The organism is Hafnia alvei (assembly GCF_900095695.1).
Lineage (GTDB): Bacteria > Pseudomonadota > Gammaproteobacteria > Enterobacterales > Enterobacteriaceae > Hafnia > Hafnia alvei_B.
Genome location: NZ_FMIQ01000006.1, coordinates 115,344 through 172,552, shown reverse-complemented (window position 1 = coordinate 172,552; position 57,209 = coordinate 115,344). Strand labels below are relative to the sequence as shown.

59 protein-coding genes, 1 tRNA gene and 5 pseudogenes (1 of these 65 only partly in view) are annotated in these 57,209 nt (G+C 46.8%); 39 read left to right on the top strand and 26 right to left on the bottom strand.

The genetic code is table 11. The annotated features are described in order from the left end of the window. The 5 genes and pseudogenes from BN1044_RS02295 to BN1044_RS02275 all read left to right on the top strand — a co-directional run. Positions 1-1,427, top strand: the 3' portion of a protein-coding gene (locus BN1044_RS02295; protein ID WP_302622576.1) for an acyltransferase family protein. The gene continues 394 nt to the left of window position 1, outside the view; 1,427 of the gene's 1,821 nt are visible here — the last part of the coding sequence; its start codon lies off the left edge, out of view; it ends in the stop codon at positions 1,425-1,427. A 796-nt stretch (positions 1,428-2,223) separates the two neighbouring features. Next, positions 2,224-3,306: an acyltransferase family protein gene (locus BN1044_RS02290; protein WP_072307387.1), complete on the top strand. Its 1,083-nt coding sequence runs from the start codon at positions 2,224-2,226 to the stop codon at positions 3,304-3,306. Positions 3,307-3,450: 144 nt separating this feature from the next. Further along, a pseudogene (locus BN1044_RS02285) lies at positions 3,451-3,847 on the top strand (tyrosine-type recombinase/integrase); the annotation flags it as partial. 460 nt (positions 3,848-4,307) lie between these two features. Beyond that, positions 4,308-4,745 carry a CidA/LrgA family protein gene (locus BN1044_RS02280; protein WP_072307386.1) on the top strand — a complete coding sequence of 146 codons (438 nt, stop codon included), beginning with the start codon at positions 4,308-4,310 and terminating at the stop codon, positions 4,743-4,745. Continuing rightward, complete coding sequence (locus BN1044_RS02275) at positions 4,745-5,434, top strand: LrgB family protein (protein WP_072307385.1); 690 nt, start codon at positions 4,745-4,747, stop codon at positions 5,432-5,434. The genes BN1044_RS02280 and BN1044_RS02275 overlap by 1 nt, the downstream gene beginning before the upstream one ends. A gap of 843 nt (positions 5,435-6,277) precedes the next feature. Here BN1044_RS02275 and BN1044_RS02270 read toward each other — a convergent pair. After that, a pseudogene (locus BN1044_RS02270) lies at positions 6,278-6,466 on the bottom strand (hypothetical protein); the annotation flags it as partial. A gap of 200 nt (positions 6,467-6,666) precedes the next feature. On the opposite strand from BN1044_RS02270, the gene BN1044_RS02265 reads away from it, so the two are divergent. Both BN1044_RS02265 and BN1044_RS02260 read left to right on the top strand, forming a co-directional pair. Beyond that, positions 6,667-6,945, top strand: a complete 279-nt coding sequence (locus tag BN1044_RS02265; protein WP_072307384.1) for a YdgH/BhsA/McbA family protein — start codon at positions 6,667-6,669, stop codon at positions 6,943-6,945. 235 nt (positions 6,946-7,180) lie between these two features. Further along, entirely contained in the window at positions 7,181-7,738 is a 558-nt protein-coding gene (locus BN1044_RS02260; RefSeq protein ID WP_072307383.1) for a fasciclin domain-containing protein, read from the top strand. 105 nt (positions 7,739-7,843) lie between these two features. Here BN1044_RS02260 and BN1044_RS02255 read toward each other — a convergent pair whose 3' ends face one another. From BN1044_RS02255 to BN1044_RS02225, 8 genes and pseudogenes are all read right to left on the bottom strand, one after another. Continuing rightward, complete coding sequence (locus BN1044_RS02255; RefSeq protein WP_072307382.1) at positions 7,844-9,043, bottom strand: phage tail fiber protein; 1,200 nt, start codon at positions 9,041-9,043, stop codon at positions 7,844-7,846. A 15-nt stretch (positions 9,044-9,058) separates the two neighbouring features. Continuing rightward, the gene (locus BN1044_RS02250) at positions 9,059-10,057 is read right to left on the bottom strand and encodes a DUF6453 family protein (RefSeq protein WP_072307381.1); all 999 of its coding nucleotides are present in this window, start codon (positions 10,055-10,057) and stop codon (positions 9,059-9,061) included. Then, a pseudogene (locus BN1044_RS02245) lies at positions 10,057-10,548 on the bottom strand (phage tail tip fiber protein); the annotation flags it as partial. The pseudogene BN1044_RS02245 and the gene BN1044_RS02250, both read right to left, overlap by 1 nt. Continuing rightward, positions 10,509-10,967, bottom strand: a complete 459-nt coding sequence (locus BN1044_RS02240; RefSeq protein ID WP_247650397.1) for a phage tail length tape measure family protein — start codon at positions 10,965-10,967, stop codon at positions 10,509-10,511. The gene BN1044_RS02240 and the pseudogene BN1044_RS02245, both read right to left, overlap by 40 nt. 116 nt (positions 10,968-11,083) lie before the next feature. Continuing rightward, positions 11,084-11,437, bottom strand: a complete 354-nt coding sequence (locus tag BN1044_RS02235; RefSeq protein WP_072307378.1) for a phage tail assembly chaperone — start codon at positions 11,435-11,437, stop codon at positions 11,084-11,086. 86 nt (positions 11,438-11,523) lie between these two features. Beyond that, positions 11,524-12,219, bottom strand: a complete 696-nt coding sequence (locus tag BN1044_RS02230) for a phage tail protein (RefSeq protein ID WP_061554340.1) — start codon at positions 12,217-12,219, stop codon at positions 11,524-11,526. A gap of 74 nt (positions 12,220-12,293) precedes the next feature. Continuing rightward, positions 12,294-12,500, bottom strand: a complete 207-nt coding sequence (locus tag BN1044_RS23525; RefSeq protein WP_168780329.1) for a hypothetical protein — start codon at positions 12,498-12,500, stop codon at positions 12,294-12,296. Next, positions 12,466-12,960, bottom strand: a pseudogene (locus BN1044_RS02225) (recombination protein NinG); the annotation flags it as partial. The pseudogene BN1044_RS02225 and the gene BN1044_RS23525, both read right to left, overlap by 35 nt. Before the next feature lie 74 nt (positions 12,961-13,034). On the opposite strand from BN1044_RS02225, the gene BN1044_RS02220 reads away from it, so the two are divergent. Beyond that, positions 13,035-13,472 (top strand): universal stress protein, encoded by a 438-nt coding sequence (locus tag BN1044_RS02220; RefSeq protein ID WP_072307376.1) that lies wholly within the window; start codon positions 13,035-13,037, stop codon positions 13,470-13,472. A 97-nt stretch (positions 13,473-13,569) separates the two neighbouring features. Here the strand turns inward: BN1044_RS02220 and BN1044_RS02215 are convergent, their stop codons facing one another. The 3 genes from BN1044_RS02215 to BN1044_RS02205 all read right to left on the bottom strand — a co-directional run bounded on the left by BN1044_RS02215 (position 13,570) and on the right by BN1044_RS02205 (position 15,570). Beyond that, complete coding sequence (locus BN1044_RS02215; protein ID WP_072307375.1) at positions 13,570-14,019, bottom strand: DUF1367 family protein; 450 nt, start codon at positions 14,017-14,019, stop codon at positions 13,570-13,572. A 189-nt stretch (positions 14,020-14,208) separates the two neighbouring features. Next, positions 14,209-14,916, bottom strand: a complete 708-nt coding sequence (locus BN1044_RS02210) for a replication protein P (protein ID WP_072307374.1) — start codon at positions 14,914-14,916, stop codon at positions 14,209-14,211. 129 nt (positions 14,917-15,045) lie between these two features. Then, a complete protein-coding gene (locus BN1044_RS02205; RefSeq protein WP_072307373.1) occupies positions 15,046-15,570 on the bottom strand; it encodes a hypothetical protein in 525 nt (174 codons plus the stop codon). Between the two features lie 389 nt (positions 15,571-15,959). On the opposite strand from BN1044_RS02205, the gene BN1044_RS02200 reads away from it, so the two are divergent. The 9 genes and pseudogenes from BN1044_RS02200 to BN1044_RS02160 all read left to right on the top strand — a co-directional run bounded on the left by BN1044_RS02200 (position 15,960) and on the right by BN1044_RS02160 (position 22,153). Next, positions 15,960-16,436 (top strand): pentapeptide repeat-containing protein, encoded by a 477-nt coding sequence (locus tag BN1044_RS02200; RefSeq protein WP_072307372.1) that lies wholly within the window; start codon positions 15,960-15,962, stop codon positions 16,434-16,436. Positions 16,437-16,468: 32 nt separating this feature from the next. Then, on the top strand, positions 16,469-16,699 hold the full coding sequence (locus tag BN1044_RS02195; protein WP_072307371.1) for a hypothetical protein: 231 nt from the start codon (positions 16,469-16,471) through the stop codon (positions 16,697-16,699). Between the two features lie 128 nt (positions 16,700-16,827). Next, positions 16,828-17,133, top strand: a complete 306-nt coding sequence (locus tag BN1044_RS02190) for a hypothetical protein (RefSeq protein ID WP_072307370.1) — start codon at positions 16,828-16,830, stop codon at positions 17,131-17,133. 219 nt (positions 17,134-17,352) lie between these two features. Beyond that, positions 17,353-17,901, top strand: a complete 549-nt coding sequence (locus BN1044_RS02185) for a hypothetical protein (protein ID WP_072307369.1) — start codon at positions 17,353-17,355, stop codon at positions 17,899-17,901. After that, a pseudogene (locus tag BN1044_RS02180) lies at positions 17,864-18,532 on the top strand (site-specific integrase); the annotation flags it as partial. The gene BN1044_RS02185 and the pseudogene BN1044_RS02180, both read left to right, overlap by 38 nt. Positions 18,533-18,751: 219 nt before the next feature. Then, positions 18,752-20,158, top strand: coding sequence for an integrase family protein (locus BN1044_RS02175; protein ID WP_072307611.1), 1,407 nt, complete (start codon positions 18,752-18,754; stop codon positions 20,156-20,158). Then, positions 20,158-20,853 carry a hypothetical protein gene (locus tag BN1044_RS02170; protein ID WP_072307367.1) on the top strand — a complete coding sequence of 232 codons (696 nt, stop codon included), beginning with the start codon at positions 20,158-20,160 and terminating at the stop codon, positions 20,851-20,853. Before BN1044_RS02175 ends, BN1044_RS02170 begins: the two co-directional genes overlap by 1 nt. Positions 20,854-21,006: 153 nt before the next feature. Continuing rightward, complete coding sequence (locus BN1044_RS02165) at positions 21,007-21,204, top strand: helix-turn-helix domain-containing protein (RefSeq protein WP_072307366.1); 198 nt, start codon at positions 21,007-21,009, stop codon at positions 21,202-21,204. 46 nt (positions 21,205-21,250) lie between these two features. Continuing rightward, complete coding sequence (locus BN1044_RS02160) at positions 21,251-22,153, top strand: ORF6N domain-containing protein (RefSeq protein ID WP_072307365.1); 903 nt, start codon at positions 21,251-21,253, stop codon at positions 22,151-22,153. Positions 22,154-22,360: 207 nt separating this feature from the next. Here BN1044_RS02160 and BN1044_RS02155 read toward each other — a convergent pair whose 3' ends face one another. Further along, entirely contained in the window at positions 22,361-22,552 is a 192-nt protein-coding gene (locus BN1044_RS02155) for a toxin-antitoxin system HicB family antitoxin (RefSeq protein ID WP_071778727.1), read from the bottom strand. On the opposite strand from BN1044_RS02155, the gene BN1044_RS24155 reads away from it, so the two are divergent. The 15 genes from BN1044_RS24155 to BN1044_RS23270 all read left to right on the top strand — a co-directional run bounded on the left by BN1044_RS24155 (position 22,551) and on the right by BN1044_RS23270 (position 32,921). After that, positions 22,551-22,910 carry a host cell division inhibitor Icd-like protein gene (locus BN1044_RS24155; RefSeq protein ID WP_368072894.1) on the top strand — a complete coding sequence of 120 codons (360 nt, stop codon included), beginning with the start codon at positions 22,551-22,553 and terminating at the stop codon, positions 22,908-22,910. The two genes, BN1044_RS02155 and BN1044_RS24155, sit on opposite strands and share 2 nt — an antisense overlap. Continuing rightward, the gene (locus BN1044_RS02145) at positions 22,903-23,256 is read left to right on the top strand and encodes a hypothetical protein (RefSeq protein ID WP_072307363.1); all 354 of its coding nucleotides are present in this window, start codon (positions 22,903-22,905) and stop codon (positions 23,254-23,256) included. The genes BN1044_RS24155 and BN1044_RS02145 overlap by 8 nt, the downstream gene beginning before the upstream one ends. Positions 23,257-23,269: 13 nt before the next feature. Next, complete coding sequence (locus BN1044_RS02140) at positions 23,270-23,569, top strand: DUF4222 domain-containing protein (RefSeq protein ID WP_043488950.1); 300 nt, start codon at positions 23,270-23,272, stop codon at positions 23,567-23,569. Further along, entirely contained in the window at positions 23,566-24,930 is a 1,365-nt protein-coding gene (locus BN1044_RS02135) for a helicase RepA family protein (RefSeq protein ID WP_072307362.1), read from the top strand. Before BN1044_RS02140 ends, BN1044_RS02135 begins: the two co-directional genes overlap by 4 nt. Positions 24,931-25,190: 260 nt before the next feature. Further along, positions 25,191-25,490, top strand: a complete 300-nt coding sequence (locus BN1044_RS02130; RefSeq protein WP_081329517.1) for a hypothetical protein — start codon at positions 25,191-25,193, stop codon at positions 25,488-25,490. 239 nt (positions 25,491-25,729) lie between these two features. Further along, the gene (locus BN1044_RS02125) at positions 25,730-26,914 is read left to right on the top strand and encodes a phage major capsid protein (RefSeq protein ID WP_072307361.1); all 1,185 of its coding nucleotides are present in this window, start codon (positions 25,730-25,732) and stop codon (positions 26,912-26,914) included. 52 nt (positions 26,915-26,966) lie between these two features. After that, entirely contained in the window at positions 26,967-27,530 is a 564-nt protein-coding gene (locus BN1044_RS02120; protein WP_072307360.1) for an HK97 family phage prohead protease, read from the top strand. Between the two features lie 2 nt (positions 27,531-27,532). Beyond that, the gene (locus BN1044_RS02115) at positions 27,533-28,750 is read left to right on the top strand and encodes a phage portal protein (protein WP_072307359.1); all 1,218 of its coding nucleotides are present in this window, start codon (positions 27,533-27,535) and stop codon (positions 28,748-28,750) included. Continuing rightward, the gene (locus BN1044_RS02110) at positions 28,747-29,085 is read left to right on the top strand and encodes a phage head closure protein (protein WP_072307358.1); all 339 of its coding nucleotides are present in this window, start codon (positions 28,747-28,749) and stop codon (positions 29,083-29,085) included. Before BN1044_RS02115 ends, BN1044_RS02110 begins: the two co-directional genes overlap by 4 nt. Then, on the top strand, positions 29,078-29,371 hold the full coding sequence (locus tag BN1044_RS02105) for a head-tail connector protein (RefSeq protein ID WP_072307357.1): 294 nt from the start codon (positions 29,078-29,080) through the stop codon (positions 29,369-29,371). Before BN1044_RS02110 ends, BN1044_RS02105 begins: the two co-directional genes overlap by 8 nt. Next, positions 29,371-29,817, top strand: coding sequence for an HNH endonuclease signature motif containing protein (locus tag BN1044_RS02100; protein ID WP_072307356.1), 447 nt, complete (start codon positions 29,371-29,373; stop codon positions 29,815-29,817). The genes BN1044_RS02105 and BN1044_RS02100 overlap by 1 nt, the downstream gene beginning before the upstream one ends. A 274-nt stretch (positions 29,818-30,091) precedes the next feature. Then, the gene (locus tag BN1044_RS02095; RefSeq protein WP_004097125.1) at positions 30,092-30,445 is read left to right on the top strand and encodes a phage terminase small subunit P27 family; all 354 of its coding nucleotides are present in this window, start codon (positions 30,092-30,094) and stop codon (positions 30,443-30,445) included. Further along, positions 30,432-32,093, top strand: a complete 1,662-nt coding sequence (locus BN1044_RS02090; protein WP_072307609.1) for a terminase large subunit — start codon at positions 30,432-30,434, stop codon at positions 32,091-32,093. Before BN1044_RS02095 ends, BN1044_RS02090 begins: the two co-directional genes overlap by 14 nt. A 13-nt stretch (positions 32,094-32,106) precedes the next feature. After that, a complete protein-coding gene (locus tag BN1044_RS02085; protein WP_039184631.1) occupies positions 32,107-32,715 on the top strand; it encodes a tail assembly protein in 609 nt (202 codons plus the stop codon). A gap of 2 nt (positions 32,716-32,717) precedes the next feature. Beyond that, entirely contained in the window at positions 32,718-32,921 is a 204-nt protein-coding gene (locus tag BN1044_RS23270) for a hypothetical protein (RefSeq protein WP_130973948.1), read from the top strand. A gap of 92 nt (positions 32,922-33,013) precedes the next feature. On the opposite strand, the gene BN1044_RS02080 is transcribed toward BN1044_RS23270, so the two are convergent. Together BN1044_RS02080 and BN1044_RS02075 are read right to left on the bottom strand one after the other, a co-directional pair. After that, positions 33,014-33,089 (bottom strand) — tRNA-Lys (locus BN1044_RS02080). Between the two features lie 111 nt (positions 33,090-33,200). After that, complete coding sequence (locus tag BN1044_RS02075) at positions 33,201-33,869, bottom strand: gamma-glutamylcyclotransferase (RefSeq protein ID WP_072307355.1); 669 nt, start codon at positions 33,867-33,869, stop codon at positions 33,201-33,203. A 611-nt stretch (positions 33,870-34,480) separates the two neighbouring features. On the opposite strand from BN1044_RS02075, the gene BN1044_RS02065 reads away from it, so the two are divergent. The 5 genes from BN1044_RS02065 (at position 34,481) to BN1044_RS02045 (ending at position 39,769) form a co-directional block, all read left to right on the top strand. Next, positions 34,481-35,050: a spore coat protein U domain-containing protein gene (locus tag BN1044_RS02065; RefSeq protein WP_072307353.1), complete on the top strand. Its 570-nt coding sequence runs from the start codon at positions 34,481-34,483 to the stop codon at positions 35,048-35,050. Positions 35,051-35,086: 36 nt separating this feature from the next. After that, positions 35,087-35,593: a Csu type fimbrial protein gene (locus BN1044_RS02060; RefSeq protein WP_072307352.1), complete on the top strand. Its 507-nt coding sequence runs from the start codon at positions 35,087-35,089 to the stop codon at positions 35,591-35,593. 15 nt (positions 35,594-35,608) lie between these two features. Further along, positions 35,609-36,370: a fimbrial biogenesis chaperone gene (locus BN1044_RS02055; RefSeq protein ID WP_072307351.1), complete on the top strand. Its 762-nt coding sequence runs from the start codon at positions 35,609-35,611 to the stop codon at positions 36,368-36,370. A 62-nt stretch (positions 36,371-36,432) separates the two neighbouring features. Beyond that, the gene (locus BN1044_RS02050) at positions 36,433-38,793 is read left to right on the top strand and encodes a fimbria/pilus outer membrane usher protein (RefSeq protein ID WP_072307350.1); all 2,361 of its coding nucleotides are present in this window, start codon (positions 36,433-36,435) and stop codon (positions 38,791-38,793) included. A 1-nt stretch (position 38,794) separates the two neighbouring features. Next, the gene (locus BN1044_RS02045; RefSeq protein WP_072307349.1) at positions 38,795-39,769 is read left to right on the top strand and encodes a Csu type fimbrial protein; all 975 of its coding nucleotides are present in this window, start codon (positions 38,795-38,797) and stop codon (positions 39,767-39,769) included. Positions 39,770-39,780: 11 nt separating this feature from the next. On the opposite strand, the gene amyA is transcribed toward BN1044_RS02045, so the two are convergent. Next, positions 39,781-41,262 carry an alpha-amylase gene (amyA, locus tag BN1044_RS02040; protein ID WP_072307348.1) on the bottom strand — a complete coding sequence of 494 codons (1,482 nt, stop codon included), beginning with the start codon at positions 41,260-41,262 and terminating at the stop codon, positions 39,781-39,783. Between the two features lie 370 nt (positions 41,263-41,632). Here amyA and BN1044_RS02035 point away from each other — a divergent pair, with 370 nt between their 5' ends. After that, entirely contained in the window at positions 41,633-43,123 is a 1,491-nt protein-coding gene (locus BN1044_RS02035; protein WP_072307347.1) for an efflux transporter outer membrane subunit, read from the top strand. Positions 43,124-43,297: 174 nt separating this feature from the next. After that, the gene (locus BN1044_RS02030) at positions 43,298-45,682 is read left to right on the top strand and encodes a DUF3772 domain-containing protein (RefSeq protein WP_072307346.1); all 2,385 of its coding nucleotides are present in this window, start codon (positions 43,298-43,300) and stop codon (positions 45,680-45,682) included. A 43-nt stretch (positions 45,683-45,725) separates the two neighbouring features. On the opposite strand, the gene BN1044_RS02025 is transcribed toward BN1044_RS02030, so the two are convergent. The 10 genes from BN1044_RS02025 to BN1044_RS01980 all read right to left on the bottom strand — a co-directional run bounded on the left by BN1044_RS02025 (position 45,726) and on the right by BN1044_RS01980 (position 57,194). Beyond that, positions 45,726-47,093, bottom strand: coding sequence for a VasL domain-containing protein (locus tag BN1044_RS02025; protein WP_072307345.1), 1,368 nt, complete (start codon positions 47,091-47,093; stop codon positions 45,726-45,728). A gap of 33 nt (positions 47,094-47,126) precedes the next feature. Continuing rightward, positions 47,127-47,564 (bottom strand): type VI secretion system baseplate subunit TssE, encoded by a 438-nt coding sequence (tssE, locus tag BN1044_RS02020; protein ID WP_040045974.1) that lies wholly within the window; start codon positions 47,562-47,564, stop codon positions 47,127-47,129. A 3-nt stretch (positions 47,565-47,567) separates the two neighbouring features. Next, positions 47,568-48,116, bottom strand: a complete 549-nt coding sequence (gene tssJ / locus BN1044_RS02015) for a type VI secretion system lipoprotein TssJ (protein ID WP_072307344.1) — start codon at positions 48,114-48,116, stop codon at positions 47,568-47,570. After that, a complete protein-coding gene (tssG, locus tag BN1044_RS02010) occupies positions 48,097-49,182 on the bottom strand; it encodes a type VI secretion system baseplate subunit TssG (RefSeq protein WP_072307343.1) in 1,086 nt (361 codons plus the stop codon). Before tssG ends, tssJ begins: the two co-directional genes overlap by 20 nt. Further along, positions 49,146-50,909 (bottom strand): type VI secretion system baseplate subunit TssF, encoded by a 1,764-nt coding sequence (gene tssF / locus BN1044_RS02005; RefSeq protein WP_072307342.1) that lies wholly within the window; start codon positions 50,907-50,909, stop codon positions 49,146-49,148. Before tssF ends, tssG begins: the two co-directional genes overlap by 37 nt. A 77-nt stretch (positions 50,910-50,986) precedes the next feature. Continuing rightward, complete coding sequence (gene tssA, locus BN1044_RS02000) at positions 50,987-52,579, bottom strand: type VI secretion system protein TssA (protein WP_072307341.1); 1,593 nt, start codon at positions 52,577-52,579, stop codon at positions 50,987-50,989. Positions 52,580-52,741: 162 nt separating this feature from the next. Continuing rightward, positions 52,742-53,788, bottom strand: a complete 1,047-nt coding sequence (locus BN1044_RS01995; protein ID WP_072307340.1) for a DUF6708 domain-containing protein — start codon at positions 53,786-53,788, stop codon at positions 52,742-52,744. A 270-nt stretch (positions 53,789-54,058) separates the two neighbouring features. Continuing rightward, on the bottom strand, positions 54,059-54,790 hold the full coding sequence (locus tag BN1044_RS01990; protein ID WP_139130872.1) for a putative type VI secretion system effector: 732 nt from the start codon (positions 54,788-54,790) through the stop codon (positions 54,059-54,061). A 440-nt stretch (positions 54,791-55,230) separates the two neighbouring features. Continuing rightward, positions 55,231-56,046 (bottom strand): putative type VI secretion system effector, encoded by an 816-nt coding sequence (locus BN1044_RS01985; protein ID WP_254663910.1) that lies wholly within the window; start codon positions 56,044-56,046, stop codon positions 55,231-55,233. A 152-nt stretch (positions 56,047-56,198) separates the two neighbouring features. Further along, entirely contained in the window at positions 56,199-57,194 is a 996-nt protein-coding gene (locus tag BN1044_RS01980) for a putative type VI secretion system effector (protein WP_072307339.1), read from the bottom strand. Between the last annotated feature and the right edge of the window lie 15 nt (positions 57,195-57,209).

The following is a 57,209-nucleotide window of genomic DNA, read 5'->3' as shown; positions in this document are numbered from 1 at the left end:
CTGTTGAGTGGCAGTTCTACATTATCTATCCTGTAATAGTTTTGCTGGCCTCTATTTTCATTGGAAAAACCCATTTAAAACATTTTATACTTTCATTGCTTTTGGTATCTCTTATTCTTTCATGTTACATAACAAAAACTAACGCAAGTGAATCTTATTTTATGATTCACACAAGAGGCTGGGAAATGATGGCCGGGGGTCTAGCTTATCTATTCCCATTGAAAGCCTCAGTAAAAATAAAACGGATTGTTTTTTATTCGTCTATTTTTATAGTGTTATCTTCAATTTGGATTTTCAGCAGTAAAACGCCATGTCCTAGCTTTTACGCCGCATTACCAGTGATATTTACAGCATTAGTTCTCTCTATAAGAAACGATAAAGAATGGCTTCTAGGTAATTATTTTTCACAGAAAGTTGGAAGCTTGTCTTACTCGTTATATCTTTTCCATTGGCCAGTATTAGTTTTCGCTAGAAAACTAAATGAAGTATTATCATTCCCATCATTTATTATTATCACATTCATACTATCATTTATATCTTACCATCTTATTGAAAAAAGAAGAGCTAAGATTATACATATACTCCCTTTCTATATTATAGCAATTGCTGCTTGTCAGGTTGTATCAATAGATGGAATAGGATCTAGGGTTGATAAAAAAGCGCAGGAGAGAGCGAGTGATTATAACTTATATTATAATCCTTGGATGCAATACAGGAATATCCAAAACAATCCAATTGAGATAAATCATGCAAATGGTTCTCCACAGTATATATTAACCGGAGATAGCTACGCGCTGATGTATGTCAAAGCCATGGAACAACGTGGGATTAGCTTTGATGTATATGCAAACGAATCTTGCAATGTATCGATGCTATCATCAAAATATGTTGGCAGTCCTAGCTGCCAACGAATGAAATTTTTACTAAAGAAAAAACTAACGAGCGATACAAATACGCCATTATTAATATCACAGTCATGGGATATTTATTTAGGTGAACTTGGATATGATGATGCAAAAAAAGAAGTAGAGACTTTTATATCAGAGCTCGCATCAATAAACAAGAATAGAAGAATTTACATTATCGGAACATATCACCAGCCTAGTTACAACCCTTATACATGCATCTTAAATAATATTGGATTAAAATCAAATTTTATATCCAACATGCTAAGTTCAGGAAAATGCCCAGTATCAGAGAGTAGTTCGAGGGATCTGACGAAGTCAAAAGTAAATTTAGATGCTCTTTTATCAAGAGTTGCAGAAAAATATCACAACGTTAAGTTTATATCTATCAAAGATGAACAGTGCAAAAACGATAGTTGCACAATTATTGAAAATGGCGAGCCAGTGATTATCAGACCGCATTTAACTAAATATGGTGCCAATAAGTACACTCAATATATAATAAATGCAATGAAAAATTAATAATACTAGATAGGCATGGATTCATAACCATGTCTATCTAGCCAAAAAAGTTACGTCATTGCTAAATTTTTTGAGTAAACTCTTACCTGAAGACCCTTTTGTGCTTTCTTATAATACCTTTGCAAAAAATGCCACGACTTTCGGCTAGCACATACCACCAGCCCCGCCTAATAACACAAAAATGGAAATTAACCTTAAATTTACGACTATCTTGATCACCCCACAAACCCGTCTGTCACTAAAGGCAGAACGCTTGCTTTCTTGACTAAGACTTAATAGAACAGAGCGTAGGTCGCAATACAAAAATCGTAGGAAAGGATAAGTACACAAAAAATTGAGAATTACTGCTTCAACCAAAAAGAAAACCCATCGACTAAAAATAATTTTTCCTATCCTCTACCACACTTGTAGATGCCAGCTACAAAGTTAAGGTAATCATCTACAACAACTGGATAGCTACAACTATTGAGTTGCTAGCCACGAAAAGTAAATTTAGAACGATAGAAAATGGTGACTCATGGTATACGCCTTTAATAACGTAGCTGCTAGTTTAAGCTAATTCATTTATCGCACAATAGTACTCTCACTAACAAAGAAAGCATGCGTTCAATAGCTGATCACATGCCTCTCAAGTGCTACACTAGCATAGTATGTTTTCCTCAGGGCTAACAGACTACTATCTATTACAGAGATCATTTGTATTTGCATAGTAATTTCACTAGCAGACTAGCCTTATAGTTTGCTTCTTGGCAAGTCATGTGCATCACCATTAATTAAAATAGACTGGCATTTTAAAATGAAAAGAATTGAATCCTTAGACATTTTTAGAGGTATTTGCGCAATCTTAGTAATGTTTTTTCATATAAGAGTATCAGGCACGATTACTGAGTTATCAATTTCAAGAAATGCATTTATATTTGTAGATTTCTTTTTTATCCTAAGTGGTTTTGTTATAGCAATGAAATACACAAATAGCTCTAACACATTCAAGGAATACATAACAAGTCGTTTCTTTAGAATATACCCTCTTTTTTTCATATTAATGACAATATCAATTTTAACTGAAATTTTAAAATACATAGCCCATAAGAAACTAGGCATCGAATTTGGGGCTACTCCATTCACCGGAGGTTCGTCCCCTGAGTTTATACCTTATTATTACACTTTAACTCAGGCGTGGTTTTCGTGGGTAAAAAGTGATGGATTCCTTTATCCATCATGGAGTATAAGCATTGAATTTTATATGTACATTATTTTGTGGATCCTGATTTCAGGGAAATTTTATAAGTCATCATCGTTTGCCTTTTTATTATTTTCAATTTCCATATCGCTTTATCAACACGGAGCATCATATCCAAATGACATAATTAGAGGCATGACTGGTATCCCTTTGGGTGCATTAGCATTTTATTTCAGAGATAAGATTAAAGCGTTGCCATATATGGAACTGCCTATGATAATAATTTGTTATTTTGCTGTTAGTCAGGATTATAGTTACAAATACTTTTGTGTAGCCGCTAGTTTCCTCATTACAATAGTAGTATTTAGTCATGATGCTGGGGTTATTTCAAAGATAATAATAAACAGGCTTTTAAAATACATAGGAAAACTTTCTTATTCTATCTATTTAACTCATGCACTTGTATTATATGCATTTGTCTTATTATCAATATTAATCGGTAAAGCTCTTGGTGTGAATTTCAGCCATTATGAAGGGAGCTCCAGAGTAATTGACTTTGGAAATATATTTATTAATAATACATTTATTATAAGCGCGATTATCGTTACTATTATTACATCGCATATTACAAATAAATATATAGAGGTACCGTTTATGAAGATAGCAAAAAGAAACAGTTTAAATATATTAACAAAGTAGTTTTTATCCAAATTTAATTTAATGGTTGTCACATGGCAACCATCAAATAAATTTGGATTATTGCTGTTATTGAGTTTATTTATGAACACTGCCCCCATAAAAGATACCCTGTTGTAATAACTAGCACTACAGCACTCAACACCAGCCCTAGCTGATACTGATTGTCAGATTGGTAAATATCACAGGTGGGTATTCGTACATGAGGATTCCCGCATTCGAACTAGCGGTGAAGTTGCTCCGAAGTTACGCAAAATGCGAGTCGATAGCAATAAAGCATGGCGATCGGCACTCAAGAGGGCTGGTATAGAAGACTTACGTTTTCATGATCTCCGTATGGGCAAGTTGGTTAGTTCAGTCTGGCGTTCCTATCTCCGCACTACAAGAAATGGGTGGATGGGAGTCTGTAGAAATGGTTCTCAGATATGCACATCTGTCACCTAATCATCTAACGGAGCACGCTAACCAAATCGCCGTTGTTTTTGGAGTTTACAGCACAAATACGACACAAGGGGAGATGGTGGAACTGAAAGAAGTGATGTAACTAATTGAATTTGTTGGTGGGTCGTGGCGGGTTCGCCCCTCCCTGCCAATTGATTAAGAGTGAGTAAAACTACCTTTAAACCAGTGACTTACCGCATCTTCCGCCGCTCACACGCCCCAAGACGGAAAAGTTGTAAAGCCATTGAAGATGCATGAAAACACAGTGAGTCCCATATCTGCCCCAGAGAATTACCGCCGGCCACTCATCTGATGATCTACGAAAATGCTCTCTCCCCTCACATGACACTAATATGCAACGCCCGTGCGGTATCGCGGAAACCAGAGTTGTTCATAGCAAGGTCAACACAAAATGGATACTTCACGTCAATTTTAACCATTTCATCCACTCGATTAAAAAGGTGATCTTACAACCTAGCCAATTCTTTGAATACTTGACCAGAAAACTTATAAGCACATTTTATAATAACTTATAATCGCACTTTATAATTTCCTCTGGAATCATGAACATGGCGTTCAGCCGTTTTACACCTGCTGTTGTCAGCAGTATTCAGGTACCAATTCAGATTATGGTGTATGCAGGACTGTTTGTTTTTTCCGAATGGTTGGTGGTTGTGTGGCATTTGCCACTGCCTGCCAATCTGGTCGGTATGTTGCTGCTGCTATTATTATTGGCCTGCCATATAGTGCCGCTGAAATGGGTGCGAGTAGGTTCTCGCTGGCTACTGGCAGAAATGCTGCTATTTTTTGTGCCTGCAGTGGTCGCCGTGGTGAATTACACTCAGTTATTGATGGTGGATGGATGGCGTATTTTTCTGGTGATTGCAATCAGCAGCCTGCTGGTTCTGGGAACGACTGCGCTGGTTGTAGATAGAGTTTGTCGTTTTGAACGAGCTCGTGAAGCGCGCAAACAGGCAAGCATTGAGCGGGCAGGTGCGTGATGACTAATTTTCATACCAGCATAGCGTGCTTGATTCTCACGCTGGCTCTCTACTTTGCCAACAAAAAACTTTATCGTCGCGTTCACAAAATGCCGCTGATGCCACTAGTGCTTACGCCGATTCTACTCGTTGCGACGCTTGTTTTCGGCCATATCTCTTATCACAACTATATTGGTGAGACGCACTGGTTACTATGGCTTCTTGGCCCAACGACTATCGCTTTCGCAGTGCCAGTGTATGAAAATCTGGGAGTGATTAAGCGCCACTGGATGTCGCTCTCTGCAGGCGTGCTTACGGCAACCACGGTGGCTGTGACTAGCTCAGTTTGGCTGGCACGTCTATTTATGCTGCCGGATGAAATTCAGCGCAGCCTCGCAGTGCGCTCCATTACCACCCCCTTTGCATTAGCCGCTGCGAAATCGCTGGGCGGACAGCCACAGCTCGTCGCCTTGTTTGTTGTGGTGACGGGTGTATTCGGCATGGCAGTTGGCGACGTACTTTTTCTGCGCCTCTCCATTCGTGAAGGTATAGCGAAGGGCGCCGGATTTGGCGGAGGCTCACATGGGGGAGGTACGGCACGATCCTACGAAATAGGTCTACAGGAAGGTGTGGTTGCAAGTCTTGTAATGATGCTTTCCGGCGTGGTGATGGTGCTGGCTGCACCACTGATTGCATTGTTTATGTTCTGAATTGACATTACAGGGTAGTTACGCAAGCTACCCTGTAGTCGCTTAGATTGATTCTCGTTGCTATCTTAGATTTACCCCGCGCAATCCGCGCCTGGCAATAACCATTTGAATCACTTAAACGCATTAGCGATCCACTGGTATTGTCAATGCGCCGGTCTCTTGCATACGAACCGGCGCAAACTAAACGACTCTTCTGCGATTTACTCTTGTTCCATTTCTACTTGTATTGTTTTATGAAAGCCCAAGTGTGTCTGCAGGTGTATCAATAAATGAAGCCACTAATAATGTTACAGGGGTTATAAGCTGGAACAATGACCACACACTGGCGTTATCGAGAGTGCCGGCACTGGTGGAGTGATTACGGCCAAAGTGACGATGAATGGGATAAACAATGAGTTATGGGCGCATACAGGCACACAGGGTGTAGCGTTATCCGGCATAAGGGGGTGCTAATCGCTGAGGTGTTGAGGTAACAGAACGGCCTACCACGTCAAAATTTTATACCCACGAAATTCAAAATCCATTAGAGAGATTTTAGGTCGGAATTTTAAATCTGATTTTTTCTCAGGTATCCCCGAAAAAACAAAAGGCTCGCAATTTTCATGCAAGCCTTTGAATTTGTTGGTGGGTCGTGGCGGGTTCGAACCGCCGACCAATTGATTAAGAGTGCGTAGAACTACCTTTTAAACCAGTAACTTACCGCATCTTCCGCCGCTCACACGTCCCAAGATGGAAAAGTTTGTAAAACTATTGAAGATGCATGAAAACACTGTGAGTCCCAAATCTGTCCCAGAGTATTACCGCAGGCCACTCATGGGTGATCTGCGATAGTGCTCTCTCCCATCAAATACACGGGTTGTCATCGAACTCGCTCATCGTCATATCGTTGACTACATGCGTCACAACACCGAATATCTCAAATCCCGTCTCTTCATCTGCAAACGTCACATCATCATAATTTTCCAGCTTCGCTAAACACGGCACTGGCATAGTCAGTAATCGGCGCAAGACGAACTCACCGCATAGTCCTGCCTATATGTTAAGTAACGTCACTTGATGCATCATTAGTGTACATTTCCTTTAGTATCTAAACCCTAGCAAAACAAATCAGAAACATATTATAACGATGCGTTTACTACAAGCCTGCATTTAGCTACCCTCACATAACCCACAGGACTAGTGGGTGTTTTGTTGCTAAGCAAATAATTGTAAGCAAATCCGAGGATGAAAAAATGAATAAATACCTTTTGGTTGCAGTAAGTTCCACACTCCTTTCTTTCTCAGCTTTATCTCATGCGGCGACTGAAATTACTCGCTCAGATGCTGATAACTACACAAAAATCGGTGTGGTCAGTGTTGATGTGCATGATGGTACCCTAGATGCTGTTGTCAAAATGATTAATAAAGAAGCTGATGAGAAGAATGCGGATGCATATCGAATTTCTTCTCTTGGTGATGCAGGCATGGGTGATACCATGCGTGGAACTGCTGAAATATATAAGAAAAAATAAACATTAGTTAGTTATGCTGGTCACAACCGTGATCAGCATACTTGTGACCACATTCTTTCCTATCTGCATGAATATCAATTAAATAATTAAATCATTCTGGCTATATTCGATTTCCACACTTCGTGACAAATATCACACTCCAACATTAAAAAAACTTATAACTACTATTCTAAACTAAAGTTCTTATGTAATACCCATAATCAACGTTTAACTTAAAAGACATAAGGATTTGAAAATGAGAAAATTAGCGTTAAGTGCAATTGTTTTAACATTAATCTTCAGCGGTACTGCAGTTGCGGAAATGTCGCAGCATTCTGTTATGGTTGGCGGCTCTGCAATGATGCCAAATAAAAATATTGTACAAAATGCCCTCAACTCTAAAGATCACACAACGCTTGTTGCTGCCTTAAAAGAAGCAGGATTAGTTGACACCCTAGAGGGTGAAGGACCATTTACAGTTTTTGCTCCAACTAATGAGGCTTTTTCTAAATTGCCGTCCGGCACGGTTGAAAATCTTCTTAAGCCAGAAAACAAAAAACAATTAACTGATGTGCTAACTTACCATGTTGTCCCTGGCAAATATGATATGAAAAAAATGGCGAAAATGCTTAAAGATGGTGACGGCAAAGCAGAGCTAAAAACCGCTAACGGTGAGGCACTATGGATAATGTCTAACGGGCCTCATAATATTCAAATCAAAGATGCAAAAGGTAATATTGCTAACATTTCCACCTACGATGTTATGCAAAAAAATGGCGTCATTGATGTAATTGATACCGTACTAATGCCATAGTCGGATACTCTGTCCTGTGATTTATTTTAATCACTTAAACGCATTAGCGATCCACGGGTATTGTCACTGCGCCGGAGTCTTGCATACGCTCCGGCGCAAACCTAATTACTCTTCAGTTGTTTTCTCTTGTTCCATTTCTTCCTGTGCTGCCTTTTGTGCCAGATTCCAGATCGAATCCTGTGGCATTTCTACACGAATCGAAATGAATTGGTCAGACGGTATATCAATGGGAGCACCTTCCTCATATCCGTCTTTGATATTTCTGGCGAATTCTGGAGCATCCGGATAGGTACGGTGATAGGTTTTTACCAAAATAGAACCATCTGCATCAACTTCATAATCAAGCCAAAGCAAACGCTGACCATTGCGATCGGCTGGGACTTCAAAGCCACCATCTATGCCGCCCCACGCTCCATCTGAATTCATACCAAGAACATTACTAATCCGATAAACGCCGACGCTTTCACGCGATACCAGTGCACCTTCTGACTCATCATTGGTGTCGAATGTGCCATCGTGGAAAATATTAACGATTGGCGATGCCGTTTTTAACGTTCCATCAGAGGCTACCGTGGTATTACCAGTGTGATAAATCTTTCTCCACGCTTCAAAAACAGACGATTCGCTCCCCCTAAAATAGAGTCGACTCCCCCTGCCGGCAATCTGTAGCTTAAATTCTGCTGGGTTGACGGCATGGGCAATTTGTATCCCCATGGTTCCAGATGACTCAGCTCCATCTATTGCACTTGTCATAATAGTGCTTCGCTGATTAGAGTTAGACCATGCATCATTCAGCGATGGGCCACCTAAGCCATGAGCACCATTAATCATCACCCTGCCTTTAGCGGCATCTCCAACACTTTGCTGAATATTAGCCGTAGATGCCGAGCCTAAATTAGATAACTGATTTGATAAACTATTCCATGATGGGCCTGAGAAGGTACTCCCATCGGGTAATCGAATCGTAATGTTACCATTACTGCTGAATACTAACTGCCAGTTCTGTTTATCGTAATTCAGTCCACGCAACGCCTGTGCTGTTTCTGCTGCCAGTTGTGCAGTTATAGCGTTCATTGCATCGCGCGGTACCGATGACCATGCCGCACCAGCTTGAGTCGGACCGTCATAATTTTTGAGCAGCGTAACGCTAGTGGCACTATTTACAGTTTTAACCGGCAGCGTATAGGTAACACCACCAACAACGGAGACGATAAAGTCCCCTGCCTTTAAATCTGTGGTGAATACCGTTCCTGTACCAGATACCGCCGCTGAGTTATTTGTTAGCGTTATTGTTCCGGCTGACATATTTATTATTCCTCACTAAAACTTAAAATAGTCACTTGCATCAAGCACGATTGATGGCGTAGATATATTTGGAAACTGCAATGTTACGCCGCCTGTATTTATCGTCCCTTCGACAGTTCCCCGTCCTCGTCTAATTTGACGTCCAGATATTTGCAGGCCCATATTATAAACAGTCCAGACAGTTCCGCTTCGCGTTCCCGTTTTCGCTGAGCGTTCAAGAGGAACCATCGGGCGAAGAACACCACTATCCTTGTAGTCATTCGATATAGATACGGATGCACCTAAATTAAATGGGGCGTATTTGCTAGAAAACACAAGACGACCGCTATCATTCCATATGGCAAGCCCCCATGTATCTAACTGCAATGTAAAATCAGAGGCGAATACGCAGATATATATTTCTAAGGTAGTGACACCCGATAATCTAATTACATTATCCAATCCCATTTCAACAACGGCAGAAGCATTGTTCCAATAACAAAACACACGCTTGTTCGAGCCGAGTATATTGCTAGGCGGCGTCCATCCATTGGAAATGTTTAGCTTTTGGGCGTAAACACAATAACCTAACTTCATTGTGTCATTTATCTCGGTATATCCTCTCATTCCTTGTACTGCTAGCCCCCAATGTCCTGATGGTGCCTCAGGAACTTGGTTGTACTCATATACATCAACGGTAAATCCATTAGGAAGGCCGCCCTGTATGCCTGGTACCGCGGGGCTAACGTTAAAAGTGATAGTATTACCAGACCTTGACCATCCTGTAATGGCATAAACCTGATCGTTATAAGGTGATGAGCTTGAAGATGTTCCAATCTGAATCCCGTCACGTGGAACACATAAGGCCGTTGACCCTGCGGTAAACCCAAGATTGAAACTATAGGACGTGCCTGTCCCTGAGTTATGTTTTATTTTTACTGTACCGATATAACTAAGAAGTCCTGCTGTATTTTTATCTATCCTAAGTCGTGTATTTCCATCATCGCCGTAAATAGCCAACCCGAAATCTGACATTAGAACACCCCCGTCAAATAGCCTAGTTGAACTTTTAATTGTCGTGATGCATTAGCAATACTGATTGTTACATTGTCTTGTTTCATCATACCCAACGAATTAGAACCATTGATTTCTATTGACCCAGTTCTAAACCCAATTCTCATACCCGAGCGACCAACAACATAATCATCCGATTGGAGATAGTCGGATATTTTTCCCGAATCAATAGAGGCTTTTTGAATAAACGCATCATTCATAAATACCTGTCCATTGATAACAGCAAACGGAGAATATTGAGTGTCACCGCTGCCACTCATTAATACAAACTGGTTAGCATTAAAACCAATGCGCGTAATGACTGGCTTTCCCTGCTGAGCTAACACAGCAATAGACATACCCGCACTATAAAATACATTATTGATGCGAACGCCTGCTTTAAGTGTATGAATTGCTGTAGCGCCGTCTGCATCTACAGTCGCCGTAAGCTTATCCTCAAGAACAGAGGTGACAACCGCTTGAAGTTCTCGATCGTGGCGTCTACTGATTGGCCGGTGGCCTTCTCCATAGCCAGCGCCGAGCGTGTAACGCTTTCCAACTGGTTAGCGCCAAAAGCGCCAGTGCCTACAACCTTTGCCAACGCCGCGGCCGCCGCGCCCTGCGTTCCACCTGATTTGGCTATGGTTTTAGCCATTTCATTAAGGCGGTCAGTAGTTACGCCAGCGTAATTGCCAGTTAGGATCAGCTGTTTGTTAAACTCTGTGCTTTCTTGGGCTCCTTGATAGTAAGCAACACTAAGCGCTATGGCTGCTGTAGTGATCCCTCCGACTAATAACCGCATTGGGGTTAGTTGAGAAGCTAAAGCCTTTGCTGCGTTACCGATCCCGCCGAAAGAGTCTTTAATCTGGCCGCCCTGTTGAATGGCGACCATATAAACCGGCATATCCGGCCAGATTTCCACGATCACATCGTCGTAATCATCGGGGCTAAAGCCAAAGGCGTTATTTATTGGGATTTCAGGCGTATAGAATGCCTCGGCAAGCGCTATTAGTTTTTTTCGCGGATCGCCATCATTTCGCGGGTATATTCCTGCGCGATAGCATCAAATGCGCGCGGGTAATTTTCCAAAAGCGTGATCAGATTATCGCGGTTGAATTCTTCCGGCAGTTCCCAGCCTTGGCAAATTTCCATTAAATAATCTGCGGTTGGTTCATTGGTGAATTTTTTATCTTCACGCATTGCGACCAATTTTTCGTTTAGCTCTTTTTCTAATGATTCCAAATCTGAGCGGCGTTTATTCTTAAATGTAATGATTAACTCGCCGTCATCAGCGCCAGCGCGGGGAATGGTTACCGGCTTAGAAAAGGTAGGGTTTGGAATTAAAGTAAATTTGGTAGCCATAAAACTATTTCCTATTGAATTAATTCATTTCTAATGATGGGAGTAATAGCCCGTCATTACGGGCTATTAGCGCTAAGGTAACGGTGTTATTTTTTTGGTGCGGCGGCGCTCGCTGGCGCAGTAGCGCTAGCCTGTTTATAGGCAGTCAAACCAGATTGAAGGTTTAGCGTTGCCGTGACCGTTTCAACCGTGTTCACCGCAGTGTTAGGAATATCGTTAAAGGATGCCTTAGCAGACCAGTAGCGATTCTCTTTTGCCTTCGGCACAAACATGTAAGCGGCTAAGGTGTCTTGCGAGCTATCCGCTTGTCGCAATAGGTCATAAAACGGAAGGCTTGAATCATGGGCAATTGTGTATGTTTGGACGCGGGCAGTTTTGAACGTGTTTACGTTGCGCTGCGTTGTATCGGATAAGAACTGAAGCTGTATGCTCTGCTGTTCACCACCTGAGCTAGCCACTTCAGTAATTTGAGACATTTCCTCCCATGACTTAATGACTCGGAAGCTACCTGCGCCGCCACCAGCGGCAAAATCGCCGGTGTTCAACGTATTAATGTCTTCGAGCGTTACAGAGGATTCAGAGGCTTCTTTAACTCGCGCGATAACCTCATCAAGACCAGGCCACGCCGAGCGGATGTGAATAATATCGCCGGCTTTTGCCTTGGTTGCTTCGGCAGTAGTGAAAACAGTTTCGGCCGCGTTAGTTGCTGCGGTTACGGTTTCGGCTTCCGCATATGTTTTAGCAAGATAAACATGCGAGCCGTTAGGCAATGCAAAGCCCATAGGGAATACTCCAATTTTAGGTATAAAAAAACCGCCCTAAAGGCGGTGTGTTTGGTTTGCTTGCTGGGGAATATTTAGCGGCGGATCGCTTGGTAAATACTTCCACCAGGGCGCAGTGCTTTTGAGATACTTTCTTGCATTAATTGCTCTGTATCTTTGTAAGCGGGTTGCTTAGGAGCCGTTTCGGTACCCAGCATGCCAGCTGGCAGGCGTTCAACCAATTCCAGAAGATGGGAAACCTTAGCTAAGCCTGTTGAACCGCTCAGTGCCAATTTTCGCAATTAGATTAGGCTGGTATCCAGCGATGTTTCCCGAGAGGTGGTTATTACAGGGGGCACACTGTTTGTGGCAATTGTCCTCATCGAACCTCAACTCTGGATTAGCGCCAACGGTACGAAAGTGTCCGGCGTGGTATTGCCCATTATGAAGACGCCCACAACTGATACATGGCTCTGCTGAATCACGCTCTCGTATGTAGGCGTTGAATTCGGTTTGGGCTTGTTTTGCGAAGTAACTGAGGGGTTTGACTGATAACTTTCGGATTTTAAGTTTGTCTTTCTTTTTCTTCTGCTCTTGTCGTCGCTTGGTTTCTAATGCCTTTATCGCCTTTTCTCTATTCTTTAGGTTAAGTCTGACGCCTAACTCTTCCCCATGTTCAGGACAGCACCATCGTTCATTTTGGAAGCGTGGGATGAACCACTCTCTACAAATTGCACACTTACGTCGGTGACTTTTTATCATTGATTACCCTTCGATTATTTGATGCTATATTGGGAATAAATCCCAAATAGTTATTAATTGATAAGGAATAATTGATGTACAAAACAATCCTCGTTCCAATTGATCTTGATGAAGATACATTGATCTCTCTGGCTGCGAAGCATGTTGAGGATTTAGCAGAACAGAATGATGCTCGTATCCATTTTGTTTCAGTAATTCCGTCCTATCAGTACGCTGCAACGTTGAGTTTTGCATTTACAATGGATGCTCTTAATGAGAGCAAAGTGAAAGATATCGCTTTAACGACACTCAAAGGAATTGTTAGCAAATTCAATATTTCTGATGACAGAATTGAACACCATATTATTTCTGGCGGAACTCCAAAAGATCAGATTCTTAAGCTTGCAGAGAACCTAAATGCAGATTTGATTGTCATTGGATCCAATCGCCCGAGTATTGCCACATACCTCATAGGGTCTAATGCTGCTGCCATAGTGCGGCATGCAAAGTGTTCAGTGCTCGTAGCTCGCTAGTTAATGGCCCGCTTTATTCAGCGGGCATTTCATATTTGCATATATAACTCCTATACCCGACTAACAGTGCTATCAATTTAGTAAAATTGCCCCTTATCTAGAAGAAGCTCTGTAGCTGATTGAGGATATTTCCGTCTCTCGTTCCGGCGAAAATATGCTTGATGGCTGCGTTAATCATTGCGTTATAGCAACGTTCGAACTCATCCGTTTCCATGTTCGCGTATGACAAGCTCTTGGCCTCAGTTCGTATCTCACCATTTAGCCTTACTGTCTGCTCGTAAAAACCAGCGAGTATCGTTAGGTCTTTTCGAAACCGATCAAACTGGCTGTGCTCATCCATATGCTCAAGACCTGCATTGTTTGCACTCCAGTGCTGAAAGCAGAATTTGAAGAAGACGAAAATCTTTTTGTGAAATGTCGGATTGCGAGTTAGCTTGAAATCAGCGGTGTAGACTTCACCGTTTTTGAACTTGGTTAGGCGGGGTAAATCGTGTTCGAACATTGGTACAAAAACGCCACCGGCATTTTTAACCATGTCAATTTGCAAATCTCACTCCTAAGGTGCCGTTCTAATTTTTGACATCACGCAGCTCCTGAGCTTCGGTTTCAAAGGCATCTGCTCACCAAGAATCAACGCGATCAACCATTCCATCGTAGTGCGTCTCACATGATGTGAATCCGTGATACGTGAGGCCGTCGCCGTATTCGAGATACTGGTGACACATGCAACACTTGCTCATTGCTGACCTCTGCGCGGTAGGTTTAGCTTTTTGCGAATATCTGCAATTTTCTGTAGTCCAGCTTCATTGCTGATCGGAATGTGTAGCTTTTCCAACTGAACAACTGGCTTTGGTATTTCTTCACCAGATTCAATGCGCCGGCCCATAATCACCAACTCCTCAGTGCAACTCTTGCGGAGCTCTGATTCCGACTGGTTCTTACCGCGCATCTGCGAATATAGTTTTGTCACCATCCAGTACGCCGCGTTGCTAGGCCACGGATACGACTCTGGTGACGAGTACAATCCACGGTTAGCGCAGTACTCCATCACTAGGCCATACAGCTCTTCGCTGCTTGGCAAGCCATTAGCTTTCAGAACCCCCTGTTTGCACCATGCGATAAATTGACCGGGTGAAGGCCAGAACGGCGACTCACTGGATCGGGCGTGTTGCATCCCTGCCGATAGCTGCTCTCTGGTTCGGATTCCATTCTCAGCGAATGCAGCAATCCACTGTTTTTTTGCCGCGTTCTCGTCTTCAGGTCTACGCAGGTTGGTTTGGCTTGCTGCAGGGAACACCTGCTTTAGCTGGCGAAACAGAACATCAACCAAGTTTTCAGCATCTGGATTGACAATGCCCTTCATTGCCTGTGTAGCTGGGTTGGACATTCTGGCCAGCGCCGAACCATCTCGGTTTGCGATAGCGCTCATCAGTCGATGTGTCATATGAAATCTGAAGTGGTTACGATCACTAGCATGGTGAGTAAGTACGAAGGTTCATGTTGCCTGCCAGAAGTCGCGTTATACGCCGCGGGGCACCGTGGCAAAACCAAGAGCATTTATCAGGCTAGGTAGTTACCTAGCTGGCTTCAATGGGGATGGTTTTTTTCTATCTACCTCGACTTCTTTAGGAAACTTATACTCGGCACCACACTTATGACATCGCATATATTTATAGGCAAAACTTGCCGATTTATATTGAAGCGTAGACTTCATTCCAGATTCATAGCATGTAGTACAAAGGTAATGCGGTTGATACTCAGAATTGTCAGTAGGCTTCAATATATAGACCACTGTATTGGTAATGGGGTGGTAAAGTTCATAATTAAGCTTCTCATCATCCCACTCATGTTTTTGTTTCAAAAGCTTTTCGAGATCAACGATGTGGTCTTTAGCTTCACCCAGCAATTCCGTTAATGCGTACTGCCCGGTTCTAGCGTCAATTATCTTGTCAAGCAGTTCGATAGTTTTGCTTTTTACGTTGTAATCCACTTGAAGGGCGTTAACTTCTTTTGCTAAATCAACGACACCTTTCAGGGCTCCGGTAGCTCCAGAAGCAGCATCAGTAATTCTTCGAATAAGTCCTTTCTCTTCTGACATGATGAAAATCTCATTACTGTAGGGGGGATTTGATTTTATACGACTTTTCGCGGTAGGGGTACAACGAGAACCACTGCCGCCTGAGGTGGTTAAGACAGTACAGGCACTCATTATTGGCGCAGATAAACAGGCGCCAGAAGATTCGCGGGAAGATCATTCTCTTAATTTAGAGAGGTAGGTATGGCATTTGAAAAGTGCTGGATGGAAATCTTTCGCGAGGCTAAAAACGAATATCGCGAGAAGGCAATTCGCTTCAGAGAATGCGACACCATGCGTCGATGCTACGTCGAGCTGGCTTGGAGAAATAGAGCTAGTCAGCGTGAGTGCAAAATAAAAATACTACAGGTCGCTTAGGCGGCCTTTTTTATTGGGTGAATAAGGGGTGTGAGATGAATACCGCAGATTTACGCAAGATTCTTGATGAACACAAAATTTGGATTGAGTCGTTTAGAGAAAACGGATCACGTGCCAACCTGCGCGATGCCAACCTGCGCGATGCCAACCTGCGCGATGCCAACCTGCGCGGTGCCGACCTGTGCGGTGCCGACCTGTGCGGTGCCGACCTGTGCGATGCCGACCTGTGCGGTGCCAACCTGTGCGATGCCGACCTGCCAGATCACACGTTCGTAATCATGGGGCATAAATATCCAATCACTATAACCAACGGTGAATATGTCAGAGCAGGATGCCAGAACCATACAGTTGAAGAGTGGCGCAAGTACAGCAAGCAGGAAATTGCTGATATGGATGGACGTTCAGCACTGCGCTTCTACCCTCAGCTATTAGACATCATTGATTTTTATCTTGGTAAGGGTGAGCGTCCAGATTGGCTTAAAGAGCCAAGTGAAGAATCTGAGGCCGCCTAGCGGTCTTTTTTATACCCAGAATGGAGATAGATATGAAAGGTGATAACGGGGGACCGGCATTTCCAGTTGCAGGAAGCGAACACAATTACCCGATTGAAGGCATGACAATGCGTGATTACTTCGCTGCTAAAGCAATGGCATCCATTGTGCGCAGATGGGACGGTCATTCATTTGGTGGTGGCCCAGAATCACCACAGTACAAAGAGTTAGCAGAAGCTGCCTATTTCATTGCAGACGCAATGTTAAAAGCCCGTGGCGAGTAATGCACCTAGCAGGTATTCACTGAGTATCTGCTGTGAGCAATCCCGCTCATAACTGGAGAATGACTGCTCTGGTTAGCTGACACGTTTTGCCCCTCTCGTTAGGGGCTTTTTTATGGCTGGAGGAAAGTATGGCTCGTTTCTTACAAATTGAGATGCCCGACGCAAGCAAGTGGGCTGTTCCGGTGCAGAAGATTGCAGAACATCGCGCCACTCACTATGCGCATGAGTTTGATGGGGATTTACAGCGCAGCTTGGATGAAGACACGCTGCCGCTTTTTGCTGGGTCTGAATATGACATTGAAGACTGGGCAATTAACAACATGAACTTTAGCGATTTTGCTGGAATCGCCGTATGCACACAGCTTCCTAATGTTGATTACGAAGAAGGTTGGTGCAACGGAGAAAAGGAAGTAATCGAAGTTACAGCCGCTTGAATGCGGTTTTTTTATACCAAATTTCAGGCAAAAAAAAGACCTGATACGGACGCAGGGTATCAGGTCTAACAAAGCCATATAGCGATATATGACAAGTCAAAGTTCACTTCTTGGGTGAGCGGCAATCATACCAACTAATCTCCCCACAGATTTTGTGCTTATAGCGACCGTTCAGAAAGCGTTGATATACCCCATCTAAACAAACAAAGGAGATCGCCAGTGAGTGAGGAAAAGAACGAAATTGCATTAGTCACTCTGCCGAGCGTACCGGCTGAACTAGAAGCTGCTTTTATCAATGACGAATTCATTGAAGGGTTAATTAAAGACATCCGTGAAAAAGCATCGTCTGTAGTTGGTGACCTGAATACAGTCAAGGGACGCCGTTCATACATCAGCATGGCGGCGAATGTCCGTAGCACTAAGACAGCTATTGACGAGGCTGGTAAGAAGTTAGTTGCAGAGATGAAGAAACGCCCTGCTCTTGTCGATGCCAGCCGTAAAAAAGTTAGGGATTCACTGGACGAACTGGCGGTTGAAATTCGCAAGCCAGTGACTGATTGGGAGGCTGAGCAGAAAGAAAAAGAGTTCAACGCTATGTGGGATGAGGCGTTAGAGCTGGACGCCAAAATTACAGCAGAACGAGCTGCGGCTTTGGCGGCTAAGATTGAAGCCGATCATGAAATGGCTTTACTCATGAACGAGAAGATTGACAGAGAACGCGAAGAAGCACGACAGAAAGGCACCACTGATAAAGGTTCCACAGCCTAAGAATAAGCGCATACGGTGGCTTGAGCCACATGAGGCTGTTAGGTTAATTGATGAGTGTCCAGAACCACTAAAGTCTGTTGTCCGCTTTGCTTTAGCAACCGGCCTGCGCCGATCAAATGTACTTGATCTCGAGTGGCAGCAGATAGACATGCAAAGGAAGGTAGCTTGGATTAATCCAGAGGAAAGCAAATCAGGGAGAGCGATTGACGTAGCCTTAAATGATACCGCGGCCAAAGTCTTGCGGGAGCAGATTGGAAAGCACCAAAAATTCGTGTTTGTTCACACGCATGCTGCAAACCGCTCCGATGGTTCTATTACACCGGAGATTAGGAAAATGCGTGTAGATAGCAACAAGGCTTGGAAGTCTGCATTAGTTAGAGCTGGAATTGAAAACTTCCGCTTTCACGACTTAAGGCATACATGGGCGAGCTGGTTAGTTCAAGCTGGAGTGCCGCTTTCAATTTTGCAAGAAATGGGAGGCTGGGAATCTATCGAGATGGTTCGGCGGTATGCACACCTAGCGCCTAATCATTTAACTGAGCACGCCAAGCAAATTGATGTGATATTTGGCGATTGTGTCCCAAATATGTCCCACATTGGAAATATACAGATGGGAGTTAATTCTAAGTAATTGAATTTGTTGGTGGGTCGTGGCGGGTTCGAACCGCCGACCAATTGATTAAGAGTTTTGATTACTATTATTACCTATCATTACTTTTCCAGTAAAATCAAGAAATTACAAGTTTGCTACCTTCCCCATAATGACCTAAAATACCCTATAATTACCTATCTGAGGTATCCCCGAGGTATCCCCAGATTTTTTGGGATACTTTTTGGAGGTCATGATTTTTTGCAAACTTTCAAATTCACCAAAGCCGCAATAAACGATCTTCCCCCCGCCCCTGCTGGGAAAAGAACCGAATACGCTGATTCAGTCATAAATGGTCTGAGGCTACGTGTAACACACGGCGGAGTGAAAAGCTTTTGCGCTATTCGTAAGCGTGACGGTAAGTTTATCCGTGTAACCCTTGGACGTTTTCCAGACCTCCCCATAGAGCAAGCGCGTGCGCTCGCTTCACAGGCGATTGGCAACGTAGCCACCACTCGAAAAAATCCTAACGAACAGCGACGAGCAGATAAAAATCAGGCAGTTCTGCTATCAGAGGTCTTTGAGCAGTACAAATTATCAAGAGCTGGTCGCCTATCGGAAAAAACCTCGGCTCATTATGAAAGCGCCTTAATTAACTTCTCTGGCGACTGGATGAAGAAGCCAATTGCTTATATTACTCGTGATCAGGTTGAATCTCGGCACAAGGGTATAACAGAGGGAGGAGTTTGGTTCGGTGGTGTATCGCCTCGCGCCAATGTCGCCACTGGTAGTAAGTCGCAGGCTGACCTATGGGCGCGTGTATTACGTGCCGTTTATCGCTTTGCACATGACCATTACAGAGATAGTGAGGGAAACAGGCTTTTGCCAGATCCGCCAACGATGGTATTGAGCAGTAAACGCAAATGGCATGGCACCACACGTAAAACTAGCCGTATACGCAATAATGAGTTATCACGCTGGCTATCAGCCGTAGAAACCGTCCGTGCGCAATCAATGGATATTAGGGATGATTTTGCGGTGTCTGTTTGTGATGCTTTAGACGTAGCGATATTTACAGGGCTACGACGCTCGGAAGTATTCGGGCTTGAATGGAACAGGGTTAAATTTGACGGTCGTTATTTTTGGATAGACAAAACAAAGAACGGGGATCCTCTAGAACTCCCAATAACCAATACGCTAGCAACTATCTTCCGCCGTAGATTATCGCTGCGTATCGATAATGAACCGTATGTTTTCCCCGGTGCAAGACGTGGGGTAATTCAAGAACCACGTAAGGTTATCGCTAGAATCATTGAGGCTACCAGCCCGAACGGAGAGCCTAAGTTATCTTTCACCTGTCATGATGCACGCCGTACCTTCGGAAGCGTGGCGGAGCTGGTGGGTGTAGGTCAATATATTCTTAAACGATTAATGAACCATAAAACCCTGCGTAGCGCTGATGTCACGCAAGGCTATTTGCATTTTTCTGCCGATGAACTCTACGAACCCGCTAAAAAGATTGAACGTGCAATATTGGAACACGCAGGCTTAGTAGAAAAAACAGAAAATATCAATAATCAACTTTTGTCTGCTCTTTCAGATATGAGCGATGAAGAAAAGAGAAAAATTTTATTTTCATTACTCAATAGTACCAAAGGGGTTATGTAATGCTTAGTAAATACGATTGGTTGAATGAAGATCTTGTATGTGCTTTTTCTGACTTGCTAAAAATGGGTGAGATGGCTGTTAATGCTGATATTTTCCTTGGAAAATTACTTGAAATTGAGGGGGTTGATAATATTTTAAGGAAAATACAAACAAAAATTCAAATTCGTCATCCTAATGAGGCTGATGGCATACTCCTCTGGTATTTTGCTGATTTTTTAGGTGTATATAATGGGCTTTTTTTTGAAGCTAATTTCAAAACAAAAAAAGAAAGAGAAAAAAGCAAATTAAAAATAATCAAAGCTTGTGATTCTATCATCGAAAATATGCAAGCATTGGATACTGATAAGTTTGTTGGAAGTGTTAAGTCGGAACACCTTAGCGTGGTAAACTGCGTTGGTTTACAGGGGAAAGATGAGGACTTATTAGTAATTCTTAAAATACGTGATGTGCTTGAAAGCATAAAGGATATTTCCGAAATGGATTTACCTAAATCACTTACAAAAGTATCAGTAAGAGATGCTAAATTTAATTACTTTTGTCGAGAGTTACTTTTGATAAACAATAGATGGTTTAAATCTCCGTACTGGGAAAGTATATCTATATTTGCATATTCTTTTATTGATGGGGCGCCAGAATCAAAAGATAGAATTACATCGGTGAGAAATGCTTGTGGGTTAACATCATTATCTAAATAGATAATGGCACATGTATTTTTTGTGTCATTAAATTATCTTCAACTCACTTGTAGTATGATATGCCTTAAAGTATGAAGATATACACAATGAATTAAATTCCGAAAAACGATGATAATTCTCACCATTGTTACCCATCAAACACTGTGAGGAATTATGAAACTCATTCAATCAACAGATGCAAAACTAACCCGCCCAGAAGCCGCCGAGTATATCGGCGTTGCTCCCCGCACCCTTGCTAACTGGCACAGCTCGGGCCGCGTAAAAATCCCCTTCTACAAAGTTGGCAAGAAAAAAACCATTTATTTGAAATCGGATCTCGATATGTATATGGATTCTGTACGCCAATCGTAATGTTACTGGATAGCAAACCATAATCGTTTATTAGCAGGGTATAAAAATGAAACCAATAGAAAAGCGGCCTAACGGTCAGGGGCTTCCCTACGCCCAAAATCAGGTAGGTAATATTTCGATTAATGACCTACCAGTCATTGAATGGTGCGGCGCTCGTGTCGTTACCACCGAGACATTGGCAATGGGTTACAACACTCAAGAAACAAATATCCGTACCAATTTATCAGCGAACAAGGCTCGTTTTATTGAGGGTGTACATGTATTTACCTGCAAGGGCGTACAGCTGGCAGCTTTGAGAGTCAGTAATACTGACGCACAAATATCGAGCAAAGTTCGCAGTATTACCCTCTGGACAGAACGCGGCGCTGCCCGTATGTCAAAAATCGTTGATACCGATGAGGCATGGGAATTTTTCGAGAAAATGGAGGAAAGCTATTTTTCTCGTGGAAAGAATACCGATATAGCTACGCCGAAATTTTCCGATCCTGCCGCTGCAGCTCGTGCATGGGCTGACGAGTATGAGGCCAAAAACAAGGCAATCACTTACGTACACCGTCAGGCGCGATACATCGGGCATCTTGAAAACCTATTCACCGAGGGGTTGAGCCCTACCCAGTTCTGTAAGCGGTTGAACGGCGTTAACACCAGCAAGGTTAATGCTTTTCTCAAGTCTGCCGGTTGGTTATATGACGATCGCCAAAATAACCACCATTCCCGCTGGCGCGTGTATTCCTACGCCCGAGATAAATACCTAACGGAAACCTCTCACACTATAGCCAAACAAGACAAAGAATCTTTTGAAGCACATAAGCCCATTCTTTTGCACAAGGGGGCTGTGTGGCTGTACCGCAAGTATTTAAAGGGATCGCTACCGATGAAAAAGAATTGGGACGGGGTTTTTACTCACGATAAGGAACTGGAGGACGCTAAAAATGATGATGGCCAATAAAACAAAAGCGGCCTTGCAGGGCCGCCAATGTAGAAACGCTTATCAAATGCGTAGCCAGCTTATCACGCTGATCGATCAGGTCAATAGCTTGTTAGCTGGTGGTGCTAAATCAACTGCGCCATTGCCGCAGGTTGCCGCCGTGACACTGTGTGACACCCGTTGCAATCTCGTTGAACGGAGAGGCAACGGAAAACAAGTTAAGACCATTCAGCCTTTGGGCTCGATACCCTGCCTCAATAGCTCTTTACGTGCCAATGCCTTTAACCAGTTACCAAGGCTTACACCCTCTCGGCTGGCTGCTTCGTTTAACTGTTGGCGCAATTCAGGTGTGATACGGATCTGGAAGGTTGGCGATAGGCCTTCGCCTTTTGGTGTTTTGTCTCTTCTGATTGTTGACATGTACGTACGTAATCCTCTAGTATGGATTTTATTATGTACGTACGTTACCACGGCGTATGTAAAAAAAGCAACGCCCCAGAGTGTTACGAGCACAACTAGGGCGTCTGACCAAACCGTTAATGAGGTAACGATCATGGCTTGTTTTAAGTCTACCCAAACTCACCCTAAATTTCAGTATCGTTTTCTGGCACTCAATCGCCACGACAAAAAAGCTAAACCTTGCCGGCTGTCAGTTGAAGCTACTACTGAGCACGAAGCCCGTCGTATTTTGGCACCGCACTTCATTCTTTCATTCGCCGCACGTCTGCCAGTAACCATAGAGAAAACCTCTACGGTTCAGGAGGTGCACCATGCGTAACATCTCTATTACTGAGCTAAACACTCTACAGATTGAACCCACTATTACGGGACGTATTTTGTTGTACGTTGATGCTGGGCGCGTTGTTTCCAATATTTCAATACCTAGCGATCACATTGTGGCTAGTGTTGATGCGTTTATGGAGTTAGCAGAACGAGCGGGATACAAAAAAAATGCGTATGAATCGATCGCTATTCAAGAAGGATTTACGGGCGATATTTTGGTTCATGCCGAAAATGGCAAAAAGACCCACCAGCGAGAATTACGCCCTAATGAACATGTGGCAACGATACTCGGGCTAATTGAGATTGCCGAACAGGCTGGCTATAAGATCACCGCACGGTAACGGAGTAAAAATTATGACTATAAAAAATTCCGGCTTAGTTGCTGGTGGTCACGCTCAACCTAAAAAGGGCGATAAGTATAAAGATAGCCACGGTTCACTAATAGAAATCACTTATGTTTTTGGTGAACGGGTGACATACAAGCGTCAAGGCTATGCAAATGAATGCGTATGTTCGTTGGGACGTTTACAGCGTGAATTTACCCTTGTGGAAAAAATGACGTTCGCCCAATGGAATGAACGAAATAAGACCGCAGAAAAAATCGAATCCCTACGTGCTGTTCTCACGGCAAAAAAAGAGGCAGGTAAAAAATGAGCGCTGTAAAAAAGATCCCTGATGCTGTTTTTTGCTGTCTCTATCGTTGGATGCAAACGGGCGGCGAGCTGGACAAGGTGACATTATCCGCCGCAGTTAACCAAACGAGTGAAACGGAACCGGTAGGCGTACTGGTACGCAAGCTGGAAGAGCTACGTAAAGCCGGATATGACGATATTCAGGGTGCAGGTTATATGTCTGTACGCCATCCCGAACAGGCGAGAGAAAGACCATTTGAGCTGGTGGAAAGCGTGATCGGAAAATCTGAGGCGGCGGGGATCCTGAAAGATAGCCGTGTGACGTTATTATTCCCGCCAACGCCTGTAGGGATAAAGAAAACAACACTCCCGTTAAGTGTTGGCTCAACGGGGTATGACCGCCAGCAGGACTACACAATAAAAGGCCACCTACCATCAAATAGCCTGTGTAGCGTATATGGTCCAAGTGGTTCGTATAAATCATTTCTTGCGGTGTCGTGGGCTTGTCATATTGCTGCAGGGCTCAAATGGTCAGGCAAGAGTGTGTCTGGTGGCTCCGTGCTGTATATCGTCGGTGAGGGTGGTATAGGTGTACCACGCCGTATTAAAGCATGGGAAAACGTCTACAACGATGCGGTACCGCTCGATAATTTTTATCTTGTTAACCGTCCTGTGTTTCCTGTTCGTCCAGATGAAGCTAATCAGGTTGTAATTGCCGCCAAACAGGTAGAGGCGACAACGGGTGAACCTGTGAAATTTATTGTCATTGATACGCTGGCGCGGTGCTTTGGTGGGAACGATGAAAACGACGCACGAGACATGGGGGCGTTTATTGAGGGATGCGACCTAATCAAGCGAGAAACAGGGGCCACTCTTCTGGTGGTGCATCACTCAGGCAAAGACGAGGGGAAAGGTGCGCGCGGCTCTAGTGCGTTCCGAGCGGCGTTAGATGCTGAGTTTCATGTAAAGCGTGAGGGTGACGGAGGCGCGTTAGTTCTGACCTGCACCAAAATGAAGGATTCAGAAGAACAGCCACAAAGAGCCTACGACCTGCGAACGGCGGAGTTGTTCACTGATGATGATGGTGAGCTAATTTGCTCGCTGGTGGTTATCGATGTACCACGTGAGGCGAAAGACGAAGATCCTGAATTGTCTGTCGTGGCGAACCTATCTAAAAACCATACGGCGTTATGGCAGTGTATCCGCAGCCGAACGGCTAGCGGCGAGGACTGCACCCGCGCCCTACTCCGCGACGATATGATCGCTATGTTAGGTGATAACGGGCGTCGAGGGTTTAACCGTTGGTTGGAGAAATTGGAGCGTGACGAACTGATAAAAATCGATGGGGATGAGGTTAGCCCGTTAGGTAGATTGGAGCGTTAAAAAGTGCGCGGAAAGTGCGCACAGGTGCGCGGATTTTTGGGCAATAACCTGTTTTGCGCACTTTTCATGTATATATACGGGAAAAGTGCGCAAACAGGAAAAAACACCCCTGAAAGCCGCGCCACTACTGGGTTTTACTCGTGCGCACCGAGTTATGCAAGTGCGCGGAAAATGCCGGACTTAAAAAGTGCGCGGAAAGTGCGCACAGGTGCGCGGAATTTGTCGGTAATTAATCATAACCATGAGGATATTTTGCAAATATGAAAAGCCAAATCCAGAACGATATTGATAGGTCAAAACGTATGCTTCAGGAAATTACTGAGCATCGAGAAATGTTTGGTATTCCAGAGTCGCTATGGTTGCTCACCGATGATGAGTATCGAGCCATTGTTAATGGAGGTGCTTACTTTTGTGTGGATCACCATGACTGTCTGCGCCATGAGTTTTCCGGTGAAATTATCGCATCCACTCAAGAGCAGGTTGATATTCTCATCGAGAATCTAAAGGCGCTGAGAAAGAAAATGGCTCCTGCTTTGGACTGTACGAAAAAAGATTTGTAAATAAAATATAACCAATAATAACTATGATTACCCATAGTTACCTTGGTAACAATCACCCTATTTACATTATTTTTTTGCTGTATATGTTGATCCGTGGCACTCAGACGTGAGCCGCCACAGGGCCGTTTAATCAAGCTGCGAGAAGTAGCCTGCGAGACGCAGAAAAAGACTAAACGGCCCACCCTCCTCTTTTAGTGCTGGTTTCACGTCGCGTTATTAACCTATGCGAGAAACCATACATGAAAAAACTGTTAGAACTCCGCCAGAAAAAAACCGAACTCACCGCACAAATGCGCTCCATCCTGACCAAATCAGAGGAAGAAAATCGCAGCCTAACTGATGAAGAATCCAAGCAGTTTGATGCGATTAAAACTCAAGCCGAAAGCCTGAATACTGAAATTCAGCGTTTCGAAGATCTGGCAGATGCAGAACGTAAGCAGGCAGAAAAAACGCCAGAAGATAAATCCAACCGCAGTAAAGTCACCAACGACGAATTACGCACCTACATCATGACGGGCGATACCCGCTCTCTGTCTACGGGCGTTCCTGCCGATGGCGGTTACACCGTTATTCCTGATTTAGATAAGCAGATCATGCGCCAACTTTCTGACGATTCAGAAATGCGCCAAATCTGTACGGTGAAAACCACAGGCAGTAATGAGTTTAAAAAGCTGGTATCCGTTGGCGGCGCGGAAGTAGCACGCGGTGAAGAAGGCAAAGCCCGTGGCGAAACTGCGACGCCGAAGCTGGAAGAGGTCAGTATTAAGTTATTCCCTGTCTACGCCTATCCAAAGACTACCCAAGAAATCCTCGATTTTAGCGATGTGGATATTATGGGCTGGCTGACCGAAGAGATTGCTGACACCTTTACTGAAACAGAAGAACTGGATCTGGTATCCGGCGACGGTAGCAAAAAATCGAAAGGCTTCTTGGCCTATCCACGGGCAGCCACCGCCGATAAAACCCGCCCATTCGGTACATTGGAAAAAATGGACGCCGCAGGTGCTGCGCCTACCGCTGATGAACTGATCGATCTCCTATTCAAGCTCAAGAAGAAATACCGCAAAAACGCGGTGTGGGTGATGAACTCCAATACCGCCGCCGCATTGCAAAAGCTCAAGAACGGCAACGGTGATTACATCTGGCGCGATGGTTTGCAAAAAGGTGATCCGGATATGTTGCTGGGTAAACCTGTGCACTATCTGGAGAACATGCCAGATGCAGCAGCAGGCCAACCGGTGCTAGCGGTAGGCGACTTTAAGCGCGGTTACTTCATTGTCGATCACACTACCGGCACTCGAACCCGTCCAGACAACATTACCGAACCGGGCTTTTACAAAGTCCACACCGATAAATATTTGGGTGGTGGGCTGGTGGACTCCAACGCAATTAAGGTTTTGGAGATTCAGGAAGCCACTTCCTAAGTTTGTGAATCAATAAGGGGCTACGGCCCCTTTCTTGTTTGGAGTCTGAGTAATGAAAAATACTGATATTGAGATCCGCGCCGCCAACTTGACCAGCCAAGATAAAAAGCTGACGGGCTATGTTGTGAAATGGAATAGCCGTTCACAGGTGCTGTGGGATGAGTTTGTTGAGCAATTCTCACCTAACGCCTTTCAAAATAGCCTCGTGGGTGGTGCAGACGTTCGCGCATTATATGAACATGATTACACCGCGCTATTGGGTCGCACTACGTCCGGTACGCTGACGCTTGCCGAGGATGCCACAGGGCTACGCTTTGAGCTAACGCCACCCGATACGCAATTAGGCCGTGATGTGCTGACGTTGGTCGATCGTGGCGATATTACAGGCATGTCGTTTGGATTCCGTGCGCTAAAAGACCAGTGGGACAGTACCCAAACGCCTTACGTGCGTACGGTGATAGAAGCTGAACTACGAGAAATTACCGTCACCAGTATTCCAGCCTATCCAGAAAGTGGCGTAGAAGTGGCAAAGCGCTCTCTGTTTATCCAACATCCCGAGCTATCAGGCCAGAATAATGAAATGCGCCGACGCTGGTTAAAACTGGCGGAGGTGTGAGTATGTGGCCTTGGAAACGTAAGAGCGAATCTCGCAGCTTGACCATTGATGATTTCTTGGCGCTGGCGGGTATTCCTAACACTGGTTCAGGTGAGCATGTTTCGCCGTCTACCGCTGAATCACTCCCTGCTGTGATGAACGCCGTCACGGTGATCAGCGAAGCGGTGGCCACAATGCCGTGTTTTCTGTATCGCGTTAAAAATATCGATGGCACTGAGTCCCGCGAATGGATGGCAAACCATGCCGTTGACTACCTCCTTAACGAAAAGCCTAACGACTGCCAGACCGCCTACCAATTTAAACGTACGCTGATGCGGCATTGCTTACTGAACGGGAACGCCTACGCGGTGATTGAGTGGGGGTGCGATGGACACCCGAAGTCTTTACACCCCTATCCGCCGTATGCGGTAGTGCCTAAGCGATTATCCGATCATCGTTTTGCTTACACCGTGACCGAACCCTATAGCGGTAAGGTGAAAACGTATCTGCAAGATGAAATTTTGCACCTGCGCTATGCGTCAGACGATGGCTTTATGGGGCGATCTCCTATCACGATTTGCCGTGAAACATTAGGACTCGGTTTAGCCCAACAGCGCCACGGTGCCAGCATTATGAAAGATGGCATGATGGCGGCTGGCGTTATCAAATCGGGTGAGTGGTTGGATGGTGTCAAAGGGGCTAAAGCTCTCGAGGCATTAGAGCGCTACAAAGGGGCGCGTAACGCAGGTAAAACACCCATCCTTGAAGGTGGCATGAGTTATGAAAAGCTGGGCATGAGCAATCAAGATGCCGAATGGTTAGCTTCCCGCCGCTTCACCATCGAAGATATTGCTCGCATGTTTAACGTGTCGCCCATTTTTTTACAGGAATATTCAAACAGTACCTACAGCAACTTTAGTGAGGCAAGCCGCGCTTTTCTTTCTATGACCATGCGCCCTTGGCTGACCAATTTCGAGCAGCAACTTAAAGCCGCTTTGCTGGTGGCCCCGAGCACGCCTGATATTCGTTTTCTCATCGAATTTGATACTGCTGACCTTCTCCGCGCTAACCCACAAGAACGCTTCCAGAGCTATGAAACGGCGATTAAATCCGGTGTGTTCTGCCCGAATGAAGCCCGCGAACGCGAGGGAATGTCTCCGCGTGAAGGTGGCGACGAGTTCTCACAGGCTTGGAAACAAACCGTCGAGGTTAAGGGTAGCAATAAGGCGGGTGAAAAATGAGAGCAGGAAAGATGAAACGCCGCATTGTCTTTCAAGTATCGGAAGAACACCGCGCCCCGTCTGGGCAGGTAATTTATGAATGGTCAGATCTTGCTACCGTCTGGGCAGAGATCCGCGCTATCAGTGGGCGTGAGCGTATGTCTTCTGGTGCGCTGTATTCCGAGGCCACCGTACGTATTTGGACGCGCTACCGTCACGATATTACTACCGCCAACCGCATTCTTTATCGTTCGCCCAATGTTCGCGGGCAGGTATACGGCATCGTGGCTGTCATTCCTGACGTGGATCACACGCGGCTTGAACTGCTGTGTAAGGGAGGCATTTTCAATGAGTGAGTTAATCAGTCTGAACGAAGCAAAGCTGCATTGCCGTATTGATGATGATTATGAAGATACGTTGATACAGATGTATATCGACGCCGCGCTGGAGGTCTGCCAGAAGCATATCGGCAAACAGTTTGATAACGGTCTGGAGTTTACCCCAGCTATCAAGATTGGTTGCCTGATGTACGTTTCTCAATTGTATGAGTATCGCACCACTATTAGCGACGTTGGAGCCAAAGAGATACCTCACGCAATTTCTGCGCTGTGGTCAGTCTACCGAGATGTGGGGATTTATTAATGCCGTGGCAACCACTGAAACGCTGTACCTATCCAAGCTGCAATAAGCGCGTGAAGTCAGGCCGATGCGATGAGCATAAACGCTTAGCCAATGCCAAGACCACCGAACAGCGAGGAACGCGCACCACCCGAGGCTATTCAAATCGCTGGGGCAAGTATCGCCTAATCTACCTCAAGGCTCACCCGCTCTGTGTCCACTGTGAGCAGCGGGGAATATATACCGCCGCTAAGATTGTCGATCACATCATCCCGATAAATGGGGAGTCTGATGTGTTGTTCTGGCCTGAAAGCAATCATCAAGGGTTATGCCAATCCTGCCATAGCCGTAAGACCACGACACAAGACCCGCTCACTAAGCAGCAGCGCAAGGCGGGTAAGTTCCGTGAGTTAGAGGAAGCCGCCGAGCGGCGTAATGACTGGATATATGAGTACAACAAAAATGCATGAAAAAGAGATAGAGCAATTAATCAATGGATTAAAGCGTAGTCGTGATGGCTTTACCCATCGCCACGGCAAGACACCTGAGCAGGCTATAGGCAAGCGCATGACGAAGCGTGACCGTGAGCTAATGGACGTATTCAGAAACCGATAGTTAGCCGCTCAGATGGGTGGGGGGAGTTTTGAAGACAAAGCCCCCTCACCGGAGGAACCACCCGCCTCCTCAAATTTTTACGCGCGGCACTTTTTTTCACAGCAGTAAGGCACAGGAAAACAGTAATTTATGGCAAGGCCACCAAAAGCCCCCGCTTATTTAGATGATATTGCCACCGCAGAGTGGAAAGCGAGAGCAAAACAATTGATGGAGCGCGGCGACTTGATTGATGCCGATTGGCGTAACCTTGAATTGTATTGCCTCAACTATTCAATGTACCGTCGCGCCGTGGCAGACCTTGCCACTCGTGGATTTTCGGTTGAAGGTTCACGCGGCGCCACCACCACAAACCCCGCTTTAAAAGCCAAGTCTGATGCCGAAAAAATCATGATAAAAATGTCGTCATTGCTGGGCTTTGATCCCGTCTCTCGCCGCCGTAATCCGGTAGAAAACAATGAGGACGATGAACTTGACCGCCTATAACGAGTACGCGTTAGACGTCAAAAACGGCAAAATTCCGGCCTGTAAGCGTCTCAAACAGGCCATTGAGCGGTACTTTTGTGACCTAAACAATCCGCTCTATACGTTCGACAGCGCCACTGTAGAGCGCTTTATTGCCTTTTCGTTGCTGTGTCCTCATGTCAAAGGCCCGCTGCGCGGTAAACCGATTGAGCTATCGCCGTGGATGCAGTTCGCCTTTGCAAATGTGCTCGGCTTTAAAGTTAAGAGCACAGGCCGCAGAAAATACCGCAGTGCTTTTGTACTGGTATCGCGTAAGAACGCCAAATCTACCGCTGCCGCAATTCTGGCTAACTGGTTTTTGGTGATGGAGGAAGGCCAGCAGGATATTTACACCGCTGCCGTGAGTCGTGATCAGGCGCGTATCGTGTTTGATGATGCTCGGCAAATGAGCTTGCTCTCAAAGCCCCTGAGAAAGCGCCTGACCATCCAACAACACAAGATGATATACGGGAAATCTAACAGCCTGTTAAAGCCGCTGGCGGCGAAAGCGGCGACGATTGAAGGGACTAACCCGAGTCTCGCTATTGTCGATGAGTACCACTTACACCCTGATAACTCGGTTTACTCCGCGCTTGAACTTGGTATGGGGGCACGTCCAGAGGCGCTATTGTTCGCTATCACGACAGCCGGCAGTAACGTTGTCTCGGCCTGTAAGCAGCATTATGACTATTGCTGTCAGATTCTCGACGGTGAAGAAACGAATGAATCACTGTTTGCGCTCATCTACGAGCTGGACGACGAGAACGAAGTTGATGATCCCGAACAGTGGATAAAGGCAAATCCTAATTTACATGTTTCGGTTGATGCGGTGGCGCTGGCTGACACTATCAAAAAGGCGCGGGGTATTCCGTCGCAATGGGTAGAAATGCTGACTAAGCGCTTTAATATCTGGTGTCAGGGTGAAACACCGTGGATGGGAACGGGCGCATGGGATGCCTGTAGAGAAGACTACACCGAAGAAGATTTACACGGCCTCGAGTGTTATGCGGGGCTTGATTTGTCTTCAACCAATGACATTACCAGCGTGTGTTACACCTTCCCCGTTGAAAAGCGGCTTTTGTTACTCACTCGGCACTACCTGCCAGAAGCACAGCTCAATAACCCCGCTAATAAGAACCGCGCCATTTATCGCCAGTGGGCAAAACAAGGCTGGATACGCATCACAAAGGGCGACTGTATTGATTATGATCGTATCCGTGATGACATCCTTCAAGACTCCGAGCATTTTTCTATCAAGCTGGTGGGCTTTGATACGTGGAACGCTACACACCTGAGAACCCAACTGCAGGGCGCAGGTTTGGACGTTGAGCCATTCCCACAGACCTACATGAAATTTAGCCCCGTTGCTAAGTCGCTGGAGGTTTTTGTTAACCGTAAGGTGGTCAGGCATAACGGCGATCCGGTGCTGTCATGGGCGCTATCTAACGTGGTAATGGAGTCAGACGCCAACGCCAACATAAAACCAAATAAGAAAAAATCCGCCAACAAAATAGATCCTGCCATCGCTGGCTTGATGAGTTTTGGTACTTGGCAGATTGAACACGAAGATTTCGCTTTTGATATGAGCGAAGAACAGCAAGAACGCCTAAAAGCGTTTAACGGCATTTAAGAGAGGTATCACGATGGCATTTATTGACGTTCCTATTCGTACACTGCGTTTTCATGGACCGCTCATTGCACAATTTGGCAAAGAGTTTAAATACCGCGCACACAACGCGCCAAAGATGATCAGCGCAGCAAAAAACCTGTTACCCAATTTTGAGCATTACATGCTGGCAGCACACAAGCGCGGGTTAACCTTTGCGGTGTTTGTTGGAAAACGAAATATCAAAGAGGATGAACTAGAACTGACAAACGGTACTGACGATATTCATTTGGTTCCGGTGCTTATTGGCAGTAAACGCGCTGGCCTATTCCAAACGATACTCGGTGCCGCTTTGATCGCTGCTGCTATCTTTACTCCTGCTGCTGGATTGGCTGCCGCTGGACTCACGGCGGGCGGGTTGGGGATGGCTGGCGCGTCCCTTGCACTCGGCGGCGTTATCCAAATGTTATCCCCCCAACAGGCTGGGCTACGTATGCGGCAAGATCCAGATAATAAACCCAGTTATGCATTTGGTGGCCCAGTCAATACCACCGCTCAAGGCAATCCGGTACCGATTGGTTATGGTCAACGCGAGATTGGCGGCGCTGTCATATCTGCCGGAATCTATACGGAAGATCAAGTTTAATCATGAAAATGACGCAGGTTGAATATCAAATCTTATGCGCCATGATGCAAAAGCATGACGATCAACATCCAAGACAGACGCCGCGCCAGCGTCGTGAGGTTATGAAGCGTAACAGGTTAGCAATTCTATCGACCCGCAAGAACGCAGCGCCGGATTATGATGTTCGGGCAACCTATCAATGGAAACCAACAAGGCCACAAAGATAAATAGTTACCTATGATTACCGTTCTGAGGTATCCCCAGAGTATCCCCAGAAAAACAAAGGGCTCGCAATTTTCATGCAAGCCCTTGAATTTATTGGTGGGTCGTGGCGGGTTCGAACCGCCGACCAATTGATTAAGAGTCAACTGCTCTACCAACTGAGCTAACGACCCAACGGCGGTGATTATTCTCTTCTGTGATGTTTGCGTCAATCATCACACAATCCCTGAGCGAACGGTTGGTGTCCGCCTAGGTTTACGAAATGTTTAAGAAACACGCATCATTCACCGCAGTGACTTCGCTTGCTGAATCTGACGCACGCAGCGCGCCAGTTCTGTGATGTTGTGATCGGGCATGCTGTGTTGTTCTAGCGCGGAGTCTAAAGAGAATAAATACTCCGCGTTGGTGCCCAGCACACCGCTTGCCTGAGAAATCAGCGCTGCCACGGTATTCAATGCCGAACAAGATTCATATAGCGGGTGTTCACGATCGGTGATAAAGGTAATGCCCTTTACTTCTCGGCCATCCGAAAGAGTCAATGAGCACCACTGTGGAGTGTAAACTCCTGCCAGCATCTCACGCGTCCAAAGTATCTGCAGTTCGCTACGCGCATTTTCGTCTGATAAGCGAAATGCTAATCCACGCGTCTCGCCTCCCGGTTTTAAACCCAACATACGTCCCGGAGTACATTCAGAGCCACGCCCTGCTAATAGACGAATATTAAAATCACGTTGCCAGCCTTTTAAGAACGCGGGCTGCACCTCGGCAAATTCAAGCAGCGGATTCCAAATAAGTGAACCATAGCCAAAAACCCAAATCCCCTGCCCTTCGGGGCAACTCTCAATCACATCATTCAACGACGCATTCAGCTGTGCTGGCGTCCAGAACAAGTTTTCTAATGCTGAGTAGGTTTTGGCATAGTCTTGCGATTCTAATAACTTTCGAGTTAACACGTTAACCTCCCCCGCGCAGAAAACAACGACAGTGAATTTAAACTAATCTATAGATGGTTTTAACTCAACTGTCATCATGCGCCGTGTGGCGGTTGTGAAGTAATCAAATATTTCGAATGATGTATAGGGCGATGGAGGTTTCACAGATAATGATCATAATCGACCAAAACGCCGCCATAAATTGAGATTTGTTTTTAAGAAAAGCATGAAAGGATTGCATAATCGGTTTGCCCATCAGGCGTGACCATTAATGTGTATAACAATGCTACTCCCCCGAAAATATTTCTGCAAATTATCAATTTTAGTTGATAATCCAAAAACTCCCGTCGAATAGTTTTATTCCGTTTTCCATTAACGAATCTCCCTTATATTTTGCCTTTATTTTCTCTTTTATTAGATAACGAGAAGCGTTCTCATCCTTTGTTAATTTATCCCTAAATAACCGTAAATTGTGTTTTGTCACATAGTAGTGGTCATTTTTTATCACTTGGGCTACATTTGTAATATAGGCCTTAAATATAAGAATTATTGAAGCTTTTGCTTTGTTTACGCGTTTCACCAGCTAGGAATTAATTGCTGTTTAGTAGTCTACTTACCATGAGGGACGGATAATGAAGCTACGGTTTATTTTCGCAATCGCAGCTAGCGCTGGCTTGTTTGCCGCACCAGCGATGGCAGCTACGACAACGGGTACCGTTGCCGTAACATTAACACTTACCAACGGCTGTCTAGTCAACGGATCACCTGCGCAAACGGCGGTTAACTTCGGCTCGTTGAACTTTGGAACATCCGTTGCGACCTTTGATACATTAACTGCCACCTTTACCGGCGGAGGCACCGGCGGTAATACGTTTAACGTGCAGTGTACATCTGGCGCAACCTATACCGTCGCGCTCACCAGCAGCCTCAATGCCGCGCCTACTACGGTCTACGGCACTGTTGGCACCCCCGGGCGTTATTTGATCAGCCCAACTGCCACCACGCAAGGTATTGCCTATAGCGTTTATGGAACCTCAGGCATGACAACTGCATTGGCGAACGGCGCCCCGTTAACAGCGGTGAGCACCAGTGGAAACACGAACAGCTATGCGTTATGGGCCAAAATCGTTGGCGTTGCGAACAGCACAAACGTATTAGCAGGTGCTTATGCTGACACGTTAAACATTACCATTACTTATTAATTAGCCGTGATAAAGCGGGCGTGGTGCGCATTAGATATGACGCTTCCACCGCTTTTAGCGGCGACGTTGCTGTGGGGGCTCACGCTGGGGAGCGCCTACGGCATCATCACTGCGCAGTTTAAAGCACAGGCCACCATCGTGGCTGGCTGTGCCGTTTTGGGTACGGGAAGTCTATTTGGCACCTTGAGCTTTGGTACCTATTCCGGCACGGGTACCGGCAGCGTTAGCGGCACTTTTGTGCAAAACACCTCGCTGACGCTGGCGTGTACTCCTGGTGTGTCGCTGAGTATGGCCATCAATGGCGGTTCAAACTTCACGACGGTGCGCAACGTGATGCAAAGCGGAAATAGCCTGCAGTTGCCCTATCGTATTTATTCCAATGCAGCGCACACCAATGAAATCATCGTGAACCAAAACGTTCCACTCAATATTTCCAGCTCCAATAACAATATTATTTTGCCGATTTACGGCGTATTACAACTTAACGGCTTTAGCCCTTCAGGGAGCTACACCGATACATTAACGGTGACGCTTACTTGGTAAATCAAGGAGATAATAATGAGCAACCTCCAGCGCGCTACGCATCATCTTTGTATTATTCTGGGCAGTGCGCTATTAAGCACCATCGTCCCCGTAAATGCCTATGCCGCCACAAATATGTTGATCTGGCCAATCGATCCCGCCTTAGGTGCCAACGATAATGCCACTGAGCTGTGGCTAGAAAATAAAGGTGCCGTGGCCGCCACGATGCAAATTAGAGTTCTTGGCTGGAAACAGGTTGCGGGAGAAGAAAACTATCGGAGCCAACAAGACGTTGTCGCAAGCCCTCCCATTGTGAATATCGGCGCGGGGAAAAAACAATTAATCAGGCTAATCCGTCAATCCCCAACGCCTGCTGGGCAAGAACAAGCGTTCCGTATTCTGATTGATGAAGTCCCCCCTGCCGAGCGCTCTACGGGGTCTCAGGCAGGGGTGTCACTGTTAATGCGCTATTCGCTGCCTTTATTTGTGTACGGCGACGGCGTTAATTTCCAGCGCAATGCGGCAGAACCGGTACATCTTAGCCAAAGCCAACTGAGCTGGAAGATGACCACCAATAATGGTCACCCGGCTATTGAGGTCACCAACCGTGGTACGATTCACGCACGCCTGAGTAAGGTCTCGATTAATGGTAAAACGATGGCCGATGGACTACTCGGCTACGTCCTCGCCGGATCCTATCGGACGTGGCCTTTGCCAGCCGGAGTCACTCGAGGCCAAATGCTAAAGGCTGAAGTAAATAGCGACAGCAATATCTGGCAGTCAGGTCCGGCGCAATAGCCGCCCTTTAAGATGCCGTCGTGAAAGCCATCAGGGTTTGGCGCAGCCACGCTGTGTCACTTATGGTCACATTAAGTTTGCCCGGTATCGCACTGGGCGAATCGGGCAGCAGTGAGCTGCCGCCACCGCCCACGGCCAGCATCGTTAATCAAGACCAGCACTTTCGTTTAGCCTTAGTGATCAACCGGTTCGATACCGGCAAATTGAGTGCTGTGATCCTACGCAACGGTCATTTTTATATTTCATCGTCAGAGCTCATTGGCCTTGGCCTGCCTGCGGATAAATTTCCTGCGCCAGAAACAGATTTAACCGCTGACACAAATATCGAGACGCACTATGACAGCGAAGGTCAGCGTCTGTTACTCCAAGTACCCACTGATTGGCTGCCCAACCAATCGGTATTCACCGGTAATCCAACCCAGCAAACTCAAGCCGTTGCCGGCAGCGGTGCGCTATTCAACTATGACGTTTACACCAGTCGAACATCAGGAGCGGCAACCCTTTCATCGGCATGGAACGAATTCCGTATTTTTACCCCTGCTGCAACGCTGTCCAGCACCGGTATTTTGCGTAAAAGCTTTGGGGGCAACGGTAGCGACGTTGATGAAGGTTATCGACGCTATGACACCACCTTAAGTGGGGTAAACGAAGCGCATGCTTTCAGTTGGCAAGCGGGGGACCTCATCACCGGAGCGCTCAGTTGGAGTAACAGCGTACGATTAGGCGGTATCACCGTCGGCCGTGATTTCTCCGTTCGGCCCGACATCATTACCTATCCGCTTCCTGCTTTTAATGGGCAAACAGCGGTGCCCACCACGGCGGATATCTTCATTAACGGCTATCAGTCGGCCAGCACTAATCTTGAGCCAGGGCCGTTCACGCTTACCAACCTGCCTTATGTTAACGGTGCGGGAGAAGCGGTGTTAGTCACTACTGATGCGCTGGGCCGTCGCGTCTCCACCACTCAGCCTTTTTACGTCGCCAGCACCTTATTAAAACCGGGGCTTTCTGACGCGTCACTGTCGCTTGGCGCAATACGCCGCGATTACGGTGAAAAAGATTTCTCCTACGGAAGCGCCGCCGCCAGTGGCTCCTATCGTTACGGTATAAACGATTACCTCACGCTGGAAACTCACGCTGAAGGTGCATCAGAATTAGCACTCGGCGGGCTCGGCTCATTGGTTAAACTGGGCTATCTGGGCGTGCTCAATACCTCGGTAACCACCAGCACCATGTATGGCAAACGCGGAAATCAATATGATTGGGGATACCAATACAGCAATTCGCGTTTCAATATTGGCACTCAGCACAGCCGCCGCGATAAAAACTTTGGCAACCTCGCGCTGTATGACGAACCACAGAGCAATTCCGACCAGTCCTCATATTCACTGAGCAAAAGCAGCGATCAATACTCGGCGGCAATTTCACTAGACCAGCTCGGCAGCTTTGGTTTGGCCTACTTTGATATTCAAAGCTTCGCGGGCGACCGTACCCGACTGCTGAACCTGTCGTGGAATAAAAGTTTATGGGGCAACAGCACCGTTTACGTATCAGCCAGCCGCGATCCCTCGCAGCAAGATTGGGCATTGGCGCTATCGATTCAAATTCCATTCAACGCCTTTGACAACGTCAGCGTTACCACGCAGCGCAATGCGACGGGCGAAAATCAGCAAACCATCGCCTATGACCACGCGATGCCAAGCGACGGTGGATTTAAGTGGAATCTGGCCTACGCCAACCAGTCACAGCAAAGCAACTATCAGCAGGCCACGCTCGGCTGGCGCAATGAACATGTTCAGCTGCAAGGCGGCGTTTATGGCCCATCGGATAATTATACCCAATGGGGAGAGATGATGGGCGCGTTGGTGTATATGGACAACACGCTGCTTACGGCTAACCAGATCAACGACTCCTTTGTGATCGTCAGCACCGATGGCTACCCCAATATTGGCGTCAATTTTGAAAACCAACCTAAAGGCACCACGAACCGTCAGGGATACATGCTGGTGCCGGGTGTCTCCTCGTTTTACCCATCAAAATTCAGCATCGACACCTTAAGTTTACCGGCTGATATTTACGCCGATACCACGGAGCAACGCATTTCTGTACGCCGAAACAGCGGTTACGTGGTGCATTTCCCGGTTCGCGAACGCCGTGCTGCCAGCGTGATCTTGCACGATCAAACCGGAGCCGCGATCCCTCTGTCGAGTACCGTATCGCAGCAGGGAAAACCAGACACCTACGTCGGCTGGGATGGATTGGCCTATCTGGAAAATCTGGATCGTCAAAACACATTGCGCATACGCACGCCCAATGGACAAAACTGTACTGTTAATTTCAGTCTACCCGACCAACATTCACAAAAGCTGAGTACCTATGGGCCATTTGTCTGCCAACTTAGCGCCACTGCGGAGAACCAGTAACATGAGGATCTTGCTCACCGTTATGACCACGTTAGTTGCTAGTTTCTTTTTCTCTCCCACTGCGCATGCTCTCTGTACGCTCACAAAGCCTGTGATAGTGAATTATGGCACTCAAAGCTCTGTCGTGGTCAACGCCACGTCCCAATCGCAGACGATAAATATTCAATTAACCTGCACCACGGTGCTAAACATCGCAGCGCCGGGATTTATCAACGTCAACTTTGCCAGCGCAACGCCCGCTAACACGCCACGAGCGTTGCTAACCAGCGGCACCACAACGGATACCATTCCCGTTCAACTAAACTGCATTCCACGAACGTGTACGCCGGCTAAGGAAATTCAAGTTGCCGATACAGCCGCAGTTTCCAGCGCAACGCTGCTAACACTATTAAGCAATACCCAGTATAACCTCCCATTTACCATCCAGACTGTCATTGGCCAGTCAGTGGCTGCTGGAACCTATACCGCGTCCCTCAATCTTAATATCAGCTGGAGTATTTGTACCGTCGGCGCAATTGGTATCTGCGCAATCCCCGATCCCGGTTCTGATACCCTGTCTATCCCGATCACCCTTATCGTCGCCAACGACTGCGCCACCATTACCGCGCCCGATATCAATTTCGGCAGTGCGCCAGTGGCGGGTAGCTTTAGCACCCAATCAGGAACTATCACCTTAGTTTGCACCAAGAGCGCAACCTATACCGTGGGAATAAGTGATGGGCAAAATGCCAGTGGTGGCGTACGCAATATGCTTAATGGCGTAGCAAATTTACTCAGCTACGATATCTATCAGTCAACCAGCAATAACCGCTGGGGATCGGTCGGCAGCCAGCGCTGGAGCAGCACTGCAGCCACCACCACCAGCCCTGACACCATGACTAAAACCTATAATTACACGGCTAAAATATTTCCTACCCAGAACACGCCACCAGCCGGCGTTTACAACGATACGCTGATCGTCGACGTGGCCTTTTAAAGCGTGTTCGTTCACTCCTGCAAAACCCAAACGCTGACGCTCCCCGCCGATACGGGGAACTCAGCGCTGGCATCATCACCTGCGGTAACCACATCGGCATGGTTGCCGAGAAAATCATAAAACTGCCGCCCGGCCAAACCCTCTGCCAGTTGCACATGCTTAGATGCCACATCGCCATTGGTCATGATCACCACACAGCCCGGGGCTTCCTCGGTGCCATCGCGCACAAACGCCACGCACTGCGGCGCGTCAAAATAATCGTGCTGCGCGCCGTTGGCAAAACGCTGGCGTGCTTCAATCAATTTTTCAAGCTCAGGAATAACGGGCATGATGATTTCATAATCCTCACCGTCATCGCCTTTATCGGTATAGGTCGCACCAAACAGATCGGGATAAAAAACGCAGGGCACGCCCTGTTCGCGCAGCAGAATTAACGCATACGCCAATGGCTTAAACCACGGTTCCACCGGCGCCTCCAGCGACTGCAACGGCTGAGTATCATGGTTCGCCACCAGCGTTACCGTATTCTCAGGCGCACTCGCCACCAGCGTGTCAGCAAACAGCGTGGAAAGATCGTAATCACTGCCCGATTTAGACGCATGATGAAATTTGGTATGCAGAACAGAATCAAACAGCATCAGTTTGTTTTCTGTTTCTTGCAGATAGTTCTGCAGCGCAGCAACCTCCGGTGACCAATATTCCGCCACGGTAAATAATTCGCGGCCAGAATGCTCACGCAGATGATCGAGCCATTGAGAATAAAACCACGCGGGAATATGCTTCACCGCGTCTAGACGAAATCCATCGCAGGGTACGGAATCCAATAACCAACGCCCCCAGAATTTTAATTCCTCGTTAACCGCCTCATTACGGAATTCAATATCGGCCCCCATGAGATAATCATAATTGCCGTTTTCTTTATCAACATCATCGCTCCAGCCCTCTTCGCCGAAATCGTTCATGATCTTGAAAATGCCGTTTTCATTCGGGTCTTCAATATAGTCCACGCCGCTAAAACAGCGATAATCCCAAACAAACTCAGAGTATTTCCCCTGTCGCCCGGGAAATACGAAACGCGTGTAGGCTAATGCTTCAAAAGAGCTATCATCGATATCATTGCGGTTATGCTCTTCAACGCGGCGCACATGCACGCGCTCTGTCTCATCCGCCCCCAGCTTGTGATTCAACACGGCGTCAAACAGCACCTGCAGACCGTGCGCTTGCAAACACTGCGCCGCATGTTCTAATCCAGCCCTATCACCGTATTTAGTTGGCACGCTCCCTTTCTGGTCGAACTCGCCGAGATCGAAGAGATCATAAGAGTCATACCCCACAGAGTAGCCGCCGCTGGCCCCCTTATACGCAGGTGGAAGCCAAACGTGGCTTATCCCCAATCGAGAAAGAGACTCGGCTTTATCAGCCACCTCGGGCCACAATTTCCCGCCGTCCGGGTAATACCAGTGAAAGAACTGAAACAGCGTGGTTTTTTTCATCGTGAGTCATCCCTAAAAAGGCCGAACCATAAGCATGGATGAAAAATCCACACTCAACCAAAAATATTCACAGAAAGCATCTAACGACGTGCCACGGATCGGTTTTCTCTCTAACGGTAGGTTGTATATTTCATTGAGGTATTTTATTAAATAAAAGAAAAATACATTCATTTTAAATATGAATTAAAAACATAATTACTGAGTTGGAATAAATCTACCGCGCTATATTTGTTTTTTAGAAAAAATAACTCATATCCGCACAACTGCATAAAACAAAAATAATAAAAGCCTTTAATGTTCGCGCACTTATTACTTCACCATTAGATTAATAATAAAATTATACCTAATTATTATTAATTCAAGCCAAGCCATGAATAAAACAAATAAAAAAAGCCCGTCTATTATTCCAAGCCACTCGCTATTACGTGCCAGTTTGCTTATCGCTGTATCTTTAGCCATCGGCGGCTGCGCGATGATCCACTCAGATAAAGCACCTCTGCCGCAAACCGACCTCAGCCAAATACACATCAACGATGCCCCCGCCGGGGCACGGCGTGCATGGCCGGGAAGCCACTGGTGGCAAAATTATCATAACCCTCAGCTCAACCAACTGGTTGAGCAAGCGCTTGCCGACTCCCCCACGCTTGCCGTGGTTCGTCAACGCGTAGAAATAGCCAAAGCGCAAACCGATCGGGCACGCGCCGATGATTTACCCATCGTGAATTTCGGTGCCGACGTTGAACGCCAGAAAATGTCGGCTGAAGGTGTGATGGGGCCTTTTGCCCTTGACGATCCGGCCACCGGCACCACGGGACCGTGGTATACCAACGGCACCTTTGGTTTGCAGGCCAGCTACGATCTGGATTTATGGGGGAAAAATCGCGCTCAGGTCCAATCTGCTCTCGGCGTTTACAAAGCACGACAGGCGGAACTGGCTGAGAGTGAACTGCTGGTTTCCTCCGCCGTAACCCAAATCTATTGGGATATTCAAACCGTCAAAGCACTACAGGCCACGCTCATTGAGGTCAAAGCGCAAGAGGCCATCATCGCCGATACGGATCGCAAGCTTTACGACCAAGGCATTATCTCTTCGCTCGAACAGACCGAGACCGAAACGCAATTTACCAAAATCGATGAACAAATCGATGCATCGCGCGGCAATTTGCTCTTGTTACGGGCAAATTTGCAGGCGCTTGTCGGGCTAAAAACGCCGTTACCGGCGCTTAAAACGGTGCCGTTACCTGACGTCATTAGCACCCTACCGCAGAATTTAAGCTACGAATTACTGGCTCGCCGCCCCGATTTGCAAGCCGCGCACTGGTATATCGACGCGTCATTAAGCCAAGTCGATGCAGCCAAAGCCGCGTTTTATCCGAATATCAACCTGATGGGGTTCTTACAGAACGATGCGCTACACCTCAGCGATCTGTTTCGTGGTTCCGCCCAGCAAATGGGCGGCATATTCGGCTTAACGCTGCCTATTTTCGATGGTGGACGCCTTAACGCCAATCTCAGCATTGTACAAAGCGACAGCAACCTGAATATCGCCAGCTACAACAAAGCGGTAGTGAATGCCATTACTGATGTCACCAAGGGCATTACTCAGCTACAAACCCTCGCCGCCCAAAGTGCCCACCAAACCGAAGTGGTGACCGGAGACCAAAAAATCTGGTCGCTCACCCAAATGCGCTTTCAAGCTGGCGTCATCAGCGGGGTTAACGTGGCAAAAGCCAAGCTGCCGCTGCTGGCAGAGCAAACCAAGCTGATCGAACTGCACGGCCGTTGGATAGACGCAGACATCAACCTCATCAAATCACTCGGCGGTGGATACCGAGCCGAAGCCACATCGCGCAAGTCATAAGCAAACACGTCATCAATAAATAGCGGCAACAAAGTCTCTCTTTGCTGCCGCGTATTCGCCCCGTTGCTACCTCACATGTAAACGGGTTCACAAAATGATTCACAAAACGCCTACTATTTTCTCTATAATTAACGAATAGTTATCATAAAAATGCCTAAATGAGATCCTTTGTACATGCTGAAAATGCTAAAAACCTACGCGCTGTTGGTTATGTTGCTAACAACGCCGCTCATGAGCCATGCCGCTAGCAGCAGTACACAGCAGGTTACAGCGAGTACGCATGTAGACAGCGGCGTCTTGCAGAAAAAACTTGATACCATCAAGCAACAGGTTGCTAACGCCCAGCACGAAAAACTACTCGGTCAACTCAACAGTGAAACGCTGCAACTGGCTGAAGAGGCCGACGCCAAGGCCGCCGAACTCACCCCAGAAATCGCACAAATACAGGCTCAGCTTGACGTACTCGGCCCCAAATCCGCCGATGAAACGCCAGTGGTTACCCAGCAAAGAACAGCGCTGAACCGCACTAAAACCCAGCTAGATAAACAAATTGAACAAGTTAATACGGTAAAAACCAATGCCGCTAATCTCTCCACCCAAATTAATAACCTGCGCCGCTCGGCGTTAAAATCTCAGATCGCGCTTAATTCAGGCACCATTCTAGGACAAAGCTTTTGGTCTCCGATTCTTTCATCACAGAATCACGATCTAGATAAGTTCAGCGATTTTAATCAACAGCTAGCCAACGCTTGGGACAACGCTTGGCAACCCGGCTGGAAAGCAGGATCGGTGTTTTATATCTTGCTGGCGCTGGCCTTTGGCGTCTTCAGCCATGCCGTGTTGGATAAACCGGTCAGCGCCATGATGCAACGGTGGTTACCCGAAGGGCGCCTACGCCGTAGCGTACTCGCCTTCAGCACCACCGTACTCACCGCCGTGATGCTCGGTACTAGCGCCCACTTCCTATGCTATCTGTTCATTCGCTTGCCCGACACGTCGCCGATGCTGCTCGAATTTGCGCACACGCTGGTGCGGTTAACCATCTTTTCTAGCCTGATTGCCGGACTGGGTAGCGCATTATTATCCAATCGCCATCCCTCTTGGCGGTTGCCAAACATTTCCGATAACGCGGCCAAAGCCTTAGCGCCTTTTCCGATCCTTATTGCTACCGCCGTTTTTATTTTCAGCATTCTTGAACAACTCAATAATCTGGTGGGCGCCAGCATCGCCGCCACGGTCTTTTGCAGCGGATTATTATCACTGCTGGTGGCGCTGATTGCGATTTTCATGGCGGTACGCGTCACCCGACTGCGCCACGGACGAAGCACCAATAACGAACAGCCGAGCGCACGTTCGGCGCTGGCCGGATTCATTCATCTGGCGATCAGCGCCACGTCGTTTGCCATTATTATCGCCCTGCTCACAGGCTACATTCTGCTGGCCCGCTTCCTCACCTATGAACTGATCTGGGTATGGCTGGTGTTGGCCTGCTTGTATCTGCTGATTCATCTGATGACTGACCTATGCGAAAGCATATTCACACCCAGCAACCCGTCAGGAAAAATACTCAAAAACACGCTCAGCCTAAGCGACCGCCATCTCTCGCTAGCCGCTACGCTGTTCGCCGCGGTTGGCAAAACGATGTTGGTACTGTTTGCGGTGACCGCGCTGCTGAGCGGAACCTACGGTTCGACCACGCCGCTCGCCCTGCTACAAAAAGTCGTCGAAATTTGGCGCGGCAAAGGGTTAGGCGGCGTCACGATTATCCCGGCACACGCCCTCAATGCCGTGCTGTGCTTGGTTATTGGCTGGTACATTCTACGCACCGCGCGCCGTTGGCTAGATAACGATTTCCTGCCAAAAACCATGATGGATCGCGGCATGCGTGCCTCATTAGTGACGTTGTTCACCAACGTCGGCTACGTGCTGATTATCTTACTCACGCTCTCTACGCTGGGCATTGAGTGGAATAAGCTGGCGTGGATCGTCAGTGCCCTATCGGTCGGTATCGGTTTTGGTTTGCAGGAGATCGTAAAAAACTTTATCTCCGGCCTGATTTTGCTCACCGAGCGTCCGGTCAAAGTTGGTGATTTAATCAGTATCAGCGGCGTTGAGGGCGATATTCGCCGCATCAACGTCCGTGCCACCGAAATCCAGCTCAGCGATCGTTCCACCGTAATTGTGCCCAACTCCCAGTTGATTTCACAAAACGTTCGCAATGCCACCATGGGTAATGCGCAAGGCGTGGTGACGATTGCGCTCACCTTCCCGTTGGATATCGATCCTGAGCAAACGCGCACGCTGCTGCTCGACGCCTATCACCAGCATGTTGCCATACAGCCGGCGCCCGCGCCGTCGGTGAGCTTCAAAGAATTGGGGCCAAACGGCATTGTGCTCAGCGTCACGGGCTATGTGGCGAGCCCTCGCGTGGTGAGCGGTACCAAGAGTGATTTACTGTATGAGATTTTGAAAAGACTCAGAGCGGCAGGCATCAGTCTGAGTCAAAGCCAGACGATGGTAATTGAAAGAGCGCCATCTGCGGCGCTAACAGAAGAGTAAAAACCACGGGCAACACCGAAAAAAGGCGTTGCCCGCTGAAAACCTACAACGACCTCGGTTCCATCATCAGCAACATATAACGACTTTGCAGCTGTTTAAAACGGTTATCGATCTGCCGAACCAACGCCGGAGAAACTGTTCCGGCGTTTTGCTGTTCAGATAACTGCCGCAGCAGCTCCTCCAACGGCGGTGATTTCACCAGCGGCTGTTGAATAGCAAAAATCGACGATTTCAACTCCGAAACGGTCATATATTTCCCCCGCTGCTCGTCTAATCCATTGAGCTTATTGGCCAGCTGTTGCAAACGGGTTTGCGCCAAATGCCAATCATCAAGCGTATCACTGGCCGCCGCCTGCGCGTTCAAATTGAGCAGCCATCCGGCAGCCAGCTGATCGACCGCCGGCGTTTGCGGCCACAGCGTTTGCGCCTGCTTAACCAGCTGAGAAGCATAGTTCAGCGACCAAAGCGCGGGTAATGAATTAATATTTTCCAACTGCTTTTGCGTTGCCGCCACCATGTCATTGGTCAACGTAGGCAGCTTCTCGGCTTTCTCGGTGCGCAGCGTATTCATCTGCGCAGGCGATAACGGCTGCGGTAACGGTTCTACCGTGGCTAACAACAGATTACGCACGGGCTCCTGATGCCATGCATTCCAGCTCCACAGCCCCGCGCTGCCCACCAGCGCCATGCAAATTAATCCGGTTGCAAAACCAAGCCAGTGGCTTTTCTGAATACCGCTTGCGGTATTTTCCACCCGCATGATCACCGGCTTTGCCTCGGCCTGAACCACGTACACCAGCGGTGAATCATCCCGCATTTCAGGCCCAGCTATCGACATCGACGGTCGCGCCGCCAGCGTGCTTCCGCCCTGTATCGCATTATCGCCGTCTAAACTTTCCAACCGAAGCGCGGTGTTATGCATCAGATGATATAACCCATCTAACTGGCTAAGATGCTTCAGCTCCAAACGCGCCAGCACTTCGCTCAGGTGTTCCAGCAGCGTTTCGGTGCGATAAATAATCGGCAAGTCACCATACTTAAACACATAGCCACGCAGCAGTTGCTGCAGGCGCGTGGCGAGCCAACCCAGAATTTCCATGCGCGCATGGGTTTGCGCGGGCCAAAACACCGGCCACTGATGCGTCAATAATCCATCGACAAGCACCAACCCCTCTTCAATGCCCGCCAATCCCGCACGATGCGCGCGTGCCAGCGTGTAATAAGCGGTCGTTTGCAGCTCAACCCCGTTTTGGCGAAAAAGTCCCAGACACAGCTGCTCCACTTTTTGCCAATCGACGTCAGGACGCGCAGGGTGCGTAAGCTTACTCAGCTCATCGCGCAGTGCGGTAAATTCGCTCAGCGTGCGCGGATCGCCGCCGGTACGTAAATGTTGTTCGGAGAAAGAAGCCATGCGTAAGTGAAGCTCCGTAAAAAGAAAGAAAAACTAAGCGGAAACAAACTGCTGCTGTTTGAGATGGCGCACCAATACTTTACCCTCGGGCGCAAACTCCGTGCCGAAGCGCACCAGACCCAGTTCTTTTAACTGAGCCTCGAGGGTGTATTCCAAATGACCGCTGCGCGTTTGGGGCAGCAGCGTAATCGACAGGCTTTCAAGGCGCGGTTCATACTTTAATAACGTCGCCGACAGCAGCGAAAGCAATCCATGCGCTGAGCCCGGCATGCCTTGTAGGATCTGGCTCATATCGGGCAGGCCATAGTCGGGTAAATGCGCCAAGGTGCCAGCGCGGCTATTAAGAATGCGCTGCATGTTATCGAGCACCGATAAAATCACCTGGTCACGCTCGCTCACCCGCTGCAAATCCAGCTCGCCGCCAAAGTTCAGCGTCAGCATTTCATACAATGAAGGATTTTGAGAGGTCATGGCCTAATCCTTCACCGGTTTAAGGCTAAGGGCGTTATTTCTCAGCTCGATAATTCGTGGATCATCGGGCAACAAATCCTCGCGGTCGATAACCAACCGCCAGCTATTTTTCTGCATATCCGGCATACGGAATAACCCAACAACCGCCACAAACTTGGCGTCTTTTTCCATCGGCATATTCAACGACGCGCCGGTGCCCGGTTTCACCACCACTTCACGCTCGCTGAGCAAATCCGCTTTAAGGCTTGCATCGCCGTCTACCAGCAGGCTTTGATAATCCAGCTGTTCGAACGCTTTGCTATCACGCAATTGATAAACCCGTACCAGCGTCGGCACAGACAGCGCACTCATATCCTTCGCGTCGGTGTTAAGCGCCTCGCGGGCGCTGAAATCCAGATGCAGCGTTTTTATCTTTTTGTAAAATATCGATTTAGTCACCGATGCTGTACCGTCTGCGACGCTCTGCGTCAAGCCGCAACCTGCGAGCAACAACACGGACAACGCCATCGCTGTCGCCTGCAATGTACGGGGCTTAGAAGCGAAAATTGACATGCTTAACCTCTCTGTTCGCCGTATTCGGCTGTAATCCTTGATAATGCCCCAAGTTAACCGTGATCTCGTTGGGTAACGCTAAAGCCGCAGGAGCGGCGGCATGCAGGCCTAACAAACCGGTTAAACCAAGCTGAATCGGCGTTTTACCGAGTACCGGCGGCGGCAACATGGTGGTCGGCAGCACCAGCTTCAGCCGTGCATTGCAGCGCCATCCTAGATAAACCCGCAGTAAAACCATCAAATCGGTGTGCAGTTGCCCCCCCGGCAGCCAGCCTTTCGCCTCGTTCAAATCCGTGGTGTGCAGCGTGAGCAACAGTTGGGTATTCACATCGGTGCCGGTTGCGCCCAATACGGCACGCTGCGACAAATTAACCCGCTGCGTTTGCCCCAGTCCGGCCGGCTGTTTGAGCACAATTTGCTGGCGATCGTGCGGCGTGACCACCGCCGTGGTTTTCGGCGCCAGCAGTCTCACTAACGCCATCACCCCTTCGGCGGTGCGCGTGGGTAAGCGCATCACGCTCAGCAGCGCCAAAAACCGCGATACCGGCGTGGCAATATGTGAAGAGGTACCGGGTATCCCCAAACCAATCAGCCCCAATAGGCACTGCGAGGTTTCATCCGTTCCGCCCGTTTGAAACGTGGCCGGATAGGAATACTTGCGCCAAATACGATAAAACTGAGTAAAAATGCGGTGATTGAAGATATCCAGAAACGCTTCCAGCGCCTCATGTCCTTCTCGCCTCTGCGCAATATCGTCGAGGTATGAAGTCGGCAGCGGTGAATCAACGCCGTATAGCCCCAAAAACGTAGTACGCACCGTCGGTGGACGCTCGGGATGAAACTCATCACTTTCCAGCGATTTCAATTCACTGACGGGAAATCCCATACCGGGATGAGGATGAAAACGCACCGGATCGTCATGCGGGCTGGCGGTACTGCCCAGCGCCGGTCTTTCTGGCGCTACCCGCTCCAGCAGCTGACAAAAGCGATAGACGTTAACCTCCGACATGCGCCCTTGCAGCGCTGCCATTAGCCCGGAATGCGCTGACTGTGATTCTCTTTCCATTGCAGACATTTCCCTGAAGGTTGCAGTATCAACGTAAGCTGGTTAAACAGATGAATATCGGCATACAGCGCAAAGAAGCGGCTGAGCATTTCACCAAACAGGCTGATATCCCCCTCGCCGGAAAAACCATTGCTGTCCAGCGTGACTTCAATATCCACGCCGCGCAGCAAAAAGCCTTTTTCAAAGCGCTGGATCAGATGATGTTTCACGTCAACAATCGCCGCTAAGCGACGGCGGTTAAGTTCATCGCCCGTCCAGTCATACAGCGAAAGCGTGCCGCGCAGCACTTCGGCGTTATCCATCATCGGCAAGAAGTTCGAACCAAGGTGGCTTAATACCCGCCAGTGAAAACGATCGCGCGTCGGCGGATAGCACGGCATGGTTGGCGCGCACAGATTTCGCACCGACAGTTTGGTTTGTGTCGACTGCACCACCGTATCCAACAGCGTGCTTTGCAGCGCCTTACGCGGCAGTTGACCGTTGGTACCGGTCAGGCTCAGCGACAGGTTTTCTTCCGCGAGCAGCTTATCGCTGTCGAACGCTTCGCCGCCGAGGATCAGCCACGTATCGTGCAGCCCAGAAGCACCGCGTTTCACTCGGGTATGGAAATAACGCTCCGGCGCGTCGTAGCGCATCATGCCGCCTTTATGTCGGAAGCTGCTGAAAGGCACGTAGGTTTGATGTCCGGTGTGTTTCGACGAGACCACGCTGTCGACCGAATAGATCTCAGTGTGTCCATCCTGCAAGCGCATCGGACGCAGCAAATAGTCGGTCTCCAGCGGCGAAAGGCGCAGCGGGTCAGCCTCTAGCGGGAAGAGATTAATCACGGGAACACAGTGCAAACGCAGGTTTTCAGCGTCAAACGGCATGTCGTACGGCCACAGCTCGTTCAGCACAACCTCGATCTCAAACCACGGCAATTCAGCAGGCAGTTCAAGCTGATCCAGCCCGTTCAATCCCACAAACATGAATTTCTGCCGGAAGGTGAAAAACTCCAACAACAGCTGATAGCCGCTAAAGGCACTTTCCCCTTTCGGCCACAGACCGTCCTGCTCGCCAAACCCCAGCGGCGAAAAATAGCCGTCGATACGCTGACGCTCGGCCCGTTCCGGTAAACGCAGGTACATGGCCTGTGTTTGCAGCGTTAACGCCTGATGCAGCGCGCTCGCCACCGGACTATCCGCGTTCAAATAAAGCGGTACACGGCTAAGATCGACTTGTGCCCAGTCGGCCAATTCGCTGCATTCAAAGCGGAAGCGGATCACCGAACGACCGTCCGGCTCAGTGCTCAGCCCCACCTGAGATAAATTCAACGGCAGCAGATCGAGATCCTGCGTCGTGCTATAGTGGCAGCGGGTTTTCTGCTGCCCCACCGGCTGCGACATCACCTCAAAACCGCGAGCCACGCGCTCGCTGTGTTTCATCTGCGACCAGTCCGGCGAGAGCTCCACGATAGAAAGCGACGGAATTGTGCGCAAATAATGCGGCCACAGCAGACTCACTAACCCTTCGGTGAGTTCTGGCAAATCGTCATCCAGCTTTTCGCGCAGTCGCCCCATCAAGAAGGCAAAGCCTTCAAACAGACGTTCCACGTAGGGATCGCGCGCGCCCACCTTATCCAGATTAAGCATGGCCGCGCGGTCAGGATGCGCTTCGGCAAATTCTTTACCTGCTTCACGCAGATAGCGCATTTCTGCTTCAAAATAGCGCAGAGTTAAATCATCCATGCGAATTGTGTTCTCATGAGAAAGGTTAAAAAATAGGGGGAGGTAAAACCAAAATCAGGCCATTGTCTGCGGCAGTATCAGCCACACAGCACGGCGGCTCTCACCGGATCGATGTTCACCAACCCGGCTAACAAGGTTTCCATACGCCGTGCCAGCGCCGCTTTATCGCTATCATTGCGCTGCGATTTCAACCGTAGCAGTTTCAGCAGACGGGCTTTCACCTCGAAACTCAGTGCCGGCTCCCATTCCGCTAGCGTCAGCTGGGACGGGTTAATATCCAGCTCGGTTAACAGATGCAGCGCCATCTCATTTTTACCGTACTGCTCAGCAATACGCGCCATCAACAGCCGCAACAGCCAGCGATTACGCGGGGTATGGATACCCGAGCGGGTGCTTAGCCACGTCAGCGCGGCTTCAACGCCATCGCTATCGGCCTGTGCCAACGCTTCACCTTCCAGCGCCAACACGTCGTCGTCGCCCTGAGGCTGAGTCGACGCCGGCGGCGCAGCCCACTGCTCTTGATTGCCGCTCACGTGCTGAGTGATCCAATCGCGGGTCACCTCATCGGCAAACGGTGTGCCGTCGTTGTAGGTCATCTCTTCCAAACCCGGCAACCGCTCTAAAAACATGCCCAAATCGCGTTTCACGATATCGCCCCACGCGTCATAAGGATGGCCTTGTTTGCTCAGGCTTTGGCAGGCATACCACTGCAAATCGAGCCAAAAATGATTCACGCCTTCGGCATACATACGCTCAACCTGTTCCAGCAACTCATTCCAACTTTGTTGCATATACAGGCGTTTAAGCTGGGCGCGGTTGTCGGCCCGCGGCGGCGTTAAGCGCGTATTCCCCGAGGCATCCTGCGGCGGCAACTGATGCACCGTATCCCAACGCAGGCTTTTCATCAGCCGACTGCTCGACAGCCAGCCCTGCGGCTGATCGCGCAGGTAACGCGCCAGTTCTCGCGCCTGATCGAGCAAATCACGTCCTGATTGGATCTGCTTGAGCGTGGGTAAGCCCAGCGTCGATCCCGCCTCTTCCTTTTGCCCCGCTGGCGCGCTGTTCTGCGGCACTACGGCGTCTAGACCGCCCGCCTGCGCTAAACGTGCATCCAGCGCCGAATAAAGTCCGCCGAGCGAAGGACGTTCTTCCTCTGGCCACACCTGCATTGCGCTGTCCAACAGCGCCAACGCGGCCACCGTGCGCTCCACGTCGGCTTTCACCACTTCCGGATAACGCGACAGGCTATCCAGCACTTTGCTGCTGGTCAGCCACTCCATCGCCACCTTGCGGCTATGCGCACGCAGCGGTAACACCGTATCGCTAAAGCGAGACACCACGCCCGCCAGCAGCGTTAAGCCATCGGCAAGCCCGGTTTCTCCATCGCGATGCAGCCGCGCCCAAAGGTAATAGGTCGCCACCCGCACGTCTTTGCACACGGCGGTCAACAGCTTTTCGGCTAACTGACAGATAAGATCGGTATCAGCGCCCGACAGGCGGTTAACCTCTTCACGCATGCGCTGAAAATCATCGTCGTAGCCCGGGTCTTCCCCCGCAGGCGCATCGGCGCTAATCGGTAACAGCCATTTGTCCCACAGCGCCACCTGCTCGCCCGCCAATGCCAAAGCATCGCGCCCGTTCATGCTGGCGGCGATTAATCCCTGTAGCATTATTCATTCTCCAGCATAGAGTTATAATTTTACTTCGGTAAGTTAACTTAATATTCGATAACGAAAGGTCGTGTATTTTTGATGGGGTTTAACATGCAACTGCAAAAGGGTCTAAATAAAAAATGTGCTATTTATAAAACTGGCGATTTACATACTTTAAATTTAATCTTTACGTTCAAGAGCTTTCATTTTCCTTGCCCGCATTTTATCAATACAACGATGCGATTTATCCATTCCCAACATCCAAAGGGCTATAGATTTTGGATTATCGGCCGCACTCATATCGAACGGATCGTTTGGGTCTATAACACAAGCAGCCTCAACTTCTGGTGTCCAAAAAGGACGTCTGCTGGTATACATAGCAAAAACTCGCCCAGGCCAAGCAATAAGAGCCAACACCATCATTATGGGCATAACGACAAGTGGCGCTCCGTAATACACCGTTAATGCATACCAATAGCCGAAAAAAATCCCCTCACGTTTCTTTTCCACCGGTGGACAAAGTTTAATAATGTCAGCAACAGCCTCGGGGCCTTCTTCCATATAACGACGTATAAATTCCCAATAACGATGCAGCGCAACATGATTTGAGGTCGAGGCTGCTAAACCAAACGTTTTTAGTACGGTCTTACCATCTTTATCAAGAACATGTCCGCGAATATCGTAATTTCTTCTTTTTGTGTGTTTATGCGCTAAAACATCCCCTGTTGTAAAAAATATATCATCCCATTTTACACTGTATATCTCACTCTCTAAACTAAAGACATGTACCAACTTATTTTTACGATCAAAACGAATTGGGTAATGAGTCCTAGCAAAGCTTTCTTTTTTTAACATAAAAAAGGAAACTAATAAAAATATTAAAAAACCGCCTCCAGCAATAAAACTAAAAACATAATAAACTGTTCCATTATTAAATCCATGCATGACAATATCTATTATTGCCTCCCCCCAAAAAGCAAAGATTGCCCATATCGATAATATAAACAGACTCAACATCACACTGGTCAATATTCCCTTGAATTGATAATATTTATCGACTAACTCCATATAGCCAGAAGTTAAGCGGATGACCGACAAATCATCCGCGATACGTTGGCTATTTAAATCAAGAACTACACCTTGCTTAAGTTGGTGATCTCGTTCATTTTGAGTGAGTGTCTGCTCTATGCGCCATTTATAATTAATAATTAAACCATCGTAATCCATCTCAGTGGACGCCCCTTACTAATAATAGTTAGGAAAAATAAAAAATGAAATTATGGTTAAATTTAAAGCACTTATATTAAATGGAGGAGTGCCTTACTTTAATCCAGTCTCAAACCATTACCACCCCTAATTAAAACAGACTACCAACGAACTATAAAAGCAGCTAACAGCCCAAGGTACACTTTATTAAATAATAGCCATTTCAACATATAGAATACATACACCCCTATTTAATCTTCTGTTTAAAAATAGGCTTTAGTCTATAAGTAATTAATAGTAATAGTAGTAATTAACCGTACATTCCCTATCCGGCCAATCCGGCTCATTTTGCTTCGAAGGCATCTCTTTAGACTTTAGTTTTTTCTTCGTTATTTTAATTAAGTCCACTTCTGTCGGCTCCTTGAAGCCTAAAGCCTCGAATATCAATCCAGCTAGGACATAATTCTGTTTCGGGTTTTTCCTTTCCAATCTATCGCTAATAAAATAAATTATTGGCTCAGCGACAATCCAAAATAACACCATATACATCAGTATTCTTAAGGTTAGGTCGCCATTCCAAGCTAGCGGAATGAAAAAGAGAAGGATAATAAATGAGATAACAAACCGGACATACAACCTACAACTTCTAATATAGCCATCTAGTCCCTGATCACAGTTGGGTGTGACACTGATAGTTCTTCTATCTGGATGAGTAACAGCATAAATTACGTACTCCCCATTTTTTTCCATTGCGGCCATTTCGACATAATCACCGACTTGAATATTGGTTTTCCCTAGCCAGCCATAAAAGGGATTACCATTTATCTTGCCGCGAACAAAGTCGCAATAATCTCCCATCCGTTCCGTGCTTTGCGACGTAACCGCAGAACCTGCAGTATTACCGATCATAGCTAAAATCAAGGCACCTACCTGTTCATTCTCTTCATGCTTAGCAAACGCTTCCGGATCATATTCTCGCTCTTGAAAATAACCAACGACTTTCATAACATCAATTTCCTCCACAATACCAACCACCTTCATCAATGGCTTTCGGGGAGGTAACTCTGGAGCAGGGGGTCTAGTGGCAATTAAAGCCTCAACCTCTGGAATGTCTTCTTTTAATATTTTTTCAATCTGTGCTTCAATTTCCTTGCGCTCTTCTGGTGCTCTTTTAATTCTTTTTTCTTTACACCAATATCAATATGCAGTCCACTAAGTTGTAATTCTAAATCTTCGAAGTTAATATAATTATCATTTTTTTTGCTAAGACTCATGCTACTGTTTATCCTACAAACACTTATATCAATAGTAATAATAATAATTCATAACACATTCTCTATCCGGCCAAGTGGGATCATTTTTTTTAACCGACATGTCCTTAGACTTCAATTTTTTCTTAGTAATTTTAATCAAGTCCACTTCTGTCGGGTTCTTGAAACCTAAAGCCTCAAATATCAACCCAGCTAGGACATAATTTTTCTTCGGTTTTTTCTTTCAAGCCTACTGCTAATTGCATATGCAACAGGATCTAATAAAGCATATAATAAAACTAGAAACAGGAGTATTTTTAAGCTTCCACCGTAAAACAAAGGACCGAGGCTCATAAATAAAAATGGGATGGCGTTGAAAATTCGTATATATCGCCTCGTGTTTTTTATGTAAGCATCGAGCCCTTGAGAACACCGAGGTATTATACTAATAGTTCTATTCTCAGGCTTCGCAATAGCATAAACAACAAACTCGTTATTTTCTTCAACAGCGGCCATCTCAACATAATCACCGACATGAAGATTTGTTTTTCCAAGCCAACCACGGAACTCTCTACCATTTATTTTTCCACTAATATAATCACAATAGTCTTTCATTCTGACTTTACTTTGTGAAGTCACTGCAGAGCCGGCTACATTTCCGATAATTGAAAGTAGCAATGCACCGACTTGTTCGTTCATTTCGTGATTTTTAAACGCTTCGGAGTTGTACTCTTGCTCTTGAAAATAACCGATACATTTAACAATATTAACATCATCTAAAATACCACTAATTTTTATTAATGATTTCTGTGGTGGCAACTCCGAAGGGATTGGCTCACGCAATATGATCTCATCTAGTCGTGAAATTTCCTTATGCGATTCTTCATTTTCCTTTAAGACATTAATGCACTCATCTCTATTATTCTCATTCTCAGAAACCCATTTTGAATTTACTTCAATGGATGTTTCCAAGTCATTTTTAATACTCTTTAAATATTCGAATGAAATATACTCATCTCTATTATTCATATAACACCTCATAATGCGCCCCCAAGAGAAACGGATTGTTCTTTATATTTTTCGTTTCTGTTACTCACTGGAAGTAAAAGCATTGTATTTTTTAGATTCTCATCAGGAAAATCCCCAAACACACTTGACTCACACTATTAGAGTTAGATAGATTATTTATAATAATATAAATAATCTACAAAATACCATGAGTCGGGCAGAATCCGATTTTTAATATGACCCATAGTATATTTACCACTTTTTATTTTTCTTAGCCTTTTTTTCGTGATATGTTTTAAATTAACATGTGTAACCATTGGCATGTCAAGAGTTTCAAAAATATCCTCAGCTAATAAAACTGTCGAATTAGGCGATCTAACCATTGATATTGAAACAGCAAGAAATATAGCGATAAATATAACAACCGGGATAAGGATTGATTTCAATACAAATAAAAAAGACACATCTGAAAAAATAAACATTGATGCAGAAACAATGAAAATAAAAATAGAAAAAAACCATATTGAGAAATTAAAGCCATCTTTTAATGCCCCCCATCTCCCCATATCACACCTTGGCGTTATACTGATCGTACATAAATCAGGAATAGCAATCGCATAAACAATAAAAGAGTTTCCTTTGTCTACCACAGCCATCTCTACATAATCACCAACACTAGCGTTCGTCTTACCTAACCATCCTTGAAAATTTTTCCCATTTATTTTTCCTTGAATAAAATCACAAGCGTCGTTTTTTCGAGTACTACTCATACTTGTAACTGCAGACCCTGCAACATTACCCGCAATTGCAAGTAGGAGTCCCCCGGCTAGATCTTTCTTCTCTTGTGTTCTGAACCGCTCCAAATCATACTCTGAATCAGAAAAATATCCGATAACTTTCAATACACTAAACTCCTCTAGCACTCCAGCCACTTTAATTAATGGCGCTCTAGGTGGTAGGTCTGGTGCAACTGGCTCAGTAGAAAGGATATTATCCATGGCTTTTATTTTTTCTTTTAGCTCTCCAATTTCTCTACTTATTATTTGTCTTTCTTCAGGATGAAGCAGCATGTTTTTTTCCTTTATGCCAACCTCAACGAGAGAAGATTCTTTTTCTTGTTTAGTTTTATCAAAATCAATGAATTCTTTCGAGGCTTTACGGTTTTTCACTTTAACATACCTCGT

What these genes read in the sequence shown, in the direction of transcription:
- BN1044_RS02085 (WP_039184631.1), top strand. Translation starts at nt 32,107, where the DNA reads ATGGCATTTATTGACGTTCCTATTCGTACACTGCGTTTTCATGGACCG.
- BN1044_RS02160 (WP_072307365.1), top strand. Translation starts at nt 21,251, where the DNA reads ATGAAACCAATAGAAAAGCGGCCTAACGGTCAGGGGCTTCCCTACGCC.
- BN1044_RS02095 (WP_004097125.1), top strand. Translation starts at nt 30,092, where the DNA reads ATGGCAAGGCCACCAAAAGCCCCCGCTTATTTAGATGATATTGCCACC.
- amyA (WP_072307348.1), bottom strand. Translation starts at nt 41,262, where the DNA reads ATGAAAAAAACCACGCTGTTTCAGTTCTTTCACTGGTATTACCCGGAC.
- BN1044_RS01995 (WP_072307340.1), bottom strand. Translation starts at nt 53,788, where the DNA reads ATGGATTACGATGGTTTAATTATTAATTATAAATGGCGCATAGAGCAG.
- BN1044_RS02100 (WP_072307356.1), top strand. Translation starts at nt 29,371, where the DNA reads ATGCCGTGGCAACCACTGAAACGCTGTACCTATCCAAGCTGCAATAAG.
- BN1044_RS02110 (WP_072307358.1), top strand. Translation starts at nt 28,747, where the DNA reads ATGAGAGCAGGAAAGATGAAACGCCGCATTGTCTTTCAAGTATCGGAA.
- BN1044_RS02145 (WP_072307363.1), top strand. Translation starts at nt 22,903, where the DNA reads ATGCGTAACATCTCTATTACTGAGCTAAACACTCTACAGATTGAACCC.
- BN1044_RS23270 (WP_130973948.1), top strand. Translation starts at nt 32,718, where the DNA reads ATGAAAATGACGCAGGTTGAATATCAAATCTTATGCGCCATGATGCAA.
- tssF (WP_072307342.1), bottom strand. Translation starts at nt 50,909, where the DNA reads ATGGATGATTTAACTCTGCGCTATTTTGAAGCAGAAATGCGCTATCTG.
- BN1044_RS02240 (WP_247650397.1), bottom strand. Translation starts at nt 10,967, where the DNA reads ATGGTCGCCATTCAACAGGGCGGCCAGATTAAAGACTCTTTCGGCGGG.
- BN1044_RS02055 (WP_072307351.1), top strand. Translation starts at nt 35,609, where the DNA reads ATGAGCAACCTCCAGCGCGCTACGCATCATCTTTGTATTATTCTGGGC.
- BN1044_RS02135 (WP_072307362.1), top strand. Translation starts at nt 23,566, where the DNA reads ATGAGCGCTGTAAAAAAGATCCCTGATGCTGTTTTTTGCTGTCTCTAT.
- BN1044_RS02205 (WP_072307373.1), bottom strand. Translation starts at nt 15,570, where the DNA reads ATGTCAGAAGAGAAAGGACTTATTCGAAGAATTACTGATGCTGCTTCT.
- BN1044_RS02170 (WP_072307367.1), top strand. Translation starts at nt 20,158, where the DNA reads ATGCTTAGTAAATACGATTGGTTGAATGAAGATCTTGTATGTGCTTTT.
- BN1044_RS02050 (WP_072307350.1), top strand. Translation starts at nt 36,433, where the DNA reads ATGGTCACATTAAGTTTGCCCGGTATCGCACTGGGCGAATCGGGCAGC.
- BN1044_RS02030 (WP_072307346.1), top strand. Translation starts at nt 43,298, where the DNA reads ATGCTGAAAATGCTAAAAACCTACGCGCTGTTGGTTATGTTGCTAACA.
- BN1044_RS24155 (WP_368072894.1), top strand. Translation starts at nt 22,551, where the DNA reads ATGTACGTACGTAATCCTCTAGTATGGATTTTATTATGTACGTACGTT.
- BN1044_RS02290 (WP_072307387.1), top strand. Translation starts at nt 2,224, where the DNA reads ATGAAAAGAATTGAATCCTTAGACATTTTTAGAGGTATTTGCGCAATC.
- BN1044_RS02105 (WP_072307357.1), top strand. Translation starts at nt 29,078, where the DNA reads ATGAGTGAGTTAATCAGTCTGAACGAAGCAAAGCTGCATTGCCGTATT.
- BN1044_RS02155 (WP_071778727.1), bottom strand. Translation starts at nt 22,552, where the DNA reads ATGTCAACAATCAGAAGAGACAAAACACCAAAAGGCGAAGGCCTATCG.
- BN1044_RS02065 (WP_072307353.1), top strand. Translation starts at nt 34,481, where the DNA reads ATGAAGCTACGGTTTATTTTCGCAATCGCAGCTAGCGCTGGCTTGTTT.
- BN1044_RS01985 (WP_254663910.1), bottom strand. Translation starts at nt 56,046, where the DNA reads ATGAATAATAGAGATGAGTATATTTCATTCGAATATTTAAAGAGTATT.
- BN1044_RS02195 (WP_072307371.1), top strand. Translation starts at nt 16,469, where the DNA reads ATGAAAGGTGATAACGGGGGACCGGCATTTCCAGTTGCAGGAAGCGAA.
- BN1044_RS02220 (WP_072307376.1), top strand. Translation starts at nt 13,035, where the DNA reads ATGTACAAAACAATCCTCGTTCCAATTGATCTTGATGAAGATACATTG.
- tssG (WP_072307343.1), bottom strand. Translation starts at nt 49,182, where the DNA reads ATGGAAAGAGAATCACAGTCAGCGCATTCCGGGCTAATGGCAGCGCTG.
- BN1044_RS02165 (WP_072307366.1), top strand. Translation starts at nt 21,007, where the DNA reads ATGAAACTCATTCAATCAACAGATGCAAAACTAACCCGCCCAGAAGCC.
- BN1044_RS02200 (WP_072307372.1), top strand. Translation starts at nt 15,960, where the DNA reads ATGAATACCGCAGATTTACGCAAGATTCTTGATGAACACAAAATTTGG.
- BN1044_RS02125 (WP_072307361.1), top strand. Translation starts at nt 25,730, where the DNA reads ATGAAAAAACTGTTAGAACTCCGCCAGAAAAAAACCGAACTCACCGCA.
- BN1044_RS02280 (WP_072307386.1), top strand. Translation starts at nt 4,308, where the DNA reads ATGAACATGGCGTTCAGCCGTTTTACACCTGCTGTTGTCAGCAGTATT.
- BN1044_RS02230 (WP_061554340.1), bottom strand. Translation starts at nt 12,219, where the DNA reads ATGGGCTTTGCATTGCCTAACGGCTCGCATGTTTATCTTGCTAAAACA.
- BN1044_RS02140 (WP_043488950.1), top strand. Translation starts at nt 23,270, where the DNA reads ATGACTATAAAAAATTCCGGCTTAGTTGCTGGTGGTCACGCTCAACCT.
- tssJ (WP_072307344.1), bottom strand. Translation starts at nt 48,116, where the DNA reads ATGTCAATTTTCGCTTCTAAGCCCCGTACATTGCAGGCGACAGCGATG.
- BN1044_RS02035 (WP_072307347.1), top strand. Translation starts at nt 41,633, where the DNA reads ATGAATAAAACAAATAAAAAAAGCCCGTCTATTATTCCAAGCCACTCG.
- BN1044_RS02045 (WP_072307349.1), top strand. Translation starts at nt 38,795, where the DNA reads ATGAGGATCTTGCTCACCGTTATGACCACGTTAGTTGCTAGTTTCTTT.
- BN1044_RS02275 (WP_072307385.1), top strand. Translation starts at nt 4,745, where the DNA reads ATGACTAATTTTCATACCAGCATAGCGTGCTTGATTCTCACGCTGGCT.
- BN1044_RS02210 (WP_072307374.1), bottom strand. Translation starts at nt 14,916, where the DNA reads ATGACACATCGACTGATGAGCGCTATCGCAAACCGAGATGGTTCGGCG.
- BN1044_RS02060 (WP_072307352.1), top strand. Translation starts at nt 35,087, where the DNA reads ATGACGCTTCCACCGCTTTTAGCGGCGACGTTGCTGTGGGGGCTCACG.
- BN1044_RS02120 (WP_072307360.1), top strand. Translation starts at nt 26,967, where the DNA reads ATGAAAAATACTGATATTGAGATCCGCGCCGCCAACTTGACCAGCCAA.
- BN1044_RS02130 (WP_081329517.1), top strand. Translation starts at nt 25,191, where the DNA reads ATGAAAAGCCAAATCCAGAACGATATTGATAGGTCAAAACGTATGCTT.
- BN1044_RS02025 (WP_072307345.1), bottom strand. Translation starts at nt 47,093, where the DNA reads ATGGCTTCTTTCTCCGAACAACATTTACGTACCGGCGGCGATCCGCGC.
- BN1044_RS02265 (WP_072307384.1), top strand. Translation starts at nt 6,667, where the DNA reads ATGAATAAATACCTTTTGGTTGCAGTAAGTTCCACACTCCTTTCTTTC.
- tssE (WP_040045974.1), bottom strand. Translation starts at nt 47,564, where the DNA reads ATGACCTCTCAAAATCCTTCATTGTATGAAATGCTGACGCTGAACTTT.
- BN1044_RS02255 (WP_072307382.1), bottom strand. Translation starts at nt 9,043, where the DNA reads ATGTCAGCCGGAACAATAACGCTAACAAATAACTCAGCGGCGGTATCT.
- BN1044_RS02190 (WP_072307370.1), top strand. Translation starts at nt 16,828, where the DNA reads ATGGCTCGTTTCTTACAAATTGAGATGCCCGACGCAAGCAAGTGGGCT.
- BN1044_RS02235 (WP_072307378.1), bottom strand. Translation starts at nt 11,437, where the DNA reads ATGGCTACCAAATTTACTTTAATTCCAAACCCTACCTTTTCTAAGCCG.
- tssA (WP_072307341.1), bottom strand. Translation starts at nt 52,579, where the DNA reads ATGCTACAGGGATTAATCGCCGCCAGCATGAACGGGCGCGATGCTTTG.
- BN1044_RS02260 (WP_072307383.1), top strand. Translation starts at nt 7,181, where the DNA reads ATGAGAAAATTAGCGTTAAGTGCAATTGTTTTAACATTAATCTTCAGC.
- BN1044_RS02115 (WP_072307359.1), top strand. Translation starts at nt 27,533, where the DNA reads ATGTGGCCTTGGAAACGTAAGAGCGAATCTCGCAGCTTGACCATTGAT.
- BN1044_RS02250 (WP_072307381.1), bottom strand. Translation starts at nt 10,057, where the DNA reads ATGTCAGATTTCGGGTTGGCTATTTACGGCGATGATGGAAATACACGA.